43 protein-coding genes are annotated in these 54,761 nt (G+C 47.7%); 24 read left to right on the top strand and 19 right to left on the bottom strand.

What is annotated here, in order from left to right:
• Positions 1-180: 180 nt before the first annotated feature.
• The 5 genes from ACTHMC_RS08735 to mutY all read right to left on the bottom strand — a co-directional run bounded on the left by ACTHMC_RS08735 (position 181) and on the right by mutY (position 4,752).
• On the bottom strand, positions 181-795 hold the full coding sequence (locus ACTHMC_RS08735) for a DUF3109 family protein (RefSeq protein ID WP_440412639.1): 615 nt from the start codon (positions 793-795) through the stop codon (positions 181-183).
• Positions 796-1,035: 240 nt separating this feature from the next.
• A complete protein-coding gene (locus tag ACTHMC_RS08730) occupies positions 1,036-1,617 on the bottom strand; it encodes a gliding motility lipoprotein GldD (protein WP_440412637.1) in 582 nt (193 codons plus the stop codon).
• A complete protein-coding gene (gldE, locus tag ACTHMC_RS08725; RefSeq protein WP_440412635.1) occupies positions 1,614-2,963 on the bottom strand; it encodes a gliding motility-associated protein GldE in 1,350 nt (449 codons plus the stop codon). The genes ACTHMC_RS08730 and gldE overlap by 4 nt, the downstream gene beginning before the upstream one ends.
• Positions 2,964-3,099: 136 nt before the next feature.
• Positions 3,100-3,525, bottom strand: a complete 426-nt coding sequence (locus tag ACTHMC_RS08720) for a single-stranded DNA-binding protein (protein WP_440412633.1) — start codon at positions 3,523-3,525, stop codon at positions 3,100-3,102.
• Between the two features lie 156 nt (positions 3,526-3,681).
• Entirely contained in the window at positions 3,682-4,752 is a 1,071-nt protein-coding gene (gene mutY, locus ACTHMC_RS08715) for an A/G-specific adenine glycosylase (protein ID WP_440412631.1), read from the bottom strand.
• Between the two features lie 303 nt (positions 4,753-5,055).
• Between mutY and ACTHMC_RS08710 the strand changes: the two genes are divergently transcribed.
• From ACTHMC_RS08710 to ACTHMC_RS08700, 3 genes are all read left to right on the top strand, one after another.
• Positions 5,056-5,376: an HU family DNA-binding protein gene (locus ACTHMC_RS08710; protein WP_127129062.1), complete on the top strand. Its 321-nt coding sequence runs from the start codon at positions 5,056-5,058 to the stop codon at positions 5,374-5,376.
• Positions 5,377-5,402: 26 nt separating this feature from the next.
• Positions 5,403-6,254 carry a tetratricopeptide repeat protein gene (locus tag ACTHMC_RS08705; protein WP_440412629.1) on the top strand — a complete coding sequence of 284 codons (852 nt, stop codon included), beginning with the start codon at positions 5,403-5,405 and terminating at the stop codon, positions 6,252-6,254.
• A gap of 318 nt (positions 6,255-6,572) precedes the next feature.
• Entirely contained in the window at positions 6,573-8,126 is a 1,554-nt protein-coding gene (locus ACTHMC_RS08700; protein ID WP_440412627.1) for an Rne/Rng family ribonuclease, read from the top strand.
• A gap of 223 nt (positions 8,127-8,349) precedes the next feature.
• On the opposite strand, the gene ACTHMC_RS08695 is transcribed toward ACTHMC_RS08700, so the two are convergent.
• The 3 genes from ACTHMC_RS08695 to ACTHMC_RS08685 form a co-directional block, all read right to left on the bottom strand.
• The gene (locus ACTHMC_RS08695) at positions 8,350-9,747 is read right to left on the bottom strand and encodes a RagB/SusD family nutrient uptake outer membrane protein (RefSeq protein WP_440412626.1); all 1,398 of its coding nucleotides are present in this window, start codon (positions 9,745-9,747) and stop codon (positions 8,350-8,352) included.
• Between the two features lie 20 nt (positions 9,748-9,767).
• Complete coding sequence (locus ACTHMC_RS08690; protein ID WP_440412624.1) at positions 9,768-12,878, bottom strand: SusC/RagA family TonB-linked outer membrane protein; 3,111 nt, start codon at positions 12,876-12,878, stop codon at positions 9,768-9,770.
• 584 nt (positions 12,879-13,462) lie between these two features.
• Entirely contained in the window at positions 13,463-14,158 is a 696-nt protein-coding gene (locus tag ACTHMC_RS08685) for a zinc metallopeptidase (protein WP_440412622.1), read from the bottom strand.
• 589 nt (positions 14,159-14,747) lie between these two features.
• On the opposite strand from ACTHMC_RS08685, the gene radA reads away from it, so the two are divergent.
• From radA to ACTHMC_RS08655, 6 genes are all read left to right on the top strand, one after another.
• Positions 14,748-16,124: a DNA repair protein RadA gene (gene radA / locus ACTHMC_RS08680; protein ID WP_440412620.1), complete on the top strand. Its 1,377-nt coding sequence runs from the start codon at positions 14,748-14,750 to the stop codon at positions 16,122-16,124.
• Positions 16,125-16,133: 9 nt separating this feature from the next.
• Entirely contained in the window at positions 16,134-16,832 is a 699-nt protein-coding gene (locus tag ACTHMC_RS08675; RefSeq protein ID WP_440412619.1) for a ComF family protein, read from the top strand.
• A gap of 20 nt (positions 16,833-16,852) precedes the next feature.
• Entirely contained in the window at positions 16,853-18,247 is a 1,395-nt protein-coding gene (locus tag ACTHMC_RS08670; RefSeq protein ID WP_440412617.1) for a choice-of-anchor Q domain-containing protein, read from the top strand.
• A 105-nt stretch (positions 18,248-18,352) separates the two neighbouring features.
• The gene (locus tag ACTHMC_RS08665; protein WP_440412640.1) at positions 18,353-18,823 is read left to right on the top strand and encodes a glutathione peroxidase; all 471 of its coding nucleotides are present in this window, start codon (positions 18,353-18,355) and stop codon (positions 18,821-18,823) included.
• Between the two features lie 39 nt (positions 18,824-18,862).
• Entirely contained in the window at positions 18,863-20,071 is a 1,209-nt protein-coding gene (locus tag ACTHMC_RS08660; protein ID WP_440412616.1) for a DNA polymerase III subunit, read from the top strand.
• A gap of 259 nt (positions 20,072-20,330) precedes the next feature.
• A complete protein-coding gene (locus ACTHMC_RS08655; protein ID WP_440412614.1) occupies positions 20,331-21,857 on the top strand; it encodes a PSP1 domain-containing protein in 1,527 nt (508 codons plus the stop codon).
• 199 nt (positions 21,858-22,056) lie between these two features.
• On the opposite strand, the gene ACTHMC_RS08650 is transcribed toward ACTHMC_RS08655, so the two are convergent.
• From ACTHMC_RS08650 to ACTHMC_RS08630, 5 genes are all read right to left on the bottom strand, one after another.
• Positions 22,057-22,851, bottom strand: a complete 795-nt coding sequence (locus ACTHMC_RS08650) for a TIGR00266 family protein (RefSeq protein ID WP_440412612.1) — start codon at positions 22,849-22,851, stop codon at positions 22,057-22,059.
• A gap of 144 nt (positions 22,852-22,995) precedes the next feature.
• A complete protein-coding gene (locus ACTHMC_RS08645; RefSeq protein WP_440412610.1) occupies positions 22,996-26,574 on the bottom strand; it encodes an efflux RND transporter permease subunit in 3,579 nt (1,192 codons plus the stop codon).
• Between the two features lie 23 nt (positions 26,575-26,597).
• A complete protein-coding gene (locus tag ACTHMC_RS08640) occupies positions 26,598-27,779 on the bottom strand; it encodes an efflux RND transporter periplasmic adaptor subunit (protein ID WP_440412608.1) in 1,182 nt (393 codons plus the stop codon).
• 33 nt (positions 27,780-27,812) lie between these two features.
• Positions 27,813-29,228 (bottom strand): TolC family protein, encoded by a 1,416-nt coding sequence (locus ACTHMC_RS08635; protein ID WP_440412606.1) that lies wholly within the window; start codon positions 29,226-29,228, stop codon positions 27,813-27,815.
• Positions 29,225-29,863: a TetR/AcrR family transcriptional regulator gene (locus tag ACTHMC_RS08630; RefSeq protein WP_440412605.1), complete on the bottom strand. Its 639-nt coding sequence runs from the start codon at positions 29,861-29,863 to the stop codon at positions 29,225-29,227. Before ACTHMC_RS08630 ends, ACTHMC_RS08635 begins: the two co-directional genes overlap by 4 nt.
• Positions 29,864-30,137: 274 nt before the next feature.
• Between ACTHMC_RS08630 and ACTHMC_RS08625 the strand changes: the two genes are divergently transcribed.
• The 11 genes from ACTHMC_RS08625 to ACTHMC_RS08575 all read left to right on the top strand — a co-directional run bounded on the left by ACTHMC_RS08625 (position 30,138) and on the right by ACTHMC_RS08575 (position 42,472).
• Positions 30,138-30,773 (top strand): DUF502 domain-containing protein, encoded by a 636-nt coding sequence (locus ACTHMC_RS08625; RefSeq protein WP_440412604.1) that lies wholly within the window; start codon positions 30,138-30,140, stop codon positions 30,771-30,773.
• A 68-nt stretch (positions 30,774-30,841) separates the two neighbouring features.
• Entirely contained in the window at positions 30,842-31,777 is a 936-nt protein-coding gene (locus ACTHMC_RS08620; protein ID WP_440412602.1) for a zinc dependent phospholipase C family protein, read from the top strand.
• Positions 31,778-31,965: 188 nt separating this feature from the next.
• Positions 31,966-33,135 (top strand): 3-phosphoserine/phosphohydroxythreonine transaminase, encoded by a 1,170-nt coding sequence (gene serC, locus ACTHMC_RS08615; RefSeq protein WP_440412600.1) that lies wholly within the window; start codon positions 31,966-31,968, stop codon positions 33,133-33,135.
• A 197-nt stretch (positions 33,136-33,332) separates the two neighbouring features.
• A complete protein-coding gene (locus ACTHMC_RS08610; protein ID WP_440412598.1) occupies positions 33,333-34,571 on the top strand; it encodes a hypothetical protein in 1,239 nt (412 codons plus the stop codon).
• Positions 34,572-34,839: 268 nt separating this feature from the next.
• On the top strand, positions 34,840-36,069 hold the full coding sequence (locus ACTHMC_RS08605) for a DUF1015 domain-containing protein (RefSeq protein WP_440412596.1): 1,230 nt from the start codon (positions 34,840-34,842) through the stop codon (positions 36,067-36,069).
• A 109-nt stretch (positions 36,070-36,178) separates the two neighbouring features.
• Entirely contained in the window at positions 36,179-37,204 is a 1,026-nt protein-coding gene (locus ACTHMC_RS08600) for a tetratricopeptide repeat protein (RefSeq protein ID WP_440412594.1), read from the top strand.
• A gap of 109 nt (positions 37,205-37,313) precedes the next feature.
• The gene (locus ACTHMC_RS08595; RefSeq protein ID WP_440412592.1) at positions 37,314-39,131 is read left to right on the top strand and encodes an AMP-dependent synthetase/ligase; all 1,818 of its coding nucleotides are present in this window, start codon (positions 37,314-37,316) and stop codon (positions 39,129-39,131) included.
• Between the two features lie 203 nt (positions 39,132-39,334).
• Positions 39,335-39,505 (top strand): hypothetical protein, encoded by a 171-nt coding sequence (locus ACTHMC_RS08590; RefSeq protein WP_440412590.1) that lies wholly within the window; start codon positions 39,335-39,337, stop codon positions 39,503-39,505.
• 136 nt (positions 39,506-39,641) lie between these two features.
• Positions 39,642-41,108 (top strand): pyridoxal phosphate-dependent decarboxylase family protein, encoded by a 1,467-nt coding sequence (locus ACTHMC_RS08585; protein WP_440412588.1) that lies wholly within the window; start codon positions 39,642-39,644, stop codon positions 41,106-41,108.
• A 24-nt stretch (positions 41,109-41,132) separates the two neighbouring features.
• On the top strand, positions 41,133-41,660 hold the full coding sequence (locus tag ACTHMC_RS08580) for a GNAT family N-acetyltransferase (protein WP_440412586.1): 528 nt from the start codon (positions 41,133-41,135) through the stop codon (positions 41,658-41,660).
• Positions 41,661-41,779: 119 nt separating this feature from the next.
• Positions 41,780-42,472 (top strand): SDR family NAD(P)-dependent oxidoreductase, encoded by a 693-nt coding sequence (locus tag ACTHMC_RS08575; protein WP_440412584.1) that lies wholly within the window; start codon positions 41,780-41,782, stop codon positions 42,470-42,472.
• Between the two features lie 5 nt (positions 42,473-42,477).
• Here ACTHMC_RS08575 and ACTHMC_RS08570 read toward each other — a convergent pair whose 3' ends face one another.
• From ACTHMC_RS08570 to ACTHMC_RS08545, 6 genes are all read right to left on the bottom strand, one after another.
• On the bottom strand, positions 42,478-42,777 hold the full coding sequence (locus ACTHMC_RS08570; RefSeq protein WP_440412582.1) for a hypothetical protein: 300 nt from the start codon (positions 42,775-42,777) through the stop codon (positions 42,478-42,480).
• A gap of 158 nt (positions 42,778-42,935) precedes the next feature.
• On the bottom strand, positions 42,936-43,781 hold the full coding sequence (locus tag ACTHMC_RS08565; protein WP_440412581.1) for a universal stress protein: 846 nt from the start codon (positions 43,779-43,781) through the stop codon (positions 42,936-42,938).
• Positions 43,782-43,885: 104 nt separating this feature from the next.
• Complete coding sequence (locus ACTHMC_RS08560) at positions 43,886-44,098, bottom strand: hypothetical protein (RefSeq protein WP_440412580.1); 213 nt, start codon at positions 44,096-44,098, stop codon at positions 43,886-43,888.
• 74 nt (positions 44,099-44,172) lie between these two features.
• A complete protein-coding gene (locus ACTHMC_RS08555; RefSeq protein ID WP_440412578.1) occupies positions 44,173-45,561 on the bottom strand; it encodes a sensor histidine kinase in 1,389 nt (462 codons plus the stop codon).
• A gap of 7 nt (positions 45,562-45,568) precedes the next feature.
• Positions 45,569-46,258 carry a response regulator transcription factor gene (locus ACTHMC_RS08550; RefSeq protein ID WP_440412577.1) on the bottom strand — a complete coding sequence of 230 codons (690 nt, stop codon included), beginning with the start codon at positions 46,256-46,258 and terminating at the stop codon, positions 45,569-45,571.
• A gap of 572 nt (positions 46,259-46,830) precedes the next feature.
• The gene (locus ACTHMC_RS08545; protein ID WP_440412575.1) at positions 46,831-47,850 is read right to left on the bottom strand and encodes a helix-turn-helix transcriptional regulator; all 1,020 of its coding nucleotides are present in this window, start codon (positions 47,848-47,850) and stop codon (positions 46,831-46,833) included.
• A gap of 668 nt (positions 47,851-48,518) precedes the next feature.
• On the opposite strand from ACTHMC_RS08545, the gene ACTHMC_RS08540 reads away from it, so the two are divergent.
• From ACTHMC_RS08540 to ACTHMC_RS08525, 4 genes are all read left to right on the top strand, one after another.
• The gene (locus ACTHMC_RS08540) at positions 48,519-49,631 is read left to right on the top strand and encodes a hypothetical protein (RefSeq protein WP_440412573.1); all 1,113 of its coding nucleotides are present in this window, start codon (positions 48,519-48,521) and stop codon (positions 49,629-49,631) included.
• 213 nt (positions 49,632-49,844) lie between these two features.
• On the top strand, positions 49,845-50,120 hold the full coding sequence (locus ACTHMC_RS08535) for an ArsR/SmtB family transcription factor (RefSeq protein WP_440412571.1): 276 nt from the start codon (positions 49,845-49,847) through the stop codon (positions 50,118-50,120).
• A 134-nt stretch (positions 50,121-50,254) separates the two neighbouring features.
• Positions 50,255-51,388 carry an efflux RND transporter periplasmic adaptor subunit gene (locus tag ACTHMC_RS08530; RefSeq protein WP_440412570.1) on the top strand — a complete coding sequence of 378 codons (1,134 nt, stop codon included), beginning with the start codon at positions 50,255-50,257 and terminating at the stop codon, positions 51,386-51,388.
• Positions 51,389-51,505: 117 nt separating this feature from the next.
• Complete coding sequence (locus ACTHMC_RS08525) at positions 51,506-54,655, top strand: efflux RND transporter permease subunit (protein WP_440412569.1); 3,150 nt, start codon at positions 51,506-51,508, stop codon at positions 54,653-54,655.
• Positions 54,656-54,761 lie beyond the last annotated feature (106 nt).

Genomic DNA, 54,761 nt, shown 5'->3' with positions numbered 1-54,761 from the left:
CACGTTCTTGGCACGTTCGCGGGCCAGGTGAACATCATGGAACTGTTGCTTGCCCACGGGCACCACGGCATCATAGCGGCTGATATTGAATGCCACTTTACGGCGATGCTCCAGGTCCGCCGCCTTGATGGTGCTTTTGGCCATGAATGTAGAGACGATATCGCTCATTGTTGCCGGGCTTTATTGTTTGGGAGGAAAATTGTCTTTTGCTACCTGATCCAGGGCCTCATAAAAAGCTTCTCCGTACTTACGGATGATGGGTTCTTTGAGAAACTGGTACACCGGCACTTTCAGCTTTTTGCCGAAGTTGCAGGCAGGCTTGCAGAGCACTTCGCGTGGCTCATAGTTCATACGGTCAAAATCCCCGTCTTTTCCGCTGCTCTGGATAATGGGGAAGAAATGGCAGCTGATGGGCTTTTTCCAGCCGATCACGCCATCGTTGTAGGCCTGCTCAAAAGCGCATTTGATGATGCCTTTTTCGTCACGGGTACCGTACACACAGATCTCATTGTCGTTTCCAAGGGTGGGCGTAACCCATCCGAACTCTTTGTGGTAAACGTATTTTCCTTTTCGCTCGATCTCTGCAATGGATTCAGGAGTGAGATAGCTGATGATCTTTGGATAGAGCTCCACCATCAGGTCAAGCTCGGCAGTTTCCAGGGGAGCGCCGGCATCACCTTCTTCACAGCAACCGCCCTTGCACTTGGAGAGGTCGCAGACGAACTGCTCTTTAACAATATCGTCACTGATCAGTACATTGTCAACTGCTATCACACTTTTGAGTTTAAGGAACAAATTTACAGATTTCTGAATTGAGGGCAGAAGAGAATTTGCGGAGAGCGGCGGAATGCACGGAGGGCTGTCAGCCGCTCGCGTCCCCGCGAGTGGCTTATATTTGCTCGCCTCGGGCGAGTTCAGTGTTCGCCAGAGGCGAACCAATATAACTCGCCGGAGGCGAGCTACTGGGCACACTCTATATATTTAGGCACACGCTGTATCTTTTGGGCACTCGCTGCATTTCTGTGCGCACCCTGCCTATTTAAACTTCAGGGTATTGATCAGATGTTTCAGATCATCCTGTAAAAACTCATTCACCACAGACAGGGAATCTTCGTTGGGCGAAGCATCAAAATACAAGGCGCCACGGAGAAAATGTTTGCTGTCATCCGTGAGGAAGAACTGTTTGGCGGTGGCAGCATTTCCGCCTACTTTGAAAAACACGCCGCGCAGTTCATTACGTGTCCGCATAGCCGAATCCGTTATTTCTGTGGCTTTGGAAGAATGCTTATAGGTCATCTTGTAAGCATCATTCACCAGTTTGGTAAGATCGTTACCGGTAACATCTTTGTAACTGATATATACTTTTCCGCTGAAGCGGGGAAACTCGATATTGATCCAGTAGGGGTTTTCCGGGTTGGCTTCAAAGAAGGTGGTATCCTTCACTATTCTGGCGTACACGGGATACTCGAATGAATACGGATAACCCGGCTGATCGAAGGTCTGGTATTCATGCTTCGGGAAGTCGATCCTGAAATAGCCTCTTTTCTTTGGCGTGAATTCGCTGTTGCAACTGATCACCAGGAGGGCAATAACACTGAGGAAGGCTATAGATTTCATATTGGTTGGGGGTTCACCAGTACTTTCACTTTCTTGATTCGGTTACGTTCAATTTCCAGCACTACAAAATCGAAATCGCCCACGTTGATGGTATCATTCACTTTGGGGATCTCTCCTGCCAGCTCCAGTACAAGGCCTGCGAGGGAATCGCTTTCGCCGCGTACTTTATCAAATGTGTCTGTGGATAGGTCCATCATGCGGCATACATCATGGATCATGGTGCTTCCTTCAAATATGTAGGTACGGTCGTCGATCTTTTTGTTGGCGGATTCTTCTTCATCAAACTCATCCTTGATCTCTCCCACGATCTCTTCCATGATATCTTCGAGGGTGATGATACCGCTGGTACCTCCGAACTCATCCACCACTACTGCGAAGTGGATATGTTTTTTCTGGAACTCACCGAGCAGGTCTTCAATGTATTTCTGTTCGTGAACGAAGTAAGGATTGCGGAGGATGGTATGCCAGTCGAAGGTATCAGGCTCATTGAGATGAGGAACGATATCTTTTGTCTGTACCATTCCCACGATATCATCCAGGCTTCCTTTGTATACTGGCAGCCTTGAATAATGCAGATCTCCCACTCTCTTTTTCAGTTCTCCGAAACTGATATTAAAATCGATACCGCTCACATCCAGCCTGGTGCGCATCACCTGTTTAACGGTGATATCCGCAAACTTGTAAATGCCTGAGATGATCTTCTGTTCGCCTTCATGAATTGATTTCTTGATATCGGCTTCCAGTTGTTGCTGGGCACTGGCGCGGGCGGTGCTACCGCCGAATGTACGTTCTACCGAGTCGGAGAGACTGATCATGGCTTCTCCCAGTCTGCGGGAAATATAGTACAGGATCTCCACCAGGAACGAGGTTTCATAGGCAGCGCGGAGGTTGTTCTGTGTGGCCCTGATCTTGGGGAGCACTTCACCGAAGAGGATCAGCAGGGAAGCGATCACCAGTATTTTCACTGCATAGCGAAGGGCGATGAGGGTCCATCCTTCTACAGTTGTTTCATTTAAATTGATGATCTCATCAATCAGGTAATTGGCAAGAATGATGATGGCGATATTGATCAGCGTATTGATGACCGTGAGGGAGGCCTGCAGTTTACGCGGTTCTTCCAGCAGTGTGGCGATCCTTTTCCAGCTGGCATCCTGTTTGGTTTTAAGCATGTTCACATCACGGAAGGTGAGTGAAAAGAAGGCGAGCTTGGCTCCTGAAACCAGGAAGGACATGATAAGCAGGAAAAGAATGGCGGCACCCAGGAAGGTGGTAGACTGCACATTCATTACCAGCAGCACCGGCTGAAAACTCACACCTGTAAAAAACAGCGTAGAAAGGTTGTCCAAATCAAAGGGTTTGCGTGATCAATGGCGTACTCAGCAAAACAACGGCTTTGCTGGTGTTTTTCGTGTGTGGAGCAGCTTTTTAGCCTGCCCTACTGCGATCTGGTTTGTAAAGATATTACTTGTATCGGAAAAGGGATCAGAAGGGCAGGTCGGGTGATGGTTCCTGCATCGGCGGGGGTACGTCGTGGTTGCCGAAGCCTTCCTGGTTCTCTCCATGGGGTGGTGTATGCGGGCTTTGAGCGCCGGAATCTGAGCGTTTATCGAGCATGATGAGGTTATCGCCGACTACTTCAGTGGCAAATTTCTTATTGCCTTCTTTGTCCTCCCAGCTACGGGTACGCAGGCGACCTTCAATATAAACCAGGCTTCCTTTATGCAGGTATTTTTGAGCCAGTTCCGCCAGTCCGCGCCAAAGCACTACAGTATGCCATTCAGTCTGGGAGATGAGCTTACCGGCTCTGTCCTTGAATGTTTCGGTTGTGGCGAGGGGGAATTTTGCTACTGCGATATTACCTTCCAGGTACTGCACATCCGGATCTCGTCCTAAATTTCCAATTAACATAACCCTGTTTACACCGCGCATAATGGTAAGTTTGAATGTTAATGAATCGCCTGTCGGTTTTTAATTCCTTTAAAGTTAATTTTTTTCAGAGATATTATCACAATTATTTGGCCGTTCTACGGGTATTCATGGATAGTCTTTTCAAACTTTTCACAACTAAAATAATCGTGCCGGGGCGGCGCTTTCTTCGAGAAACATATTGATGAATCTCGGGAAAGGGTATTCCGCTAACCTGGACTTTGACACCGGAAAATATCCGGAACCTTCGGGCAGTGGTTGGGGTATGTTGAGGGTAATGAATTGTCCGTTGATGGTTTGATGCGTCAGTTGCTGACGGTACATTTTGCTGATATGACCGATGGTAAAAGGGATTTCCTTCATCATATCCTTCAGAAATGGAAGCTCCTGAAATGCTGTCTCCACGGGGCCTTTGGCTTCATACAACACAAATTCATGAAGACTTTCCCAGATATCCCTGCCTGTTCGCTGGCGGATGTATACCTGATGATCAGATACGATAATAAAATAATACAACCACCGTGTGCTCTTCACCAGTGTTTTCTCTTTTACGGGCAATTGTTTTACGAGATCGTGTTTGAATGCTTCGCATTCTGTATTCTGAATGCAGGTTGCGCATAAGGGTGCCTGAGGTTTGCAGATAACTGCACCGAAATCCATGATAGCCTGGTTGTAAACAGCGGGTTGTTCCGTATCGATAAGTGCCTGCGCCAGTTCCTGGTATAATTTTTTCCCTGAAGTGGTATCGATGGGAGTTGAGATGCCGAAATAACGGCTTAACACACGCTGAACATTTCCATCTACCACAGCATTGGGCAGGTTGAAAGCAAAAGAGGAAATGGCGGCAGCGGTATAAGGGCCTATGCCTTTAAGCTCTTTGATGGATTCATACGTGGAAGGAAATACCCCATTCAGTTCATTAGCCACTTTTCTGGCTGTGGCAATGAGGTTTCTGCAACGGGAATAATAGCCCAATCCTTCCCAGCATTTGAACACTTCATTTTCCGGCGCAGCAGCCAGGTGCTGCACGGAGGGAAATGTTTCTACGAATTTGTGGTAATAAGACAGCCCCTGCTCCACACGTGTTTGCTGGAGAATGATTTCGCTGAGCCAGATCCTGTAGGGATCTTTTTCCCCCTTCCAGGGCATGGAACGGGTATTGCTTTCCTTATTCCATTGCAATAATTTCCGGGTAAAATCTGCTTTCATCCGAAAAAATTATTCTTTTAATGTGGTTTCTGAGATGGTTCCTTTCCCGTTTTGAACATAACGTTCTGGCGGGATCCGGCATTGTGATGCACAAGTTAAAACAAATAACTTATTGAAAATGAGTGTAACTGTCAACATTTCGGTAACCCGGATGTTGAAAATTCATAATCAATAATTTAGACTTTTCTTGCAAATGTGCGATTAAACTTTTAATTTGGGTAAAGAATTGATTTTGTGCGGATTGCCCTTAGGGCAGTCAATAGCCTGTAAAAAAATTTTTAAACTGTTTAAAACTCAAACGACATGAGAAAGGCAGACCTCGTTAACCAAATATCTGAAAAAACAGGTATTCCGAAGGTTGATGTTCTGGTTACGCTGGAAACCATGTTCAAGGAAGTGAAAGACACCTTGTCCCAGGGGGAAAACATTTACATCCGCGGCTTTGGCAGCTTCATCACCAAGAAGAGAGCAGCTAAGATCGGTCGTAACATTAAGAAGAACATTGCGGTGCACATCCCTGAACATTACATTCCTGCGTTCAAACCTGCAAAAGAATTTGTTGCAGAAGTTAAAAAGTTACAATCAATTAAAGAAGATCAACCAAACCCGGACGATGAGATGTAATTTCGCTGCCTAAATCATTCTGATACGTGAAAAAGCAGCAGATCATCGTTGTAGGTGGCGGAGTGACCCTCCTCTGCCTCATTTTCTTTTTTGGCAGAACAGTTCCTACCCAAAAGGCTGGCCCTGTTGCCACCGCTACCCATCAGGACTCTACCGCCGCGATCGACATCCAGGCTATACTTTCGGCATCTAAACAAAAACTGTCTGTTTCCCAGCAGGAGCAAATTACCCGGCTGGAATCTTCCGTTGTGCGCGGCGACGTGAAGGAACAGCAGATCAAGGTATTCCGGCAGATGGCAGAGTTCTGGAGAGACTCCGCCCATGCCCTGCTTCCGTACGCTTATTATACGGCTGAAGCAGCTAAATTGGAAAATTCTCAAAAAAACCTCACCTTTGCTGCCCAATTCTTTTTGGACGGGGTTCGCCGTCAGGGTGACCCATCTCTGAGGAATTGGATGGCCTTACAGGCTAAAGAGTTGTTTGAGAAGGGATTAGAGCTGGATCCCAATAATGATTCATTGAAAATCGGGCTTGGTAGCTGTTACCTTTTCGGTAATATCAGCAGCAACCCGATGGAAGGGATCCTGAAGATCAGGGAAGTGGCAGAGAGGGATTCCACCAATATGTACGCCCAGTTCATGCTCGCACAGGGTGCTCTTGTATCAGGCCAGGTGGATAAAGCCATCGAACGCCTCACCAGAGTGGCCACGTACGAACCGAATAATCTGGAAGCTGTATTGATGCTGGCAGACATCCATGAAGGCAAAGGCAATAAAGCAGAAGCCATTCACTGGTACGAAGCAGCAAAAAAGAAATTACTCGGCAGGCCCGAGATCGTTGCAGACATTGAACAGCGTATAAAAGCGCTGAAACAATAGGACCGTAAAAATCATTTGTTAACTTTAATTCATTGGTGTTATATGCCTTGTGGAAAAAAGAGAAAACGTCATAAGATCGCTACGCATAAGCGTAAGAAAAGACTGAGAAAGAACCGTCATAAGAAGAAAAATCGCTAGAATTTTTTCTTTTTACACAGGGCCGGCGATCACCGGCCCCTTCCTTCTTCCTTTTAGCTGGATTTTCATTATTTGTCATTTATTCAAGTTCCCCGCCCAGAGTATGATAACTGACAATTAATACCTCTTCAGCAACCTTCCTTGTAGTGGTGATTGGTAAGACGGTAAAAGTTGTTACGCTTGAATAAGGAATTAATAATTAATGCTGCTCCCCAGGGGGTTGAGATAGCCCTATTGGAGGACAAGAAGCTGGTAGAACTTCATCACGAAAAAGCGGATGGCAGTTTTGCTGTAGGTGATCTCTATCTCGGGAAAGTAAAGAAACTGATCCCGGGATTGAACGCGGCTTTTGTAGACGTTGGGTTTGAAAAGGATGCATTCCTGCACTATACAGACCTCAGTCCATATGCCCGCTCATTGCTTAAATTCACCCAGCAGTCAATCAACGATACATCCGAGCCCGGCTTTGATTTCGGCACCTTTGTGGTGGAACCTGAGATCATCAAGACCGGTAAGATAAATGAAGTACTCAGCGGTAAGCCCAACATCCTGGTTCAGATCCTCAAAGAACCGATAGCGGCCAAAGGACCACGCCTCAGTTGTGAAATCTCCCTTCCCGGACGTTTCGTAGTCATCACTCCCTTTAACGACATTGTAGCGGTATCCCGGAAAATACATTCCGCGGATGAACGCAAACGCCTGCAGAAGATCGTGGAAGCGATCAAACCAAAAAATTTCGGCGTTATCGTTCGTACTGCTGCAGAAGGCAAGAATACGGCAGAGCTGCATGAAGATCTTTCCATGCTCGTAGAAACATGGAAGACCATCCAGCATAACCTCAAAGGTTCCGTAGCCCCCGCCAAAATACTGAGTGAGCAAACGAAGACCACCAGCATCCTGCGCGACCTGCTGAATGAAGATTTCAACCGGATAGTGGTGAACGACAGGAACCTTTTCAACGATACCAGGAGTTATATCCAGCGTATCGCCCCCGAAAAGGCCGAGATCGTTACCTATTACAACAATGGCCTGCCCATCTTTGACCAGTTCGGTATCACCAAACAGGTGAAAGCTGCTTTCGGCAAAACAGTGAATCTCCCCAGTGGCGCCTACCTGATCATTGAGCACACGGAAGCCCTCCACGTTATTGACGTGAACAGTGGCTATAAAAGTGTAGGCAATAACCAGGAACTGAATGCCCTGGAAACAAATCTTGAAGCTGCGGCCGAAATCGCCAGGCAATTACGTCTGCGTGATCTCGGAGGTATCATCGTAGTGGATTTCATTGACATGAAACTCCCCGAGAACAAACGCAAGCTGCTGGATGCAATGGAAGAGTTCATGAAGTCCGACAGGGCAAAACATGCTGTACTGCCCATTTCCAAATTCGGTATCATGCAGATCACCCGGCAGAGAATGAAGCCGGAGATGAATATCAATACCCAGGAAGTTTGTCCCACCTGCGCGGGAACCGGTAAGATCTCCTCCACCTTATTGCTGGAAGATGAAATTGAGAAGAACCTTTCTTATCTCATCACCCACCAGCACAAAGATCTTGCTCTGGTTGTACACCCCATCATGTACGCCTATCTCACCAAAGGCAAATGGTTCAATTCAAAGCAGTGGAAATGGCGGTTCAAATATGGACGTAAAGTGAAAATGAAAGAGAATACAAACTACCATCTCACGGAATACCACTTTTTTGATAAGCACGACGAAGAGATCAAACTCTAAATAAAAAAGCAGGGCAACTATAAAGTTGCCCTGTCGTATTATATACAATGAACCAGCCCTGTACAAAGTATATGTACGGAAGTAAAGTTAGGTGCAGCACCTCAACTCCACAACACAAAACCAGTAACTGTGTTATCCTGATTTGCAAGTGTGCATTTTTAAAAACAGAAGCGTGTACCGGTATCCGGCACACGCTTCATTTTTATAGAATTATTACTACAAATCAGTTTCCGTAGCCGTCATTCTGGCTCAGGTTGGTATTGGTCCTTCTTTCCCTGTCAGGGATCGGCAACACCAGCTTGGGATCATTCCAGGCATATCCACCGATAGTCTGCTGATTTCTCTTGATGTCGTGCAAAAGGAAACCCTCAAATGCCAGTTCCAGTTTTCTTTCATGGAGGATCCTGGCAAGGGTGATATCTGCATCATCATCATAAGAATCCAGGCCTACGCGGTTGCGTATGATATTGATATCTTCCCTCGGCGAATTAGGGCCTACCTGATTACCTGATCTGAAATTGGCTTCTGCCCTGGTAAGATAGAGCTCCGCCAGTCTGATAATATGAACATTGCTGTACTGCATATCAAACTTACCGGTGTAAACAGCGCTGCTGCCATAGAACAGTGCCAGCCTTTCATCGTTGGGTTCATACTGATCCAGGTGGTCTTGCAGAATATCGATATCACCGCGTCCGTCTGCTGAGAAGTAAGTAAAGAAGTCATTCACACCATCGGTATTGGATACCTGAACAGCGAAAACATCTTCCGGTGTATTTCCGATAACCAGTGAAGGCTGGTCGCCATTGTAAGGGAACACATCAAAATAAGAAGGCAGCAGACGGAATGGTTGTCCACCGTCCTCATTGGCCTCCAGCGCCCTGTTGGCCGCAGCGGCAGCATTGGGAAAGTCTCCTTTCTGAAGATAAACCCTTGCCAGCATCGCCTGGGCTGCTATCTTATGTGCAAAGAAGTAGCCTGCAGAAGGCACTTCCAGGAGATTCTCTGCATCGGTAAGATCTTTGATAACCTGATCATAAACTGCAGCAACCTTAGCCCTTGAAGGACGAACCTCATTATCCGGAAGATCGGTTTTGTAAGGCTTCAGCATAATGGGAACGCCATCATTCTGAGAGGGATCTCCCTGCTGCCAGGGTTTCGCAAAAAAGCGAACCAGTTCAAAATGCATACAGGCACGCAGGAATTTAGCTTCGCCTTCCACCCTGTCTCTCCTCTCAGCATTAACTACCTCCAGGGAAGCCAGTACGTTATTTACATCATTGATCACACGGTAACAGTCCATCCAGAAGAAGGATACCTGTGTATTTACTGTTTTGGTAGACTTGGCGTAAAAATCTGTATAGGTTTCAAAAGTACCGCTCCAGTTGATCTCATTTCCTGATGTCAGCAACTCAGCGGCTACCTGCAAGCTACCTCCATAAACATCAGCATCACCCATATCGGAGTAAGCGCCAATAAGGGCTGCTTCCACATCAGAACTGGTACGGAGCGCATCTGATTCATCTATCTCCTGTGTAGGCTTTACGTCAAGCGACTTTTCACACCCTGTCAATGCTGGTATCATCAGCACAGCCAGGCAATATATTAAGATTGACTTTTTCATAATTTTTCTTTTAGGACATTTTACAAACCAATGTTTAAACCAAAAATGATGGCCCTTGCCTGAGGAGGCGTGTAGAAGTCAACACCCTGATTGATGTTAGATGCATTGAAATCCGCATTCACCTCAGGATCCCATCCTTTGTAATTGGTGATGGTTGCCAGGTTCTGTCCTCTTACGTATACGCGAACACGATCAAATTTGATTTTATTCAGGATGCTTCTGGGTAGGTTATAACCGATGGTTACGGCTTTCACACGCAGGTAGGATCCGTCTGACACATAACGGCTGGACTGAGCATTACCATTGTTTCTGGAATATCTCGGTTCAGGTACCATTGTAATATCGCCTGGTTTCTTCCAGTAACTGAGCTGGTCCCTGGTCTGGTTATCGAAAAAGTTTCCGTTGTTAGATGTATACTGACCCGCGCTGGAATAGATCTGGTTGCCCTGTACACCCTGGATAAGGATCTCAGCATCGAATCCTTTATAGCTGAGGTTATTTCTTACGCCATAGATGAAATCAGGATTGGGATCGCCGATAGTAACAGTTTGCGCATCATCATAATTGTTGGTAGTGGTTCTGTCCAGGGTTCCATCCGATTTGCGCGTATTGAGATAGTAAATAGCATCTCCATTGGAAGGATCCACACCTGCATATTCCTTTCCAACAAAAATACCGATAGGCTCACCTTCCTTGGCGCGATTTTCATAAACACCAAGTTCTTCACCCTGAAGGTTGGTCACTTTATTTTTGTTAAGACCGAAATTGATATTGGTGCTCCAGCGGAAATCTTTGGTAACGATATTATCGCTTGTGATAGAGAACTCGATGCCCTTGTTGGTCAGTTCACCCAGGTTTACTGTTTGTGTTCTGAAGCCCGTAGTACCAGGTACATTGCGGCTCAGCAACAGGTCTTTCGTTCTTCTCTCATACACATCAAATTCAACACTGATCCTGTTGTTAAGGAATCCAACTTCAAAACCCAGGTCAGCACTGGTTGTAGTTTCCCATTTGAGGTCAGGGTTGGCAATCTGAGTAGGGCGCTGACCGGGAATACCACCATAGGCAGCATCACCAGACCAGAGTCCCAGAGAAGAATTGTTACCGATCTCTGCGTTACCGGTAAGACCATAACTACCTTTCAGTTTCAGGAAGCTGATCAGTTGGCTTGATTTCAGGAAATCCTCTTCGGAAATAATCCATCCCGCAGACACTGCAGGGAAGAAACCCCATTGGTTGTTGGAACCGAACCTTGAAGAACCATCATAACGGCCACTCAATGCCAGGAGGTATTTGTCTTTAAATTTATAGTTGGCCCTGGCAAAATAGGCAAGGAATGAAAAGCGGTGCGCTTCAGAGGTCACATTGGATTTAACCGCAGCGCTAACCAGTTTTTTGTAGGCTTCTGATGGAAAGCTTTCTGCAGTTCCTGAACCATACATTCTTTTGTATTCCTGCCAGCTCATACCACCTACCACTTCAAAACTATGATCGTTGTTAAACACTTTGGCATAACGGAGGAAGTTATTGGTGGTAAGGTTGAGGATCTGCTCATCAGCAGTAAAGCCACCACCCTTGGGATATACTGAGTTTACAACGGTAATTGGGCCATAATAAGCTTCTTCGTTCTGAATAAGGGCATCCACGCCAAATTCAGATCTGAAGCTTAATCCTTCAGCGATCTGCGCCTGTGCATACAGGTTACCCAGTGTTCTGTAAACCGTAGTATTGTATGATGCCCCCTGAACGTTGAGAAGACCATTATAATAAAGCGGGTAATCCGAGTTGGGGTTCCCGTTATCATTCGGATCTTCAGCACCGCTCAGTTTACCTGTACGGGGATCGATCAGCGGGGTGATAGGCATTTGAGCTACCAACTGCAGCGGGTTGGAAAAGGCATTATCATTGGGAATACGCTTGTTCACGGAACGCGCAAAGCTCATGTTCATACCTACATTCAGCCAATTATTGGCCTTATGGTCAAGGTTGAGCCTGCCATTGTAACGCTTAAGCTCATTCTGGATCATGATACCTTTCTGATCGAGGTACTGAAGTCCCATATAGAAGGTGGTCTTATCGTTACCACCTGACATATTAATATCGTATTGGGAGATAGGAGCACGCTGAAAAGCTTCATCCTGCCAGTCAGTATTTACTTTGAACGTTTTCCAGTCCTCATTATCGGCGCTGAAATAATCCAGGTTACCAGCCAGTATGGCCAAACGTCCATCAATTGCTTCCTGCTCGGAAGCATAAGGGCTGGTACCCATTCTCCAGTCATATTTAGCCCTGCCTACAGCAGCGGCCTGCATGATGCCAACATATTCCTCAGCATTCATGAAATCCACTTTACGCGTAGGTTTCTGCATGCCGGTATAAAATCCGAAATCCACTTTAGACTTCCCTGACTTACCTTTCTTGGTAGTGATAAGTACTACACCATTAGAGGCGCGTGCGCCGTAGATGGCCGCTGAAGAGGCATCTTTCAGTACTTCGATTGATTCAATATCGTTGATATTGAGGTCTGCAAGAGGATTAGTAGGAGCTCCATTGGAAGACAGGTTGGTGGTGATCACCGGAATACCATCTACCACGTAAAGCGGCTCATTACCACCGGTAACGGAAGCAGCGCCACGGATACGTACCTTGATGGCCTGACCAAGTTTACCACTTCCCTGTTCAATCATCACACCTGCTGCGCGGCCCTGCAGGGCTGACTCGAAGCTGGTAACAGGAGTATTGCCCAATTCTTTGGCGCCTACTTTTGCGATAGAACCGGTTACATCACGTTTGATCTTGGTACCATAACCCACCACAACCACTTCGTTCAGTGATTTATCGCCGGGTACAAGCTGGATCTCCATCACTGATTTGATTGGAGCCTCCAGATCGTTATAACCAACATAGCTGAAAACAAGTTCCGTTGCATTGGCCGGAGCCTTGAGTGAGAATGAACCGTCAGCAGAAGTTTCCGTAGTAACGTTTGAACCTTTAACCTTAACCGTTACTTTGGCGAGGGGAGAACCATCCCGGGAGTCCGTAACCTGACCGGTCACGTCTTTCACCTGGGCCTGGGTGGTTGACCAGCAAAACATCAAAAGCGCGGTCAACAGGCCATACAAATTTCTCATAAGGAATGTTGTTAGTTTTGAAAATGAAAAGAGTCGTTGTTTTCGAAACGTTAAAATAACAAAATTGTGTTCGCTAATAAAAAATCAGACAATAAGAATTTAATAACTGCTGCGCTTAACTGATCAATGGTTGTAAAAGCTTACAAACGCCGCTCGTCAGGACTAATGCCACTATTCGCGCCCTCAAGCAGCTTTTTTGTACAATGAACGGACATTTAGAGCATGCGAACAGCAGGAATAAACAAACAGACTGAAGTACCAGAGTGATCAAATCTCGAAGTCGCCGTTCAATTCACCCCTACGACCTCCATTGTATTATTTGACATTTATCAAGATGAAAATTGGCTGAAGACTTCCTTAAAATCAAAAACTCCGGTGGTTAACCAGAGTTTTCTTTGCAGTTTGGTTTTGAGTAAGAGTATCCCCGTTTCCGGGAAACCATTCGCCCCTAAGGGAAAATGGCAACGTTAACATGAAAAAGTATAATAAGCAATCGTTAGCGTGTGTTGTATAATGCTGAGACAGGAAAGCCATGCAGGATGCTGCATGGCTTTATCAGAATATTAAAAAATTGTGGTTTTTCTTTAATCCCGGTTCCGGTTACTGGCTCCCAGGAAGATCAATATATATTGTATCAGGGTCACCACGGAGGCGAGCGCAGCTACCACATAAGTAGTGGCAGCCCATTTCAGCGCGTCCTTTGCCTTGGGGTATTCCTGGGCCGTAGTGATATTGGTGTGCTGCAACCAGGCAAGGGCCCGGCGGCTGGCATCAAACTCAACAGGGAGCGTAATCACTGAAAATAAGGTAGTTATGGCAAAAAGAACGATCCCGGCCAGCAATAACTGGGGGAAAGCGTTTACCATCACTATTCCCAGCAGCAGCACAATATTCACTATACCTGAGCTTACCTGTACCGCAGGGACCAGCTTGCTTCGCATGGCCATCCAGGGATACTGGGTAGCGTGCTGCACAGCGTGGCCGCATTCGTGGGCAGCCACCGCCGCCGCTGAAATACTCACTCCATTATATACATCCGGGCTCAGATTCACTGTTTTAGTGGCCGGATTGTAGTGATCACTCAGGAATCCGTCCACAGAAACCACCTGAACGTCATAAATCCCATTGTCCCGGAGCATTTTCCGGGCTACTTCACTGCCTGACAATCCGGAGCTCAAACGAAGCTTTGCATATGAATTAAACTTACTTTTTAACACCCCGGAAACTAACATACTGATGCCTATAAACACGAGGGAAATTATCCAAATCGATGGTGTCATTTTCTGGTATTTTTTTAAAGATTCTCATAGTGAAATATCAAATGAATTACCAAACTTTTTTTGAGGTTTTTCTACCACATTTCGGCATGAAAAGGAGCAGTTTTGTCACCTTCAAAGCCATTCAAAAAACATGGCTGCCAATTTATCACCGTAATGCATAGCTTATTGGGTCTAAAATTTTTAATTAATTGATTTACAGCAATATAAAGACAATAAATTGCTCTCTCATACGGATTATTATTTATTCACAACCCTAAAAAATAATTTTGTTATGTGGTGCGAATTTGTAATTTAGTGCAAGAATTTAATGGGTTAGTAAGTAAGGGGTCAACAGCAATGTTGGCCCTTTTACTTTTCGAAAATCACTGTATTTTTTTTCCTCATTTTTCACTGCATTTTTCATCCCTCTCCCACTAAAATCCATGCAATTATTTTTGTGATTTTTTGTCTTCGAAATCTGCCTTTCGAACGAGGTTATCCACATTGTGAATTTTTTGTCTTCGCCATTTTTTTTTGCTGAACTACGTCATCGATTCTCTCAACATCATCTATCCGGAAAACTGAATCGTTCCCAACGTATCTTTATCATATGAGTAAAATAAAAACCGCCTTCTTCTGTTCGAACTGTGGTTATGAAAGTCCTAAGTGGTCAGGTAAGTGTCCTTCATGCGGAAGCTGGAATACTTTTATTGAAGAAGTGATCCATAAAGATATTTCCCAAAAAGAGAAGCAGTGGAGACCGGAAGATGTGAAGAACGGAACATCAAAAACAATTGCACTCAATGAAATAAAAAGCAGTGAGCAGGATCGCATCATCACCGGAGATGCAGAGCTGAACAGGGTTCTGGGCGGTGGCATTGTTCCCGGAAGTCTTGTACTTGTTGCAGGAGAGCCAGGCATCGGAAAGTCAACGCTCTTTCTTCAGAACGCTTTGCAACTGAAAAGTATCACTACACTTTATATCAGCGGAGAAGAAAGTGAACAACAGATCAAACTGCGGGCAGACCGCCTGAAAATTCAGAACGAGAACTTTTACCTGCTTACAGAAACGCTCACACAAACTATTTTCCAGGAAATAAAAAAGCTGAAGCCCGATCTGGTGATCGTTGATTCCATTCAGACAATACAAAGTCCTTATATAGATTCTTCTCCGGGCAGCGTATCGCAGATCAGGGAAACCACCTCAGAATTTCAACGCTTTGCAAAAGACATGAACATTCCTGTTTTCCTGATCGGTCATATCACCAAAGATGGCAGTATTGCAGGCCCGAAAATGCTGGAACATATGGTGGATACAGTATTGCAGTTTGAGGGCGACCGGCACTATGCCTACCGGATTCTCCGGACCCTTAAAAACCGCTTCGGGAGCACTGCCGAGCTGGGGATCTATGAAATGGGCAGCGACGGAATGAGGGGAGTGGCCAATCCCAGCGATATCTTATTGAGCCAGAAGGAGGAACAACTCAGCGGGATAGCCATTGCCGCCACCATCGAGGGCATGCGCCCCCTCCTGATAGAGGTGCAGGCCCTGGTTACCCAGTCCGTTTATGGCACCCCCCAGCGGACGGTTTCGGGATTTGACCTCCGCAGGCTACAGCTGCTCCTGGCTGTTCTCGAAAAAAGAGGCGGATTCCACTTCGGAGTAAAAGATGTGTTCCTCAATATTGCAGGCGGCCTTAAAGTGGAAGATCCTTCCATCGACCTGGCGGTACTCTGTGCATTGCTGAGCTCATATGAAGATATTCCGCTTCCCTATGATATCTGCTTCGCAGGTGAAGTTGGTCTCAGCGGAGAGATCAGGGCAGTGAACAGGATCGAACAACGCATTGCGGAAGCAGAGAAACTCGGCTTCGAAAAGATCATCGTTTCCAAATACACACAGAAAGCACTACATCAGCAATCATACAATATCGAGATCATCCAGATGGCGAGGGTGGAAGAAGTCTACAGCTATCTGTTCGGTTAAAAACTTCTCATGCAGATCAAGCAAGCCGCTCAATCACTGCTCCAACTCTTCTTCCCGCAAACCTGCCAGGGATGCGGATCAGACGCTGTCAGCAAAGAGCAGCTGTTATGCATTGATTGCAATCAACGTTTACCCATAACCGATTTCTATGATCATGCCGGAAATGCATCAGAAAAAATGCTGACGGGCAGACTGCCGTTCATCAGCATGGCCAGTCATTTCTTCTTTACACAGCAATCGCTCATACAGCAATTGATGCATCAGTTCAAATACAAAGGGAACACGGAGATCGGGGAATATTTTGGCCGGAAGATGGGTAACTCCATTATTGCATCTCCGCGATTCAATGGCATCGATGCCATTATACCGATGCCCCTGCATCAGCAAAAACAGAAGCAGCGTCATTACAATCAGGCGGCCATTCTCAGCAACGGAATTGCCGCTGTGCTCAACCGGCCTGTACTGAACAATGTGATAGCACGTATCAATCCTGCCGGATCCCAAACACACAGGAACCGTACTGAAAGATGGGAAAACATCAGCCAGAGCTTCCGGCTCCTGCAGCCGGACCAGGTAGCCGGCAAACACCTGTTGCTGGTAGATGATGTGATCACTACCGGAGCCACCCTTGAAGCCTGTGGCGCAGAACTTCTGAAAGCGCCCGGCGCCACCCTCAGCCTCTGTACACTGGCTTGCGCCATGAAATGAAAACCTTATTTTTGAGCCACATGAAACAAATCCTGGTTGCCATTTTGCTGGGCCTGATCACTGCCAGCGCATGCAAGAAAAACACGTTCATCACCGGTAACGCTAATGTTACCATGTCTACCGACAGCCTTCACTTCGATACCCTGTTCACCTCCACGGGATCTGTGACCCGGTTTTTCCGCATCTATAACCAGAACGATCAAAAACTCCGTATCAGCGAAGTGTCCCTTGGCGGAGGAAACAGCTCCTTTTACAAGATCAATGTAGATGGTTTCCCCGGCCCCATTGTACGAGACCTGGAAGTGGAAGCCAACGACAGCCTTTATGTTTTTGTTACCGTTAAGATAGATCCCAGTGCAGCCAACCTGCCCTTTGTGGTGCAGGACAGTGTACATATTAAATACAACAACCAGGAGCAATGGGTACAACTGGATGCCTGGGGGCAGAATGCCCACTTCTACCGGAACCGACTCATCGATGCCGATGAAACCTGGATCAACGACCGGCCTTATGTGATCCTTGGAGGATTACTGGTAGACGAGAACGTTACCCTTACCATCGAAAAAGGAACACGCATTTACTTACACGCAGATGCTCCTTTTTTTGTGGATGGCACCATCAAGGCCAACGGCGGAGCCGATGACGGGGAAAAAATCATTTTCCGGGGAGACAGGCTGGACGCGCCTTACAAGGAATACCCCGCTGCATGGCCCGGCATTTATTTCAGGGAGCCAAGCAAAAACAACGAATTACAGTACACAGAGATCAGGAATGCCTACCAGGGCCTGGTGCTCAGCAATGCTTCCGGCAACGCACAACCGAAACTAAGCCTGAGAGAATCCGTCATAGATAATTGCTTCGATGCGGGCATCCTCTCAGTAGCCAGCTCCATCGATGCAGAGAACTGCCTGATCAGTAACTGCGGCAAGAATATCATGCTGGTGAAAGGGGGCAATTACCAGTTCACGCATTGCACGGTTGCCGCCTACACCAATTCATTTATCCAGCACAAGGAGCCTGTGCTGCTGCTGACAAATTTTGTGAAAGAAGGCGCTGCTGTTGAAGGAAGCAATCTCTCCGCCGCATTCACCAACTGTATTTTCTGGGCAGACAACAGTACCGTGGACAATGAAGTGGTCACACAAAAAGAAAGCACCGCTACCTTCAATGCCAGTTTCACCAATTGCATCCTGAAGGCCAAAACAGAACCGGCCAATGTTACGCTTATCAATATCCTGCTGAACCAGGCGCCGCAATTTGAGAACATCGATACCCAGAAGAAACTGTACAATTTCCGGTTGAAGGAAGGATCACCTGCCATCAACGCAGGTGTCAGCACTGCACTCAGTATCGATCTGGATGGTAAACCGCGCCCGGTTGGCCAGCCAGACCTGGGCTGTTATGAAAAACAATAAACCGGCAACCTTTTTAGTACAATTCTTGTATTACAGATACATCACTTCAAAACATAATTAGTTATGATCCGTTTGTTGCTGCTCTCAGTAGTGCTCACCGTAGGAATGGGCATTTACGACTTCAAGGTTCCAGGCCTCATGGGCGACACCATCAATCTGGCAGATTACAAGGGAAAGAAGATCCTTATTGTAAATACCGCCAGCAAATGCGGGTTTACCAAACAATACTCGGAACTGGAAACATTGTACAAAGAGCATAAGGACAAACTGGTGATCATCGGTTTCCCTGCCAATAACTTCGGTCAGCAGGAACCCGGCACCAACCAGGAGATCCAGGAATTCTGCCAGAAGAATTATGGCGTTACCTTCCCCATGGCAGAAAAGGTCTCTGTGAAAGGCGAAGACATTCACCCTCTCTACAAATATCTCCAGGAAGAAGCCAAAAAACTGGGCATTGAAGATCCCGTTAAATGGAACTTCACCAAATTCCTGGTTGATGAAAAAGGCAAGCTGATCACTGTATTCCCCAGCAAAGTGAAACCCAGCGATCCTGAATTGCTGAAGTACCTCAACTAAGCAGGAAAACAGGCTTGGACTTTTGTTATCTTCGCGCTCATGTCTTTCAAAAAAGTAATCGGTCAGGCGGATACGAAGCAGCACCTGGTGGAAATGGTGCAGCAAAACAAATTGGCTCACGCCCTTCTTTTTCTCGGAAAAGAAGGCAGCGGTGCCCTTCCCATGGCACTGGCCTTTGCGCAGTATGTTGTATGTGAGAAAGTGAACAGGCGCGGAGCGGCTGCCGATCCCGGCCCTTCTTTATTCGGAGATGCAGAACCCGCTCCGGAACCAGCTTTGCTCAATGATGCCTGCGGCGAATGCGCTGCCTGTCAGAAAGCACAGCAGATGATGCACCCGGATATTCACTATTCTTATCCGGTGATCCCCCGCAAGCCCGGTGATAAACCTCTCAGTACGGATTATATCAGCGAGTGGAGAGAGTTCATGGGGCAATACCCTTACGGTAATATATATGACTGGCTCCAGTTCATCGGGGCGGAGAACAAGCAGGGCAATATCACCGCTTACGAGTGTAACGATATTATCCGCAAACTCAACCTGAAGAGTTTTGAAAGCGGCTTCAAGATCCTGTTGCTCTGGATGCCTGAATACCTGGGCAACGAGGGGAACAAACTCCTCAAGCTGATTGAAGAGCCACCGGCCGATACACTTTTTATCCTGGTTGCTGAGAATGAGGCGCAGATCCTGGCCACCATCCTCAGCCGTACCCAGCTGGTAAAGATCCCTTCGCTCACTACACAGGAAATTGCGAATGCACTGGGTGACCGCGCCAATCTGCAACCTGATCAGGCCAGGCAGATAGCTTCCATTTCCGAAGGTAATTACCGCGAAGCCCTTCAACTGTTGAACCATGCCGGGGAAGACTGGATCTCCCTGGTGCGGGAATGGCTGAACGCCATCCTCAAGAACGGCCCCATCTCCCAGGTAAAATGGGTGGACGATGTCAGCAAACTGGGCCGCGAAAAACAAAAACAATTCCTCCGCTATTTCAATCACCTGCTGGAAATGGCCATCCGCCTGCAGGCCATGGGTCCGGATGCACTCACGCTGCCCGAAGCGGAAAAGGATTTTGCATTACGTCTCAACAAGTTAACGAGCTTTGCCCAGCAGGAAGCCATCATCAAAGAACTGGATAACGCGGCCTATTACATTGAAAGAAATGCTAATGCGAAGATGCTTTTCCACGCACTCACTATCAAATTATACCATATAATGGCTACCCGCCAGACCCTGACTGTCTTATAAAGCCCCTTTTGTTCTGAAAAACCTATATTTGTAATAACAGCCTGTACAGAAAAGTGAAAAAGAGAGGTTTGTGTAGTGTGGGTTCATAACAGAGCGAAGGTTTTTACTGAGTCATCTTACACTGCTATATATATAGTAATGGTATGTTTATCAGTCCTCAACTGTTAGCATATTGTATTGCATGTACTCCCTCCTTTTGATTCCTTCCTGTACAGCTTCAACATAAATCAAATTTAATCATCGTCAATTCAACATACGAATGGGATGTACTTCATGCAGTACAGGCGGCGGTAAAGTGTCCGGCTGTAAAAGTAACGGAGGTTGCAGCACAGGTGGTTGTAACCGGATGAATGTGTTCGACTGGCTTGTCAACTTACCAATCAACGACGAAGACAGTGCCTGCAAGGTGGTTGAGATCGCCTTCAACAATGGCAGCAGAAAAGATTATTTCAGAAACAGCACAGTGCACCTCCTCGAAAAAGGAGATATGGTAACGGTAGAAGGTGTCAGCGGTTTTGATGTTGGCTCCGTAAGCGTAACCGGAGAAGTGGTAAGGATGCAGCTGAAAAAGAAAGGGCTGAATGAGTTTGAGCCCGAAATGAAAAAGGTACTCAGACGTTCTTCCGATAAAGACCTCGAAGTCTGGCAACAGAACAAAGGCCGTGAAAAGGATGCCATCATCCAGTCCCGCGCCATTGCCAAGCAACTGAATCTGAACATGAAGATCTCCGAAGTGGAGATCCAGGCGGATGGGCGCAAAGCCACCTTCTTTTACATCGCAGATGACCGGGTGGATTTCCGGGAACTGATCAAGGTCTACGCCCGCGAATTCAAGGTAAAAGTGGAGATGCGCCAGATCGGAGCACGCCAGGAAGCCGCCAAAGTAGGCGGTGTGGGCAGTTGCGGCCGTGAGCTCTGCTGCAGCACCTGGTTGACCGATTTCAAATCTGTAAATACCACGGCAGCCCGTTACCAGAACCTGAGCATCAACCAGAGCAAACTCAGCGGACAATGCGGCCGTCTCAAATGCTGTCTCAACTACGAGCTGGATACCTACCTTGATGCCCTCCAGCATTTCCCGGAAAATGCCGAAAGTATCCAGGTGGCAAAAGGATATGCGAATCTTATCAAGAAAGACATTTTCAAAAATCTGATGTGGTATATGTTGCCAGACAGCAACAAGCAATACCCCCTGAGCATAGAACGTGTGCGTACTATCAAGAAACTGAATTCACAGGGCATCATTCCTGATGAACTGGAGCCAGTTGATGTAACTACCAACAAACCGAAGGAAGTTGAACCTGAATTTGTGGATGTGGTAGGACAGATCAGTCTCCGCAGCCTTGAAAAAGCTGAGAAGAAAAAGCGTCACCAGGGCAAGGACCAGAAAGGTGGTCAGCAAAGGCAGGGCAATGTGCAGCAGAAGCCAGGTCAGCAGCAAAGGCCCCAACAACAGGGCGGTCACGGCCAGAAGCCCCAGCAACAAGGTCAGGGGCAGAGACCACAACATGGGAATCAGCAAGGCCAGCGCCCTCAGCAACAGAGACAACAACAAAGCAGGCCACAGCAACAGCAGGGACAGAAACCGCAGCAACAAGGTGGTCAGCAGCAGGGACAGGGCCAGAAGCCTCAACCTAACCAGCAGGCACAGCGTCCGCAACAGCAAGGACAGCAGGGACAAAAACCCCAGCAACAACAACGTCCTCAGAATCAGCAGCAGCAAAAGCCAAGGCCACAGCAGCCGCCGAAGGACAATGGCACACCTCCTGCACAACCGCAGGCGTAATCAGGAACTCAACTCATTTTAAATAACCCGGGGCAAACCTTTTTGGTTTGCCCCGTTTCATTTTGCGCTGCCCAGTTGCTCGCGTCCCCGCGAGTGACGTTTATTCCGCCGTCTCCGGCAACACAGTGTTCGCCAGAGGCGAACCAATATAAGTCACTCGCAGAGGCGAGCTACCGGACACTGCGTTATAAAAGCAGCATTATTTCCATCCGTCGCCATCGAGCATATTGCCCAGGCCACCCAGGATACTTCCCTCTTCTTTACGATTGTAAGTACCATATGCCAGGATCCTTCCGGCAAGCCTGCTGATAGGCAGGGTCTGGATCCATACTTTACCAGGTCCGCGCAGTGTGGCAAAGAAAAGACCTTCTCCACCAAAAAGCGTGTTCTTGATACCGCCTACGAACTGGATATCATAATCGATGGTTTGTGTATAGGCAACCAGACAGCCGGTATCGATACGCAGGAATTCACCCGCCTGTAATTCTCTCTCGAACACATGACCACCAGCGTGCACAAAGGCCATTCCATCCCCTTCGAGTTTCTGCATGATGAAACCTTCTCCACCAAAAAGACCGGTCCCGAGCCTGCGCTGGAATTCGATACCTACACTCACTCCTTTGGCTGCACAAAGGAAGGAGTCTTTCTGCGCTACTATCTTTCCACCCATCTGCTGCAGGTCAAGCGGAATGATCTTACCGGGATAGGGAGAAGCAAAGCTTACTCTTTTCTTGCCATGCCCCATATTGGTAAAGGCTGTCATGAACAGGCTTTCACCGGTGAGCACGCGTTTACCGGCCGACATCAGTTTTCCGAAGAAACCCTGTTGCTGTTTTGCGCCGTCCCCGAAGATCGTTTCCATCTGGATGCCATCATCCATCATCATGAAAGCGCCACTTTCCGCTACGGCAGTCTCGTTGGGGTCGAGCTCAATTTCAACGTACTGCATCTCTTCACCAATGATGCGATAGTCTATCTCGTGATTTGTTCTCATACTTTTAGATTTATTGCAAATACTGCTTACGCAATATTATCATTAAAATTGATTACTTACAATTAGTAGTGGAGGGGTATAAAAAATTACGGGCCTCCGGAGAATTTTTCCGGAGGCCCGTATTATTTCACAAAAGCTTTATCATCAGAACCAGCTGCCGACAAAGGCTTTATTCACGTTCGGGTTGTTAGCCAGTCTTCTTTCACGGCGTCTGCGTTTAGCACGATGCACCCACATGCTCGCAAGCATCATGAAGGCAAACACAACCGTCAGTGGCGGAATACCCATGAAGCTCACCCACTTGCCACCGAATGATTTGCGCATCGGACGCCTTAGCCGTTCCGCAATCAGGTACATACTCGGTACAATGATCAGGGTCATGAAGAAGGCGAAGGCCAGACCAAAGATGATGGTCCAGGAGAGCGGCTTCCAGAACACGGCATTATCGCCACCGAAGAAGATATGCGGATTCAGTTCAGAGAACATTTTCACGAAGTCGATATTGAAACCAACGGCCAGCGGGATCAGGCCCAGGATGGCAGCCACCGCTGTGAGCAATACCGGAATGATACGTGTTTTACCTGCCTGTATCACAGCTTCGCGGGTTTTCACACCACGCATACGCAGCTCATCCGCAAACTCAATCACCAGGATACCGTTCTTCACCACAATACCCGCCAGACCTACGATACCCATACCTGTCATCAGTACAGACACTTCCATACCCGTGAATGCAAACCCAAGCAATACCCCGATCACACTGAAGATAATCTCCGTTAAGATGATCACGGATTTACTGATGGAGTTGAACTGAATCACCAGGATCAGCAGGATCAGCAACAATGCAACTACCAGTGCTTTACCAAGGAAAGCGCCGGTTTCAGCCTGCTGCTCTCCTTCACCTGTCTGCCTGATGGTAACACCATCCGGCCTTTGCTTGAAGTTGGCGATATGCTGCGCCAGTTCCTGGTTAACGCCTGTTGGCGTGTATCCCTGTGATTCCAGTACGTTAGACACCAGGGTGATCATACGTTTCTGGTTCTTGCGCTTCACACTTCCCAGCGTGCTGGTATAATCCACTTTCACTACGGAACTGATAGGAACAGATTTCATTCTGCCCACACTCTGATCCATGAAAACCACCTGCATATTCAGGAGAGAAGCCAGGTCTTTACGCTGTACTTCCTGGTTACGAAGCTGGATCTTGTATTCTTCATCGCCGTCTTTGATCTTGGACAGCTCTCTTCCGAACAGTCCTGTACGGATGGTCATACCTATCTGGGCTGAAGTAACACCGGCCATCATGGCACGCTCACGGTCAACAATAAGCGTAATTTCAGGATTGGTGAGATCCACGTCCATTTTCAGCTCTTCCACACCTGGTGTTTGAACCGAGTCAAGGTAATTCTTAAGCGCTACCGCCGTTTTGGTAAGATTATCAAAATCCTCACTCGCTATTTCAATGTTCACCGGAGGATCGGTAGGAGGGCCACCCTGCTCCTGGTTCACGGAAATTTCTGCACCGGGAATACCTTTCACTACATTCCGGATGGAATCCAGGTAAGGTTTGGTGCTCACACCATGGCGTTTTTCAAACTCCACGAAAGAAACCTGAATACGGCCCAGTTCAGGGCGTGTACTTCTGTCGCCGCTCATCGGATCACCCGCGCCAACCGCAATATTGGTGATCACACTTTCCACTACAGGATTCTTCTTTCCGTTTTCCGTTCCAAGCACTTTGTACACGCGGCCTTCAAGCACTTTGGTAACAGAATCAGTATAATCAACAGCAGTGCCCACCGGCAATTTCAGGTACACAAAGATCTGGTTGGGATCACCGGTAGGGAAGAACACTACTTTGGGATTGGAGGCTGCGAAGATGAAGAAAGAGAGAATGAGTAATACGAATGTGCCGATAAGCATCCATACCGGTCTCCATCCTTTCAACACCCAACGCAACAGAGTTTCGTAGTGGCCCATGATCCAGGGCAGCACACGATGCTGGAATGCCTTGATCATTCCATCGAGCACATAGGTGTTCAGAATAACCAGCAGCACTAAAAAGATCAGCAGGTTACCCATGAAGGTCACCCCAAACAGATCGAATATGATACCTACTGCCAGCGCCACCCAGAGGGCAGGCTTTCTGAATATATCTGATTTTCTTTTTTCATGCTCTTCGTGGTTCATGAAGTCCACCGCAAATACGGGGTTCATGATAAAGGCCACGATCAGTGACGCCGTCAATGTAAAGATCAGCATGGTTGGCAGGTAGATCATGAACTTCCCGATGATACCCGGCCAGAAGAGTAGTGGTATGAACGGCGCCAGGGTGGTAAGCGTACCTGCCAGAACCGGTACAAACACTTCACCGGCGGCCATCATGGCTGATTTCTCGGAACTTAGTTTTCCGCCTGCCTGCACAAAGATCCGGTGTGTATTCTCGATCACCACAATGGCGTCATCCACAATGATACCCAACCCGAAGAGCAGGGCAAACAGTACGATGAAATTGAGGGTTACGTGCGTACCTACTATCAGGTCAGCCGCCGGCAGGAAGATGAAGGCAACGAACATACTCAGGGGAACGGACAACGCCACAAAGAAGGCATTGGTCACACCCATGAAGAACATCAGGATGATCAGTACCAGTAAGAAGCCGATCACAATGGTATTCACCAGTTCATTGAAAGAGGTCCTGGTGGTCTTACTCTGATCACCTGTTACCACCACATCGAGGTCTTTCGGAAAGCTTTCCGCCTTCATCACATCCACTACACCTTTTACTGCATCAGATGTTTCAATGAGGTTCTCACCGGAACGTTTGATGATGTTGAGGGTAATTACATTCTTTCCATCCAGTCGCGCATAGCTTTCTCTTTCTTTGATGGTGTCTTTGATCTGGGCGATATCTTTCAGGTAAATGGCGCCGCCTTTTGAGTTGCGGATCACTACTTTTTCGATATCGAAGGTTGTTTTGAACTGACCTTTCAGTTGCAGGTTACGTTTGGTATTGCCAGCTTCAAGGAGACCGCCTGAGATATCCATGTTCTCGCGCTTGATGGCTCCTTCGATATCATCGAAGGTTACATTGGCGGCCTGCATCCTGTAATTGTCAACATTGATCTGGAACTCGCGCTCGGGAGCACCTACCAGGTCAACCCGGTTGAGCTGGGAAAGCTCTTCCAGCCTGTCTTTCAGGTCATCTGCAAATTTTTTCAGGCGTACCACATCATAATTACCGCTCACGTTCACGTACATGATGGGCTGATCGGAGAAGCTCACTTCCATTACAGAAGGTTCTTCAGTAAGATCGGTAGGCAGGTCTGGTTTGGCCTTATCCACCGCATCTTTCACTTTCCGCAAAGCGATATCCGTTTTCACATCCGTATCAAATTCCACCGTAATGGCAGAATAGTCCTGTACGGAAGTGCTCATCACTTTATTGATCTTGGCTCCTGTGATACCCTTGATCTGTTTCTCGATCGGCTGGCTCACCAGGTTCTCGATGTCTTTCGGAGAGTTACCTACATAAATCGTTTGTACATATATGGTAGGTATCACAATATCCGGGAACTGCTCTTTGGGAAGGGTCACAAACTGCCACACACCAATGAAGCTCACGATGAGCATGAACAGGTATACCGAAGTTTTATTCTTTATACTCCAGGTAGTGGGCTTGAAATGCTTGAATTTCCCCGTAAGGTTTTCTAACGCACTCATAAGGTTGTTTTATTGATCTGTACTTACTTTACGTTTGTGGTAATGGCCTGTCCGTCATAAAGACCCTGGAATCCTTCTGTGATCAGCTGATCACCAGCCTGAAGACCTGATTTCACTTCCAGTTTGTCACCATACAATTCACCAACGGTTACAGCGCGTTTTACAGCCACCAGTTTACCGTTCTGCGTTGTTGCCACCATTACGAATTTGCCTTTCTCATCACTTGACAGGGTGCTCACCGGAATGGTGATGGCGTCAGCCGTTGTATAATCCTGGATGCGCACGATAGCCAGCTGATTGGCGCGGAGCGACTTACCGGCAGGAATACGTGCTTCGATATAGAAGGTCCTTGAATTGGGATCGATGATCTTGCTGGCTACACTCACTTTAGCGCGGATGGAATCGTTACCCAGTTCAGGAAGACTAACCACTACATTGCTTCCTACTCCAACTTTTCCCTGGTAATTCTCAGGAACATCGGCCACTACTTTGAGGTCGTTCGTGTTTACGATGCGGATGCCGGCCATGGTGGCTGTTTGTGCACTCAGCACTTCACCCACCCGGATATTCACCTGGTCGGCAACGCCACTCATTTCTGCATACACATTCGCCATATCCAGTTGGTTCTCGGCCTGATCCACCATTTTAGCGGCATTGTCCATCTGCGCTTTGGCATTGATCAGATCGATCTCTGCACCGATCTTCTGGTCCCAGAGATTCTTCCTGCGGTCATAATATGTTTTAGCTGTGTTGTACTGGATCTTTGCGCGGTCCAGATCCTGGCGGAACGCAATATCATCCAGCTTCGCCAGCAATTGTCCTTTTCGCACCACATCACCCTGTTTTACATACAGCGCTTTCACCTGGCCGCCCAATCCGCGGGGAGTAACATATGCAGTGTTAACCGCATCGATCCTTCCCTTCAGGTCAATATAGTGAGTGAACCGGCTGGATGCGATGGCTGTAACTGCCACCAGCTTTGTTTTTTCAGGCTTCGCAAAACTGGAATCCAGTTTGCTGAGCTCATCTTCCAGTTTGGTGATCTTATCAGAAACTGCTGTCAGTTTGGAGCTCAGTTCAGATTGCTCGGTCTTTGCTTTGGCCAGTTCTTCTTTCTTTTTACTAAGGTCCGTGTTATCTGAAGCGCCGCAGGCTGTGAGCGAAAGCATCAGTACACCAGCGCTTAGTTTAAGTATCGTATTCATGTATTAGTTATTTATCTGTGGTAGTTGTTGTGTTTATAATTTTCCGACAGCACGGAGGTAATCGATCCTGGCGATCACTGCGTCATACAGCGCCTGGTAGTAATTCACCTGGGCTGTTCTCAGTTCAGTCTGAGCATTGGTGATCTCCAGGTTGGAGCCGAGGCCCTGATCGTATTTCAGCTTCGTCTGGTTATAGATGCTTTCCGCCAGTTCCATATTCCTGCGCTGGCTTTCCATGGAAAGCAGGGCGCTTCCGATCTTTATGCGGGCTGTTTCCACATCATTATCGATGGAGAGCTTCATGTTTTCGGAGAGGTTCTCAACCTGTTTCAGTTCAAGACGCGCCTTTGAGATCCTTGCATCTTTCGCAAATCCTTCAAAGATGGGAACGGTGATCTTTACGCCAACAAGCGCCGTGGTGAACCAATCGCCTTTGCCGAAGAAATCGAACTCATTACGCATCGCGTTCTTGCTGAACGTACCAAAAGCGGCTACGGTAGGGAGTTTGCTGAGCTGATAACGTTTTACGTTGAACTCTCTCAGTGTTTTGGTAAGCTCCAGTTGCTGGAATTCCTTACGGTCTTCGTATTTGTATTCGTTATCCAGGAGATTGTCTTTCAGCTGCGATTCGGAGAGCGTATCGGTAAGCACCAGCTCATCTTTTGCGGGCATGCCCATGAGGAATTTCAATCCCATCAATCCCACTTTCAGATCGTTTTCCACTTTCAGCTTATCAGTACGCAGGTTGGTGAGCGTTACTTCCAGCTTGTTCACATCCAGTTGCTCTACCAGTCCCTGCTGAAAGAAAGCGCGGGTATCGCTGAGTGTTTTCTCGAAGCGCGTGATATTGGCATCGATGGTCTCGATCTGCTTTCTTCCGATCACCACCTGGTAGTAGATCTTGTACACATTGGTCTTGATCTGCTCCTGCGTTACTTCCACTGCTTTGGAAGCCCAGTCCAGGCTGGCTTTCCTGGCCTGCAAGCCGATGAATACCTGCCCGTCGAACAGCAACTGAGAGAGGCTTACACCACCAGAGGCCGTCCAGCTGGTACCGAATTGCGCGGACACGAAACCGAAGTCTTTCGGTGATACGATCTGCTGGCCATTGCCGTTACGTACGCCTTCCTGCTCCAGCACGCCGTAAGTGGCCATGGCAATGAAGTTGGGAAATGACTGCACCGGTACTTTGGGATAATAAGTTGTTTCGATCGATCCTGATACATTGGGTAAAGCCTGTGCAGTGATCTCTTTATTGGTCTGCTGCTGTATCTGGATATCTATCAGTGCATTTTTTACCTGTACACTGTTTTTGTTGGCATATTCCACAACTTGCAGAACAGACATCTCATGGCGGTTTTGTGCCATCAATGCAGATGGTACGGCTATACCTGCCAGGAAAACGATCAGCGCTGTTGAACTTCGCCTTGCTACCTGATAAGGGTTCATATTGGTTTGCTTTTTTTTCTTTCTTCTTTGTATTGCAGAATCAGTGCGTGGCCCCTGGTGGAAGCCAGCCCAAACATGTAATGCTCCAGTACCACCTGTACCACTTCCACGAAACTGTAGCGGGAAGTAGGGAATAACTGCGTATTGAAAGGCATCATCATGGATTCAAGTCTGAACTTGCTGATCACATCCTCATTCAGATCATTCCTGAACAACCCTTCTTTGATACCCCGCTTCATATTGTTCTTTACTACGGTGAAGAGATAATCATGTTTGTAATGCAGGAACTTTTTAAAAGCACTGCTATGGTTCTTTTCCAGGTCGTGCAGAATGATGGGATTCATATTACGGAACTGTTCGGCCAGCAGGTCCATGGTAAGGATAAGCTCGTGGATAGCGTCCTTTGCGCTGTCATACACTTCGTCACACTCCCCTTTCATTTTGTTGAGTGTGAAATCCAGCACCGCGTTTACCAGTTCATCCTTATCGGAATAATACTGGTAGATGGTCTTTTTGCTCATCCCGAGTTCCCGCGCGATATCGTCCATACTCACATTCCGGGTACCCAGTTGCATGAAGAGATCATCGGCTTTTTGGCGGATCCTTTCCCTGGTTTGTACATCTGGTGAAGTCATAATCCGGGCAAAACTATGGAAACTTTCAAAGTAGTTCAAGTTTCCCGGAAGATTTTTTTGCATTTTTTGATGAATGGGAAAGCCGTTTGAGACGAAAGAAAACTGATGGGGCAAACGCGACAGAACGGGGACTACAACAGGGAATAAGGCGCAAGAATCGGGCCGGAGAAGATGTTGAAACACTGGTTATGATTGGGTTTGCGGCTTTAATCAGGAACTAATTTCGGTAGTCAGGCGGCGGGCAGTACTTTTGGACTCTAATCTCCCTCATTGTATGACACTGAAGCAGGTACTGAAGAAGATCTTCCAATATTTTTTACAGGGACTGATCATCCTGGCGCCTATCGCCATTACGGTATACGCGGTTTCCGCCCTCTTCAATTTTATCGATGGCATCCTGCCGGGCATTATCGGCAATTTCTTCCCGGGATTCCTGGGAACGGATGCGGAAGGGAAGGCTATCAAGATCCCCGGCCTCGGCTTTGTGCTGGTGCTGCTGGTGGTGATCTTTGTAGGATATATCTCTTCTTCTTATGTCATCGGCAAGTTGGTGGAACTCTTTGATAAGGTGTTGGAACGAACACCGGGCATCAAGCTTATTTATACTACCATCAAGGATTTCTTTGAAGCCTTTGCCGGCAACAAGCGGAAGTTTGATAAATCAGTGCTGGTTAATATCGAAGGCAAGGATGTTTGGCAGATCGGTTTCATCACCCGAGAAGAGTTGCATGAGTTCGGCCTTTCTGAATTTGTAGCCGTGTATGTGCCTCAGTCCTATGCGCTTACAGGCAGACTTTACTTTGTAAAAGCAGAACGCGTACGCCTTCTCACAGATATCAGTTCTACGGATGCCATGAAGTTTGCCATCTCCGGTGGCGTTACCGAAATCGAAGAAGAAAATCCGGCATAGGATTTTACCCGTATGTAGGATCATTTTAACCGGCTACCGATATGGTATAACCGAAAATGATTGTCCATATGAGAAAATCGATCCTGTTCCTGTCGCTTCTTTTTATTTACATTCAAAGCTTTTCATGGGGCTTTTATGCCCATCGCCTCATCAATTTCCAGGCAGTATTCCTGTTGCCTCCGGAAATGCTGGCATTTTTCAAACCACATATTGCATATCTCCGTGAGCATGCCGTTGATCCGGACCGGCGCCGTTACATGGTTGCCGGAGAAGGCCCCAGGCATTTCATTGACCTCGACCATTACGGCACAGACAGTTTACCTTCCGGCTGGAAAGCTGCCCTGGAGCGGTTTCCGGAAGACAGCCTGCAGAAACACGGCATCCTGCCCTGGTGGCTGCAGACCATGCAGTTCCGTTTAACCAAAGCATTCCGGGAGAAACAGGCAGAGCAGATCCTGAAGCTGGCCGCAGACATCGGGCATTATATCGGCGACGGACATGTGCCGCTGCACGCCTGCAGCAATTATGACGGCCAGTTCACCAACCAGCGTGGCATCCATGCCCTCTGGGAATCCGCTCTTCCGGAACTGCTGGCGGAGGAACAATGGGAGCTGTTTACACAACGCGCCGCTTACTGGCAGCAACCTTCCCTGTTCTTCTGGCAATTCATACGGGAGAGCAGTAAGGCTGTTGATACCGTTTTGCAATGCGAAAAGAATCTGACAGAAGCCTTTCCGCCGGATACCCGGTATTCTTTTATTGAACGAAATGGAAAACTGCAAAAGCAGATCACTCCGGCCTTTGCCATGGCATACCACGAATCGATGAATGACCTGACGGAAAGAAGATTGAAGCAGTCCATTCAGGCGGTGGCCAGCAGCTGGTATACGGCGTGGGTGGATGCGGGGCAGCCGGACCTGAAACAATTGCTGAAAGAAAGCTTGGCCCCTGAAACAGCAAAAAATGTGGCTGACCTGAATTTACTCTGGCATAAAGAATTTTAGAAGCAGGGGGAGCAGTCGCTCGCGTCCCCGCGAGTGACGAATATTCCGTTGCCTCCGGCGACACGGCGTTCGCCGGAGGCGAACAAATAGAAGTAACTCGCGTCCCCGCGAGTTACTGGGCACTGCGTGAATTAAATATAACTCCAAACCTTCTCCAGGAGCCGCATTCAGCAAACACGAACACCTGTTTGTTCAAATTACAGCCTCCTTTTTCCCTCCAAAGAAGTAATTTTGCCACTCCATTAAGTCAGCATAGTCACTCATCAACAGAAGAGAATCTCATGATCTACAATTTCAATTCAGGTCCCAGCGTATTACCCAAAGAAGTATTCGAAGAAGCCAGCAAGGCCATTCTGAATTTCAACAACAGTGGTTTATCTATCCTGGAAATCGGTCACCGGACTTCACTGTTCCAGGCCGTTCTCGACGAAGCAGTTGCCCTGTCGAAAGAACTGATGCAACTGGATGATCAGCATGAAGTTTTATTCCTGCATGGCGGCGCTTCCACCCAGTTCTTCCAGATCCCGATGAACCTGCTCAATGAAAATGAAATGGCAGCTTACACCGACACAGGTGTATTTGCTACCAAAGCCATCAGGGAAGCAGCCACTTTCGGTCATGTTGAAGTTGTGTATGACGGAAAGCCTTCCAATTTCCGCGAACTTTCCAAAAACATCCTGGTCCCCAGGACAGCCAAATACCTCCACCTCACTTCCAACAATACCATTGAAGGAACACAGTGGCACGACTTCTCCCAGTTCTTCAACGCAGGCGTACCGCTGGTTTGCGATATGAGCAGCGATATCCTCAGCCGCGTGATGGATTTCAACAAATTCGATCTGATCTATGCCGGTGCACAGAAGAATATCGGAGCCGCCGGTGTGAATATGGTGATCGTAAATAAGGATATCCTCGGAAAAGTTGACCGTAAGATCCCGAGCATGATGGATTACCGCCAGCATATCGATAATGGTTCCATGCTCAATACTCCTCCTGTATTTGCCATCTACGTATGTATGCTCACACTCCGTTGGTTGAAAGCGCAGGGTGGAATACCGGCCATCGAGAAGATCAATGAACAGAAAGCGAAGCTTATTTACGAGACCATTGATGCACTGCCGCTCTTCATCGGCTCTGTACCCACAGAAGACAGAAGTAAGATGAACGCCACCTTCACTATCGATAACCCGGAACTGGAAAAATCCTTCCTGGATATTTGTAAAGACAATGGGATGGTAGGAGTGAAAGGCCACAGGCTTTCTGGCGGATTCAGGGTATCCATGTACAATGCCATGCCGATGGCGGGCGTACAGGCGATCACAGACCTGATGAAAGATTTCGCGCAGAAGAACGGATAAATCCCCGCGCATCATATTAACAGCCGGTTGTCACTCAGCCGGCTTTTTTTATGCGATTTATTCAACACTATAATCATACTTTACAACAGAGAGTGATAAACAAACCAGAGAACTGTTGAGAAAATAATCGGGTGCATACACTACGTATGTTTGTAACGGTTAGTGTAACCGATTTTCAAACCATTAAACTTCCCCGAATGAAATCATCACTTCTCTACGCAATGATTATCGTTATCTTCATCTCCTGTAAAAAAGACCAGCCACCCATCCAGCGGGAACAGGCTGTCTATCCCCGGACAGAAGCTGAAAAAGAACTCGCCGGACTGCATACCGAGTTTGCCCGTATCCTCCGCGGCGTATACCAATCCCGGGAAGCATTCCGTGAAGTGCAGGCTGCCATCTGGAGCGGTTATTACCAGGACGAAAGAGTGCTCCTGAAAGCCTTGCTGCATCCTCACACCAGCCCACTCTACCAGCTTGCTGCATTCAAAAATTTCCGGACAGGCTCCGGCTTCTTCAAAAAGCAATTCGATTCCTGCCTGGCAGCCGGTGATTTTCCAAGACTGCAAAAACACCTCAGCAAAACAAACCCTGTTGCCACAACAGCCGGCAACGTGAACTTTGAACCGGAAGAAAGCAGTGATGAACTGTCTATCTATTTTCCTTACTCGGATAATTACAAACCGGCCTTCGAGCAGGAACAGGAAGAATGGCTCCGCGCCACCCTGGTGGCGGCAGACAGGGATGCCGATGAAGCACCCGGACTGGAGCCTGTTGCCGGATGTACAGGCGTCAACTGTTATCTCGCTGTAACAGTCAATGATGAATACTGTGAACAGAACGTAGTGCATATCGCACAATCCGGAGGCACACGCGCCAGTCTGGACCCCGTGAACCCGCAACCCGTCATCAATATGGTGATGCTCGGCTCCGTCCGCTGCACCAGCCAATATGATCACCTGATCAGTTTCACCGGAAATGGTGGCGGCTCCGAACTCCGTTTTGTGCGGGCAGATGGCTACCTGCAACAGAATGCAAACGGACAGATCACCAGCCCGCAGAACCTGGTCACTGTGAACATATCCCGCAAAGACATCCGCAAAAAAAGGTGGGTCGACGTAAATGCCATCTGGGATTCCAACTGGGAAACCGATAATCCCGAACAGGTGTTCGCTATTTATGAAGAGGACAATGAGGGCAGCCGCACCATCTCAGGCTCCATTCAGGCCAAACTGCTTTCGCTCACCATCGAGCCCATTGGTTATTCCATCACGGTGAAAACCAAGGATGAGATCATCCGCCAACTGGGTTGGAAACGCAACAGCTTCTTCGCTTTCAACCGGGGTGGCCTCAATAATGGCTGCGGCCTGCTGAACGGGTTTACCATCTATGATTGTAACTCTCCGGTTTCTTACAATCTGCCCGTACAGAAATAACCAGGGTGCCGCCCATCGCTCCCACCCTGCGAGTGATTTATATTCGTTGCCTCCGGCAACACGGCATTCGCCGGAGGTGAACAAATAACGTCACTCGCGGGGATGTGAGCGACTGGGCACACGCTGCACTTCGCAAAAAAGGCTTTGGTAAATCCTTCCAAAGCCTTTTATTTTGTTCACGCTTACGCTGTTCCCGCGCCTTTCCGGCCCTGGCCAGCCGGCATTTTCAAAATAATTTTGTTCAAGAACATTCACATAATCAGCAATCATGGTTACCATTTCACCTTTCAGAGCGTTAAGACCTGCCGCAGACCGGGCAAAAGAAGTAGCATCCAGGCCCTATGATGTACTCAACAGTCAGGAAGCAAGAGCAGAAGCGAACGGCCATCCGGACTCCTTCCTGCATATCACCAAATCAGAGATAGATCTTCCTGATAACGTAGATATCCATTCGCAGGCTGTTTATGAAAAGGCGAAAGAGAACCTCCAGGATTTTATCCGCCGCGGCATCCTCTTCCGTGAAGAGAAGCCCGCCTATTATATCTATCAGCTGGTGATGAATGGCCGCAGCCAGACAGGTCTGGTATGTGGCAGCTCCGTTGACGATTATGAGAAAGACCTCATTAAAAAACATGAGTTCACCCGCCCAGAAAAAGAGCAGGATCGTATCAATCATATCAAAACCACCGGCGCACAAACGGGGAACGTGTTCCTGGCTTACCGCAATGTAACGGAGCTCGATAAACTGATCGATGACTGGAAGGCCACCAACCACCCGGCCTACCTCTTTACTGCCGATGATGAGATCAGCCATACCATCTGGATCGTGGATGATGAATTCACCATCCGCAATATTTCCGAGCTCTTCCTGAAACTGGTGCCGGCTACTTATATCGCAGATGGCCACCACCGTGCCGCCTCTGCTGCCAAAGTGCTCAAAGCCCTGGGCAGCGAAGCCAAACCAGGAGCAGATCTTTTTCTCACTACGCTCTTCCCCAGCAATCAGCTGTACATCATGGACTATAACCGTGTGGTGAAAGACCTCAACGGGCTTAGCGCAGATGAGTTCATGAAAAAACTTGACACTTCTTTCACGATCGAAAAAACTGATAAAGCATTATCTCCTGTCAGCCTGCATGAGTTCGGCATGTATCTCGGTGGCCAATGGTACAGACTCAGCTCCAAACCCGGCACTTTCACGGAAGATCCTATCGGCGTACTGGATGTAACCATTCTCTCCAATAACCTGCTCGATCCCATTCTCGGCATCAAAGACCAACGCACTGACAAGCGCATCGACTTTGTAGGTGGTATCCGAGGCCTCGGAGAACTGGAGAAAAGAGTGAACTCCGGAGAAATGGCTGTGGCATTCAGTTTGCATCCTGTGAGCATTCAGCAACTGTTTGATATTGCAGACAGTGGCAATGTAATGCCTCCCAAGAGCACCTGGTTCGAGCCTAAGCTCCGCGATGGATTACTTACTCACCTGATTGATTGAATATAACTGGCAGGCACATATTAAAAGCCTGTTAATCAATTCATATTATTCAGCTGACCCGTTTTAACCCTGGCCGTTCATACACTTCAATCACTTATCTTTGACAGATATGAAAAAGTTATTATTTGCCGCCGGCTTATTGTTTACAGCAGGCCTGGCTGTTGCTCAGGATACAGAGAGCAAGGCAGCACTGGAAACCGCCAAAGGCTTTGTCCGCCAGGGCGATTACCCCAATGCCATCCTTATCCTGAATCGCGCCTTGCAGAAAGACGCCGGTAACTTTGATTTGCAGAAAGACCTCGCATTTGCCTACTATCTTCAGAGAGATTATGCACACGCCATGGGCGTTGCCAAACCACTCGCCGAACGTGAAGAGGCAGATGTGCAATCCTTCCAGATCCTCGGCCTGGTATACAAAGCACTGGAAGAAAGAAAGGACTGTGAGAAAATGTACCGCGCCGGCCTGAAAAAATATCCCGCCAGCGGCGTTCTTTACAGCGAGTACGGAGAAATGCTCTGGAGCAAGAAAGATTTCAAAGAAGCAATAAAACAATGGGAGAAAGGGATTGAAATGGACCCTAACCATTCAGGCAACTACTATAACGCAGCCAAGTACTATTACTTCACGCAGGATAAAGTCTGGAGCATCGTGTACGGAGAGATCTTCGTAAACCTGGAAAGTTATTCCAAAAGAACGCCAGAGATCAAAACAATCCTGCTCGACAGTTATAAAAAACTCTTCATCGATGCCAATATCAACAAGGGCCAGGATCTGAAGAATGATTTTGTCAGGCTCTTCCTGGAAACCATTCAGCCGCAATCCGCATATATCGCCAGCAATGGCGTTACGCCGGAATCATTGTCGGCCATCCGCACCAAGTTCATTGTTGACTGGTTCTCCAAAAATGCTACAGGCCATCCCTACCGCCTCTTCGAGTACCAGCAGCAGCTCCTCAAGTCAGGTATGTTTGAAGCCTACAACCAGTGGATCTTTGGGGCCGCAGCCAACCTGAATGCGTATGAGAACTGGACAAAACTGCATACAGAGGAAGCGGGTCAGTTCAACAATTTCCAGAGGAACCGTGTTTTTAAATTACCGGCCACCGGACAATACTATCAGACCGCTGCCAAATAATTAATAATCAATTCAAAGCTATTCTGCTACCCCTGGTACGGAATAGCTTTTTTTATTGCCCCAGAAGTGGTAATTTGATAGTTGTAATCTGAATGTTTAAAACGATTGTATGACCGAACCCAAACGCCTTTTCGATTGCCTGAATTATCACCTTGAACGAAAGCCCATTGCCGATATGCTTTCAGCAAAAGTCAACGGCGTATGGAAAAGCTTCAGCACAAGGGAAGTAAAAGACATTGTGGATCAGCTCAGCGCAGGCTTACTCACCCTGGGCATCGGTCCTGGCGACGGCTCCGTGGAAGGGAAAGACAAGGTGGCACTCATTGCCAAAAACCGCCCGGAATGGATGATGATCGACCTGGCTGTGCAACAGGCCGGCGCCGTGCTCACCCCCGTATACCCCACCATCAACGTTATTGATCTCGAATTCATCCTCAACGACGCCAAAGTGAAGATCATCTTCGTGAACGATGAAGAACTTTACTTTAAAGTGATGTCCATCAAAGACAGGGTGCCCTCGCTTCAATTCATCTTTACCATTGAAACTGTGCCGAACGGGCGTAACTGGACTGAACTGCTCAGCCTCGGTGACGCAGCCTCCATGGCCCGCGTACAGCAGATCTCAGACAGTATTCAGTACGAAGACCTGGCTACTATCATCTATACATCAGGCACCACAGGTACTCCCAAAGGAGTGATGCTGAGCCACCGCAATATTCTCAGCAATGTGATGGCCTGCATGCCCTGCTTCCCTCCCGGAGAGAATATGAAGGCTTTGAGCTTCCTGCCTCTGAACCACGTATTCGAGCGCATGGTCACCTATATCTATCTTTTCCGCGGCGTAGCGGTGTATTATGCAGAAAGCATGGACACCATTGCAGACAATCTCCGCGAAGTGAAGCCCCATATGTTCACTACCGTACCAAGGCTGCTGGAGAAAGTATATGAGAAGATCATGGCAAAAGGCGCAGACCTTACCGGCATAAAACGCAAGCTCTTCTTCTGGGCACATAGCCTGGCCACCAAATTTGAGATCAACAAGAACCAGGGCATGGTGTACAATATGCAACTGGCAATTGCCAATAAACTCATCTTCAACAAATGGCGAGAAGCCCTGGGCGGTCAACTGCTTTGCATCGTTACTGGAGGCGCTGCCGCACAGGTACGACTGATCCGCATTTTCACAGCCGCTGGTATTCCCATCATGGAAGGGTATGGCCTCACGGAAACATCACCGGTGGTCAGCGTGAACCGCTATGAAGAAGAAGGTCGCATGTTCGGCACCGTTGGGTTACTGCTTGATGGCGTAGACGTAAAAATCGCTGAGGACGGAGAGATCCTTTGTAAAGGCCCCAATATCATGATGGGCTATTACAAACGCCCGGACCTTACAGCAGAAGCCGTTTCCGACGGATGGTACCACACGGGGGATATCGGCCAGTTTGTTGACAACAAATTCTTAAAGATCACTGACCGCAAGAAGGAACTCTTCAAAACCAGCGGCGGAAAATATGTAGCACCCCTACCCATTGAAAACAAGCTCAAGGAATCCAGGTTTGTTGAGCAGGTAATGGTAGTAGGGCCTGAAAGAAAGTTTGTGGGCGCCCTTATCGTTCCTTCTTTCCCTAACCTGAAAGACTGGGCACGTAAAGAAGGACTGAATGAACTGGCAGAGATGGAGAACAGCAAACTCATCAAGCAGCCCAAAGTGATCCAACTGTTCAAAGACCTGATCGAGAATTTCAATAAATTCTTCAACCACGTAGAGCAGGTGAAGAAGTTTGAACTGCTGGTCAATGAATGGAGCATCAATACAGGAGAGCTTACTCCCAAGCTAAGTATCAAAAGAAAAGTGATCACTGAAAAATACCAGGATGCTATCGAACGCATCTACCACAACACTCCAACACACGCCACAGAAGAATAGATTCATTTCAGTCTATACAGCAAAACCACCGGTCTACCCGGTGGTTTTTGCATTTAAAGTATAACCATCAAAACGATTGATGTCAATAAAAGGTCATCCCGGGCCATAATTGCCTCAACTCAGCCAGGTACAGCTTGCGGAAGTATCCAATGCAGCGCAATTTTACAGGCGCATTCAATCCTGAACCGCAAAAAATTACAGGTATGAAAAAGCTCCTGCTGTTGTTGATCGTTTATGGAAATATGGGCTTTACCGCTTCAGACAAGCGCCTTCAGACGCCGGACAACAACGGAACGTCAAATCCTGCCGGCTTTACAGAGGCCACTGGCATCATTGTTCAATCACCGGACACCTATCGTATTGTAATGAACTAAACTTCCCCTTCCCGCCAATCTGATATAGCCTGAAATTCCAAATCTGAATCTGTTTTTAATGGAAAAATGATAGGAGATTTGTTCCTGTCAACGATTTCTTTTCTATCCCTCCCCGGGGGTTCCTTAAACGCAGTGTATGAATACAGATTCTGTTCACACCGAAGAAACTACACTCGATCCGCAGGACTGGTCTTCCATCAGGGCACTTGGTCACCAGATGCTGGACGATATGTTCGATTATATTTCATCATCCGCACAAAGGCCGGCCTGGAAAAAGCCATCCCCCTATGCTATTGCCAGCATGCAGCAACCATTGCCGGAACTGCCGCAGGACACCGCAGAAGTGTATGAAGATTTCTTTACACAGGTATTGCCCTACAATACCAACAACCTCCATCCCCGCTTCTGGGGCTGGGTGCAGGGAGGAGGAACCGCCACAGGCATGCTGGCTGATATGCTGGCCAGCGCCATGAATGCAAACGTGAGCCTCGGAGATCATATGCCGATGTATGTAGAACGGCAGGTGATCGACTGGGCAAAGGAGATGATGGGCTTCCCTTCCACAGCCAGTGGCATCCTGGTGAGCGGAGGTTCGCTTGCCAATATCACAGCATTGGTTGTTGCCAGGAATCAGTTTGTCAAGGACGTGCGAAAGAAAGGCATGCAATCCATCTCCTCACAACTTATTGTATATGGTTCTTCCGAAACACATAACTGTGTGATCAAAGGCATCGAAGTAGTGGGCATTGGAAGCGACAACTTCAGGAAGATCCCGGTTGACGCTGATTACTGCATCATGCCTGATGAACTGAAGCGCATGATTGAGGAGGATAAAGCCGCCGGCCATACGCCTTTCTGTATTATCGGAAATGCAGGGACTGTAAACACCGGGGCAATCGATCCGCTGGCGGAACTGTCTACCATTGCGCAGGAGAACGGTTGCTGGTTCCATGTGGATGGCGCCTTTGGCGCGGTTCCTAAAATATTACCTGAATTCCAGCACAAGCTGCGCGGTATTGAGCTGGCAGACAGCGTGGCATTCGACTATCACAAATGGTTATACGTAAATTATGAAGTGGCCTGTGTTCTGATCCGTGATGAGCAGAAGCATCGCGATGCATTTGCCATTTCAGTAAGTTACCTGGTGCATCACGAGCGCGGTCTTTCTGCAGGGCCTGACGCCTTCAGCAATTACGGCATGGAATTATCGAGAGGATTCAAAGCATTGAAAGTATGGATGAGCCTGAAGGAAAACGGCATGCAGAAATACCGGCAGCTCGTTCGCCAGAACATACACCAGGCACAATACCTGGCCGGCCTGGTGCAACTGGAGCCATCTCTTGAACTGGTTGCAGAAGCCTCGCTCAATATCGTTTGCTTCCGATATGTTTCACCGGAGTGCAATGATGAACAGCTTAACCGGATCAATAAAGAAATACTCATGAGGCTGCATGAACTGGGCATTGCAGCGCCCACTTATACTTTCCTCGATGGCAAGTATGTGATCAGGGCAGCTATTACCAATCATCGCACCCGTTTAACTGATTTAGATCAATTAGTGAAAGCTGTAATACAACTGGGTAATGAAGTTGCTGCATCATAATAATTAACGATTAAAACAAACAATATGCATATGATATCTGTAGTTTCGTACGAAGCGAAATATCGTAGCGCTTTCGACTGCCTGAACCGGTCCTGGATAGAAAAATATTTCAGTATTGAACCAGCAGACGAATACCTGCTGCAAAATCCTGAAGCTACAGTGATAGAGCCCGGAGGTGCAATACTGATTGCGCTTGAAGACGCCACTGCCGTGGGAGTTGTTGGTTTAAGAAAGATCAACGATACAGAATATGAGCTTATCAAAATGGCAGTAAGCGATGCACACCAGGGAAAGGGGATCGGCGCCATTCTTGGCAAAGCCATCCTGGAAGAAGCAGCAAAGCTGGGTGCAGAAAAAGTAGTGTTGTACTCCAACACGGGTTTATTGCCAGCCTTATCTCTTTACCGCAAGCTGGGCTTTGTGGAAGTACCACTGGAGCCCGATAACGATTATATCAGATCTGATATCAAAATGGAGCTGTTGATCAATAACAGTGCCCGTTCTTCCCGGAATGGAGATAACCAACGGCAGGAACAGAACGCTGTGTTTTAAAAAGGATCCACATGTAACTCATGTTGGAAAGGACCGGACGTTTCCACGTAGGGTCCTTTTTTTATTCAACAATGTTGCCGGGCATTAATATTGTACATTTGTTTTATTAAAAAGAAGCTATGGCAAAGACTGTAATTATCACCGGCGCAAATGGAGGACTGGGTTCCGCAGTAGTGAAGAAATTCCTCACCGCAGATTATCATGTGATTGCCGTCAGCCGTTCGGCCAATAAGAACAGTTTTGCCATTGACCATCCCCGTTACGAGTTCCATGCCGTTAACCTCGAAGATGAAGCGGAAACCGGGGCATTCATCGATGCGATGGTGAGCAAGCATCAGAAGATAGATGGTGCCCTGCTGCTGGCAGGAGGATTTGCCGCAGGGAATATCGAGAATACAGATGGCCAGGCCATCAAAGATATGCTGGCTATAAACTTTGAGTCGGCCTATTACACGGCCCGCCCGCTCTTCAATCATATGCTGCAGCATGGATATGGCCGCATTGTACTGATCGGCTCAAAACCAGCCTTGCAGCCCGCTGCCGGCAAGAACGTGCTGGCTTACGCCCTGTCAAAGGACCTGCTCTTCAAACTGGCGGAGATACTGAATGAAACGGCCAAAGGAACCAACGTGGTTACCTCGGTTGTAGCCCCCAGCACCATCGACACCCCGTCTAACCGCGAAGCCATGCCCGGCGCCGATACCAGCAAATGGGTAAAGGCCGTACAGATTGCCGATCTGCTGGAATATATCTGTTCAGACAAAGGCGATCCGCTCCGCGAACCGGTTTACAAGATGTTCAATAACGCGTAGACTGCTCAGCTGATCAGCAGTACACTGTACCAGCCGGTCTTACCATCCGGCTCACGATGCATATTCTCCACGTCTTCCATCCACATCCTGTCGTCAATAAAGAATTTGTAATGATACTTGCCCTGCGGCAACATGGGGATCTCTATGTACCACTGTCCCTGCCCGTCCTGCTTCAGCAATAACTGATCAGGCGCCCAATGGTTGAAAGTTCCGGAGAGCGCTATATGGTCTGCACAGTTATTATGCACCATAAAGCTGATGGTCTTTTTACGTTTGTTCACGTAAGGATATTCATGCGTTTTCATGATCGCTCCATTTTAGGTTTGCAGAAATACAAATGCCTAAGCAATCAATCGTAGTCCATGCTTGTTAATGTAGCCTCGCACTGAAATGACGGTATGTATCGGGAGAAGGTAAAAGTTACGACAATCCCGGGTATATTCCGGGGTGGGGATAGATTAAATTATCGTGCCGGTGCCACTGTCATTACCGGTATCCTGCTCTCATTGAAAAGCAGCCTGGCAAAGAGCCGGTTCACAAAACCTGACAACAGCATTTCCTTGCCGGGATTTACCACTATCAGGTCTGCATTGATATCGGTAGCATACTGAAGGGTGGTATCCGCAATATTTCCGCCATGCACCGTATGGCATTCGATATTGAGGTTGGTATTCTCCCGCAGTAACTGGAAGGTTTTATAGAGGTAGGCTTTCTTCTCTACATCCACTTCCTCACCCGGCTCACTCAGAGCAATAAGGTGTATCCTGGCATTGAAATGTTTGGCCAGGTAACTGGCAAACATCACTTTGCGGAGTGGCAGGTGCGCATCCACAGGCAACACGATATTCCTGATAGCTTCCAGTTCGGCAGTGCCTTTCACTGTCAGCACCGGACAGCCTGTTTTCTTGGAGATACGGTTGATATTAAAAGATCTTGAAAACCGCATTGGGAGGACGCTTCGCGGTTTTTCAACCATAATGAGGTCTATTGCATGCTGAAGCGCATAAGAAATGATGTACTGTTCGCGGCTTCCCTTATGCATCACCGTTACCAGCTGCAGGCCTTCCTCCAGTTGAGGAATGAACGCTGCTTTCAGTTCCTGTAATTTCACCTCGTAATCAGTAAGCTCCCCTTCCGTAAGTACTTCAACCAGGTGCTTGTCTGCATCAGCCATGCCACCGTTCTCTACAAACACAAGATGCAAATCACATTTGAATTGATTTGCGATCATTACCGCTTTACTCACTACCTGGCTGGTCTGCTTACTGAACTCTACAGGTACCAGGATCTTATTGAACAGCTTATTCATGCTATCGGTTCTTCCGCTTTCAATAAAGCTATGCCTAAGTAATTAAAACCCAGTTAAGTGAAAATTAAAAGCCTATTAAAGTAAGACGCAGTAAGGGTTTCACCCTAATGCGGATGTAAACTGTCGAGTGATCTCCGGAGCCTGGAAAGCTGTTTTTCCAGTTCAATATTTACAGATAGAATGGAATCGTTCTGAAGCATCAGCCGCTTGTTCCGGGAGGCCAGGTCGCTATGTTTCTGCTTGAGCAATGCACCTGCTATCAACAAAGCGATGATACAGCAAAGAGGGATCCACTGAAATAACAATCGGTAATTCATACCTTTTTATAAGTCGCCAAATTTGCTCTAAAGCCCTTAAACCAGCATTAAAGCAGAATTAAAATGAAATTAATTTAGCGTGAGAAGGCTTTGATACTGGGGAGAACGATGGTGAATACAGTACCTGAAACGATATCACTCTGCACGTTGATAGCCCCTTTGTGAAGGCCGATGATCCGCTTTGCCAGCGCCAGTCCCAATCCGAATCCTTTGGTGCGCGTGGAAGCTGCATTGGTACGGTAGAAAGGCTGGAAGATATGCTCAATCTCTTCTTCCGCGATAACGTCGCCCTGGTTCCTTACCCTGACAATGATCTGTCCGGCCTGGAAGCTGAGGTCCACCCAGGAAATATGGTCGGGTGAATATTTACAACCATTCTCTACAAAGTTCTTGATGGCGCTGTACAGCAGATCGCTGTTGCCGAATACCAGGAACTCCCGGTCGTCTTCGGGGATATCTTCGAATTGGAGTTCCACTTTGTAGTCCGGACTGATCTTCTGTACATCTCCCATTACTTTGAACATCACTTCATCTATCCGCACTTCCACCAGTTCAATAGTGCCCTGCGACCCGGTTTTAGCGATCTCCAGGAGGCTTTTGGTAAGCTGCTGCATCTGCTTCACATCTTCCCGGATACTAAGCATCACCTGCTTGTATTCATCTATTTCCCGGTCCTTGTGCAGGGTAACTTCCAGCTGACTGGAGATGGAGGTGAGTGGTGTGCTTAATTCATGGGATGCGTTGGAGATGAAACGCCGCTGGATCATAAAGGATTCCTGCAGGCGGTTCAGCAATTCGTTGAAAGTATTTGCAAGCTGGTGCAGTTCATCGTGACCGCTGCCTGCTTCAATGCGGTGAGACAGGTTCTGCCCTGAGATATCCTTTACTTCCTGGATGATGAGCGAGAGCGGTTTCACCAGTTGGGTGGAGAACACATACCCCCCGATCAGCGCAATGGCAATACCAATAAGTAATCCAAGGAAGAGGATATGCCGCAGCCCTACGAGCCTTTCCCAGCCATCTGAATCGTAGGCTGCCACAACAATCACTATCCGGTTGCGTGCATCCGTATGATGCCAGGCGATGGCTTCGCGGCCATCGATATTGAAGTAGAGCTCTTCTTCCACGCGTGATCTTTCCAGGATGGATTTGTCAACATGCGGAATACTCTCGCCTTTGGCGTTGAAAACGTAGAGGGGATTATCAAGATAATCATAGATCACCACGCTCTTGCGGGGCAGGGTGCTTACGGAGCCTGAGTCTATCTGGGCAAGCAGTTTGATACTGCTGTCCCCGAAGATGGAATAGATCTGTGCGTTGTTATTGGCGCGGCCCTTGAGGCGTTTCTTGAATGCTTCGGCGCGGTCGCGCGAAGTGAAGTAATAAACACTCACACTGCTCAGCAGCATAATGGCAGTGGCCAGCAATGCGAAGAGGGCGGTTATTTTATACTTGATCTTCAAGCAGCAATCAGGAGTTTTCTTTCAGGATATAACCCATACCAACCTGCGTGTGGATCAGTTTGGAATCGAAGTCCCTGTCCAGTTTCTTACGCAGGAAGTTTACATACACATCAATTACGTTGGTTTTTGTATCAAAGTCGATATCCCATACATTGAGAGCAATGTCTGCCCGGCTTACAACACGGTTCTTATTGCGCACGAGGTACTCCAGCAGCTGAAATTCTTTGGCGGTAAGGGAAATGGGTTTTTCTGCGCGGGTCACTTCTTTACTGTCGAGGTTCATTACCAGATCGGCCACTTTCAGCATATTACCGGAGGGTACATTCTGGTAGATGCGTTTGAGCAGGGCGCGGATGCGGACCAGCAGTTCCTTGAAATCAAAGGGCTTGACGATATAGTCGTCTGCTCCCGCATCAAAACCTTCGATCTTGTCGTCGGTGGCACTGAGGGCTGTAAGCATCACAACCGGGATGCGCTCATCGCGTTTGCGGATCTCTTTACAGAGCTCGTAGCCGTTCATGCCGGGCAGGTTGATATCAAGGATCACGAGGTCGAACTTGTAAGTCTCGACCATTTTTTTTCCGATCAGGCCATCGTAGGCAACTTCCACATGGTATTGTTGCTCCATCAGCCCTTTTCTGAGGGCTTCTGCGATCTTCTTTTCGTCTTCTACGAGCAAGATTTTGACTTCATCCATATTCATAGTTATGACTTATGCCGGCAAAAATCAGAAATAAACAGGCTTGATACAGTCCTGGCTGTAAATATCGTATTAAAAGTGAATTAAAACACAGTAAAATTGGAGGATCAGCCGGAGTAAACAACGGCATATGGCCCGGGTCCGGGCCAGCAAAGAGGGATAAAAACGTACATAGAGATGCACATCTGTTGTCACTGCAGACAGGTCAGTATTCAATAGGGTAGCAGATTGGATGGTTTTTCATAAGAGTGAATCCGTCCGCATCTTCACGGGCGGAATTAGTTTGCCGGATAGCGATACATTACAAACAGTACGGAATTTCCATCGGTTAGAAAGCTTGGGGTTGTGGTTTTTGTGGTTTTTCAATAATCAGTTTAACTAAATAGAACATTAACCAATTTTCAGAGATAATGAATGAGCTGAGTTGCCAGGCGCTCATTTGCACGAGTAGACTATTGTCAGAGTATTAACCGTTGGTTGTGTATTGTTGCCTGGAAGGAAAAGATAGTTAAAGTTAATAAAAAATCCCTGTAAGGCAAAAATGGATTCCCACAACTTATACGGCTAAATTATCCTTTAACGCTATGGTATCCTTTCTTTTTGATGCTACCTGGCGACATGCCGTGGTGCTTTTTGAATATATCGATGAAATTGCTCACTTTTTCATACCCGAGCATAACAGCTGCTTCATTCACTGTCAATGGTTTTTCCATCAGCAAATTTTTTGCCAGCTGCATTTTTTTATCGAGGTAGTACTCGTAAACACTTTTTCCGAAGATATTCTTGAAATGGCGCTTGAGCGTTGACTCGCTCAGGGCCACCTGTTGCGCAATGGCATTGAGGTTGGGTAATACTTTCTGCAAATGGGCTTTGAGGATAGCTTCAGCTTCCATGATCTTCTCGAAGTGCACATCCTGTGTGGCCGGTATCCCCTGTACGCGATGGCGCAAAGCGTGCAGCAGAAAACTGTTGATGAGCTTTACAGTAATGGAGCGTATCAGGTGAGGATCACTGTTGGCATTGATGGCTGCTTCAAAAAGCGTATTAACCGACACATTATCGGTAGCCGTTGTGGGCTCAATGAGCACCAGGGGTTTATTATCTGAACTAAGTTTTTCCCAGAGGGCTTCCAGCGGGAGATCGGCTTTCTGGAATTGCTGCGCCAGCCAGAAGGCAGACACATTCACATCGATCCACTGCACCGGGAAATGCGGTGTGATCTCCAGGTCCATCGGCAGGCTGTCTGTAACCAGCAGGGTACTGCGGGAGCCTGGGCGACTGAACTGACGGTGGGTACCGATCTGTTGCCAGGCACAATGTTCAGGAGTTAGAATGAATATAATGGTGTAGGTTTTGTCGGCTCCTTCCGTACCAGGTTTGTAAAATTCAACAGGCTGGTTGAAGAGCAGGTTCCAGGCGCGCAATGAAAAGGCCGGTTCCGGATGCCAGCGCTGCACAATGCCACGGGCCAGCCGGCCGGATACACGCAGGAGGTCTTCATTGACCCTTTCGCCATTCATTTCATGGCTCAACTGGTCGAATTCCTGATCAAGGTCAATCGCAGGAAATTTGATTCGATAGTTTCTCATACTTAGTTTCTTGTTGACATTGGCGTTTAACATTATACAATACCTTATTGCTGACCGTTAGGCCATTATTGAATTTTCAATAGCAAAAAAGTGTAAAGAAAACATCAGACTGAGAGCTACCATCAGTAGAAATAAACCAGCACGTATTATCAGGATTAAGGTTCCAGGGAATTAACGATTATACAAATGCGTTAGCAATAAAAGTATGTAAATTTCCATAGTGTGCAATCACTTGTTGATCTTCATCAATGAATTGTTTCCACTAAAATCCATTCCTACATACTTATTGAACGCTTACGGGTATTATCTGAATTCATACAGGCATAAAAAATGATTCCGCCTGATTAATTTTGACCGCAGCATCACAATGTTTTTTTCAGTCGATCAATTCCAATACCTCAAAAAAACCAATAGCATCAACTCCATTCATTCAATATCCATGACTTCCTGCATGTCTCTTAGATAAGTAACAAGCAAGTGACATCATTGTACTAGTCCGATGTCGACTTTTTTTCAAAAAATGAACAAAAGTCATTGTTGTAATGGTTTTCACCATTTCACCGGTTATTATATTACTGATATGCAGGAAGGCAAAATCCTTTACACGTAAGGCTTCTGATAGTATTTTATCTTAATGGTATCATTCTGTCGTACCCAAATCTGTCACTATGAAAATCTGTAAATTTTACCTCTTACAGGCTGTTGCCCTGCTGGTTACCGGAAATATCATCTGCGTTCAGCAAGCATTTTCTTCAGCCACAGCTCCTTCTGATTTTGCAACACTCACCAATGAACATATTCATTCACCTGTATTCGCGGAATTGAACAGGTTCAATTACTGTATTGAACAATTTCCTGGAAACAATTCAATAACAAAAGAAAGTTACAGGACTGAAATTGCGGTTAACCACATTCTATCGCACGAGAATTCAGTTGTTCCTTCATTCCATAATTCAATTGACAAGAGCAGGCAGACCCTGGGGCATGTATATGGCATCAATAATATTTCAGGGAATGAGTCAGGTACAAATCTTCGGCTACATATTACTGATAGTAATCACTACTTACAGGCCAGAACACCGGCATTTTTCTCTAGCACAGGGGAGGGCTTTTTAAAGAATAATCCCGGCGTTCCTGCAAACAGGCCTGGCCTTTATCAGCCATATACTTACTATGACAGCAGGCCCTGTGTCCAAAGCAATTTCCGGATTCGCCTGGCCTCTCTTCCCGTTTCCATCATATCAATTAAAGCTGCATTAAAAAACACAGCCGTTCAGATCAACTGGGAAGCCAGGGAAGAGCTTAATCTTAACCTGTACGAGGTGGAAAGAAGTACAGACGGCATTAACTTCCAAACCATCGGACTTGTATTTCCATGGGAGAACCCGGACGCTTCCAGCAACTACCGCTACACAGATGAACATCCACAGCCCGGGACCAATTATTACCGCCTCAGGGGAGTGGATAAAGATGGGAGCTTCAAATATTCGGATATAGTCCGCGCCGGCAATGCTCCGCTCCCTGCAAATCCTGTCAGCATTGTTCCCAATCCCGTAAAAGGTAATATCAGGGCCGTTTTCAGCGGATTGGCAAAAGCAGCCTATGTAGTAGAGTTAAGAACTGTTTCCGGAACCTTACTATTAAAAAAGACCATCAATATACAGCAGGCAGATCAATCTGAGACACTGGATCCGGGTCATGTTGCACCAGGTATTTACTGGCTTATCATTTTCGATCAGCAACTTCAGAAACTTGGCAGTAGCAGGGTAGTGATCCGCTGAGCTGCACTGCAAAAATCATTGCTTTCCTTCAGAGCTGAGGGAAAGTGAGTACAGGGTTCTATTGCACACAGGCACAGGGTGTACATCCGTACACCCTTTTTGTTTTTGTTCATAAAGATGTAATTTTGTAAATAACCTATTTATGAAAATCGGAACCAATTGCTGAACACAACCCTTTGTACCAACGATTTATAATGCAGTAAACAGTTTGCTATGGAACTTAAAAAAGTAGAGAAAATCTCTAAAGCACTGGCCGATCCCAACAGACTCCAGATCCTGAAATCCCTTCATAAGAAGCAAAGTTGCCTCTACTGTTCAGATATTAACGAAATTATAGACCTTACGCAGCCATCCATCTCCCATCACCTCAAACAACTCACTGAGGCTGAACTGATCATTGCTGAAAAAGAAGGCAGGAACGTGAAATATACCATGAACAATAAAGTGATTGACCAGTATGTTCATTTTCTGGCAGCCCTGAAGGTGTAAAAATTTTTTTGAAAAAAGTATTGACTTATCGAAATGTTTCGATAGGTTTGCAGTCTCAATCAAATCCTCTCCAGGGATTTTTTTTAAAGTTAATACATCGAAACATTTCAATACATCTATATAAATTGAGAGTTATGAACCGCTTATTACCGTCAAGACCCATCACACACCGGCTGCAGGCCAATGCTGCACCCGCACCAAAAGCCACACCGGTTGCCACCAGCCTTTTACTCATATTGTCACTCCCCCTCATGATCTTCCTGCACGCCTGTGCCAGCCGCGCCAATGAGCCCATTGCCGCTGCCACCACAGCCATTGCCGCCGCTCCCGGGATCCCCGCAGACGGCCATGTGGTAACGGCAGGAGAAGTGAAACAACTCCTGGAAATCACAGGTACCCTGGCCGCCAACCAGGAAGTGATGATCTCCAGCGAGCTTACCAAAAAAGTAGTGAATGTTCCTGTGAAAGAAGGAAACGTGGTAACCAAAGGAACCCTGCTCTTCCAACTGGATGATGCAGACCTCCAGGCGCAACTGGAAAGGCTTCGCCAACAGGAAAAACTGGCCGCGCTCAATGAAGCCCGCCTCAAGGACCTGATTGCACATGATGCCGCCAGTCAACAGGACTATGACCAGGCCGCCACCAACCTGGCCGTACTGAAAGCAGAGATCAGGGCATTGCAGACCACTATCGACAAAACCCGCATCCGTGCTCCGTTCTCAGGCCGTATCGGTATCATCCGCACTTATCCGGGCGCGCTGGTGTCTCCCAGTACGCCGCTGACCACTATCGTGGATGATGCACAGATCAAGGTAGAATTCTCGATCCCTGAAAAATACGCCACATTGGTAGCCCCCGGCAGACAGCAGACATTTTCGGTTGAGGGCGACAGTACCGCGTATAAAGCCACCGTGATCTCCAAGGAATCCTTTGTGGACCAGGCTACCAGAACGCTGATGGTAAGAGCCATTGCGCCGAACAGCCAGCACAAACTGGTGGTTGGCCAGAGCGCCAGGCTGAGCATTGCACTGCGCACTTCAGGTGATGCACTGCAGATCCCCAGCCAGAGCCTCATGCCATCTTCACAGGGATACTCTGTATTTCTCTTGAAGGGTGGTAAAGCACAGGTTACACCGGTAGTGGTTGGGCAACGTGATGCCAACAATGTTCAGATCACCAGCGGTCTTCAGGTAGGCGACACCGTTATAACGAGTAACCAGTTACGCCTTACGCCCAATTCTGATGTACGCATAGTGAACCTGAAATAATCCAGCCCTTTTTTTATCCGTCCTCTCTTTCTCTTTTAATTTATCGCACAACATCTAACGGGCAGTGTATTACACTGTACTGCACTGCCCTACTATTGACTTCTTACAAATAATTATATGAGCGCCATTTCACAAATGAGCATCTCCAGGCCGGTACTGGCGGGGGTGATGTCAGTCCTTTTGATCTTATTTGGCATAGTGGGCTATACTTTCCTGGGTACCCGCGAGTATCCCGTGACAGATTCGCCCATCGTAACAGTAACAACAGTATATCCCGGCGCCAGCGCCGATATCATAGCCTCGCAGGTGACCAAGCCATTGGAGGAAGCCATTGCCGAAGCCAACGGCATCCGCGCCCTTTCTTCCGTAAGTCGCGAACAGGTGAGCATCATCACTGTAGAGTTCAACATGAATGCAGACCTTGAAGCAGCCGCGAATGACGTGCGCGACAAGGTCTCCAAATCCCGCCAGCAGTTGCCAACGGATATCGAGCCCACCATCGTGGAGAAGGCAGGCCCACCTGATTTCCTGGTGTTCCTCACCGTGCAGAGCGATACAAAAAGTCTCGAAGACATTACAGATTTCGTGAACATCAATATCAAGGAACGTCTTCAATCCATAGCAGGTGTGCGACTGGTAGATACGTATGCCGGCCGCAAACGCGCCATGCGCCTTAGGATGGACCCAGTGAAACTCTCTTCCTATGGACTTTCTCCAGCAGACATTCAGAATGCACTGCAACGGGAAAACGTGGATCTTCCCAGCGGACGTATCGAAGGTCAGCAAACAGAAATGACCCTTCGCACGCTTGGCCGCCTTGTGACAGAAGAGGATTTCAACAATATGATCGTGAGTGAAAAGAACGGAGCGATCGTTCGCTTCCGGGATGTAGGGCAAGCCATCATGAGTTCACAGAACGAACGCACGGCCATGATCGTGGCAGAAGGAAAACAAGCCCGCTATGGCGTGGGTACCGGTGTGCAGCCACAACGTGGCGCCAACTCCCTCGCCATTGTGGACGAATTCAACAAGCGCTTTGAAGACATCATCAAAACAGCTCCGAAAGATTACAATATCAGGCTGGGCAAGGATTTCACCGTACCTGTGAAGAATTCACTCGATGAAGTGGAAGAGACGCTGATCCTTGCATTCGGCCTGGTGACCATCATCATCTTCCTCTTCCTGCGCGACTGGCGCAGTACACTGATTCCGCTGGTTGCCATTCCGGTATCGATCATCTCAGCCTTCTTTATCATGTACCTGGCTGATTATTCCATCAACGTACTCACGCTGCTGGGACTGGTCCTGGCGATCGGGTTAGTGGTGGATGATGCCATTGTGGTGCTCGAGAATATCTATTCGAAAATGGAACAGGGCATGAGCCCCGTTGAAGCAGCGCGTAAGGGGTCAAACGAAATTTACTTCGCAGTAATTTCCACTACTATTACGCTTGCCGCCGTATTCCTGCCGATCATGTTCCTGGGTGGTATCACCGGTAAACTTTTCAAAGAGTTTGTGGTAGTGGTTGCAGGATCAGTATTGATCTCAGCCTTTGTGGCGCTGACACTTTCACCCATGATGAGTGCTTATCTTCTTAAAGCCGGCGCGCATCATAACTGGCTTTATCGCAAAACAGAACCATTCTTCGTTAAACTGAACAGCGGCTATGAAAACCTGCTGAAAGGGTTCATGCGTTTTCGCTGGTTAGGTTTTGCCTTGCTTTTGCTCTCGTTTGGTGTGGCGTATTTCCTCGCTCCAAAGCTTCCTTCAGAACTGGCTCCTTTGGAAGACCGTTCTCTGGTTGGCCTGGTAGCGATAGCACCGGAAGGTACCTCATATGAAAGCATGGAAGAATCCATGAAAGAGATCAGCAACTATGTAGCAGATTCCATTCCTGACCTCAACAATAATGTTACCTACTCTTCTATTGCTGCAGGTTCAGGTACCCTTGTATTGCCTGCCAACAGCGGCTTTCAGTGGGTATTCCTTGAAGACCCGCATAAGCGCAAGAGCGGTATGACGCAGCAACAGGTATATGATAAACTGGTAGCAGCCAGTGGCCGGTTCAGGAATGTGATAGTGATCCCCATCCAGATCCCCACTATCGGTGGCTTTGCTTCTAACCAGCCGATTGAATATGTAGTGCAGGCACCTGACCTCAAGAGCCTGATAGAGGTGATGCCGAAGCTGACCGGTGCTGCGTATTCCAATCCCAAGCTGAGCTTTGTGAACCCCGATTTCAAAGTGAACAGGCCAGAGATCAGTATTTCGATCGACCGTCAGCGTGCCGCACAACTCGGCATCTCCACACAGGAGATCGGCCGTACGCTTCAGCTGGCATTGAGTGGAAGACGTTATGGCTACTTCATCTATAACGACCGTCAGTATGAAGTGATCGGGCAACTGGAAAGATCAGAGCGTTCTACGCCTGAGAACCTTCGTTCCCTCTTCCTGAAATCCGCCGACAATGAAATGGTTCCACTGGATAACCTGGTAAGCCTGAAAGAAGGCATCAGCCCGCCCGCCATCTATCGCTACAACCAAAGCTACAGTGTTACCATCCAGGCCACACCGGCTCCGGGAGTGAGTATGGGCGAGGCTTTGAAAGAAATGGACAAGATCGCGAAGGACAACCTGCCTGCAGGTTTCAGAACATCCCTGGCCGGCCAGAGCCGCGATTACCAGGAGAGCAGCTCCAGCCTGGTGTTTGCGTTCATCTTCGCTATCATCCTCATCTACCTGGTGCTGGCAGCACAGTTCGAGAGCCTGATAGATCCGTTCATCATCCTGCTTACAGTACCTATGGCGGTGACCGGCGCCCTGCTTAGTCTCTGGATCAGCGACAGTTCTATCAATATTTTCAGCCAGATCGGAATGATCATGCTGATAGGATTGATCACCAAGAACGGTATCCTGATCGTGGAATTCGCCAACCACCGGAAGAAAGAAGGTTATAGTGTGCGCGAGGCCGTTATATCAGCCGCAGCAAGCCGCTTCAGACCCATCCTTATGACCACGCTGGCAATGATCTTTGGCGCATTACCCATTGCATTGTCGCTCGGTAATTCATCCGGCAGCCGCGCCTCCCTGGGTATTGTAGTGGTAGGTGGACTTGTATTCGCAGGTGTTCTCACACTCTTTGTGATACCCGCGGTGTACAGCTACTTCAGCCGCAAGCCAAAGGCAGTTCATACCAACACAGACCTCAACGGAACCGCAGTATCACCTGCCGCTCCATCACTTCAACCCAACACAGTTTTATCATGAGATTACAATCCTTCCATCAATATACATTACTGTCTGCACTGATTGCCGGTAGCTCCATAACTTGCACGGCAAAGCATAAAAGAGATCTCAGTTTTCAGGACTCAGT

The sequence above is a fragment of the Pseudobacter sp. genome (assembly GCF_051955275.1).
In the GTDB taxonomy this organism is placed as follows: domain Bacteria; phylum Bacteroidota; class Bacteroidia; order Chitinophagales; family Chitinophagaceae; genus Pseudobacter.
This window is presented reverse-complemented; position numbering and strand designations above follow the sequence as displayed.

Coding starts and splice junctions, on each gene's coding strand:
- ACTHMC_RS08560 (WP_440412580.1), bottom strand. CDS start 44,098: ATGAATTACCGATTGTTATTTCAGTGGATCCCTCTTTGCTGTATCATC.
- ACTHMC_RS08570 (WP_440412582.1), bottom strand. CDS start 42,777: ATGAAAACGCATGAATATCCTTACGTGAACAAACGTAAAAAGACCATC.
- ACTHMC_RS08595 (WP_440412592.1), top strand. CDS start 37,314: ATGACCGAACCCAAACGCCTTTTCGATTGCCTGAATTATCACCTTGAA.
- ACTHMC_RS08695 (WP_440412626.1), bottom strand. CDS start 9,747: ATGAAAAAGTCAATCTTAATATATTGCCTGGCTGTGCTGATGATACCA.
- ACTHMC_RS08590 (WP_440412590.1), top strand. CDS start 39,335: ATGAAAAAGCTCCTGCTGTTGTTGATCGTTTATGGAAATATGGGCTTT.
- ACTHMC_RS08540 (WP_440412573.1), top strand. CDS start 48,519: ATGAAAATCTGTAAATTTTACCTCTTACAGGCTGTTGCCCTGCTGGTT.
- ACTHMC_RS08655 (WP_440412614.1), top strand. CDS start 20,331: ATGGGATGTACTTCATGCAGTACAGGCGGCGGTAAAGTGTCCGGCTGT.
- radA (WP_440412620.1), top strand. CDS start 14,748: ATGAGTAAAATAAAAACCGCCTTCTTCTGTTCGAACTGTGGTTATGAA.
- ACTHMC_RS08535 (WP_440412571.1), top strand. CDS start 49,845: ATGGAACTTAAAAAAGTAGAGAAAATCTCTAAAGCACTGGCCGATCCC.
- ACTHMC_RS08635 (WP_440412606.1), bottom strand. CDS start 29,228: ATGAACCCTTATCAGGTAGCAAGGCGAAGTTCAACAGCGCTGATCGTT.
- ACTHMC_RS08545 (WP_440412575.1), bottom strand. CDS start 47,850: ATGAGAAACTATCGAATCAAATTTCCTGCGATTGACCTTGATCAGGAA.
- ACTHMC_RS08645 (WP_440412610.1), bottom strand. CDS start 26,574: ATGAGTGCGTTAGAAAACCTTACGGGGAAATTCAAGCATTTCAAGCCC.
- ACTHMC_RS08675 (WP_440412619.1), top strand. CDS start 16,134: ATGCAGATCAAGCAAGCCGCTCAATCACTGCTCCAACTCTTCTTCCCG.
- ACTHMC_RS08575 (WP_440412584.1), top strand. CDS start 41,780: ATGGCAAAGACTGTAATTATCACCGGCGCAAATGGAGGACTGGGTTCC.
- ACTHMC_RS08610 (WP_440412598.1), top strand. CDS start 33,333: ATGAAATCATCACTTCTCTACGCAATGATTATCGTTATCTTCATCTCC.
- ACTHMC_RS08600 (WP_440412594.1), top strand. CDS start 36,179: ATGAAAAAGTTATTATTTGCCGCCGGCTTATTGTTTACAGCAGGCCTG.
- mutY (WP_440412631.1), bottom strand. CDS start 4,752: ATGAAAGCAGATTTTACCCGGAAATTATTGCAATGGAATAAGGAAAGC.
- ACTHMC_RS08650 (WP_440412612.1), bottom strand. CDS start 22,851: ATGAGAACAAATCACGAGATAGACTATCGCATCATTGGTGAAGAGATG.
- ACTHMC_RS08580 (WP_440412586.1), top strand. CDS start 41,133: ATGCATATGATATCTGTAGTTTCGTACGAAGCGAAATATCGTAGCGCT.
- ACTHMC_RS08660 (WP_440412616.1), top strand. CDS start 18,863: ATGTCTTTCAAAAAAGTAATCGGTCAGGCGGATACGAAGCAGCACCTG.
- ACTHMC_RS08690 (WP_440412624.1), bottom strand. CDS start 12,878: ATGAGAAATTTGTATGGCCTGTTGACCGCGCTTTTGATGTTTTGCTGG.
- ACTHMC_RS08630 (WP_440412605.1), bottom strand. CDS start 29,863: ATGACTTCACCAGATGTACAAACCAGGGAAAGGATCCGCCAAAAAGCC.
- ACTHMC_RS08730 (WP_440412637.1), bottom strand. CDS start 1,617: ATGAAATCTATAGCCTTCCTCAGTGTTATTGCCCTCCTGGTGATCAGT.
- ACTHMC_RS08710 (WP_127129062.1), top strand. CDS start 5,056: ATGAGAAAGGCAGACCTCGTTAACCAAATATCTGAAAAAACAGGTATT.
- ACTHMC_RS08565 (WP_440412581.1), bottom strand. CDS start 43,781: ATGAATAAGCTGTTCAATAAGATCCTGGTACCTGTAGAGTTCAGTAAG.
- ACTHMC_RS08605 (WP_440412596.1), top strand. CDS start 34,840: ATGGTTACCATTTCACCTTTCAGAGCGTTAAGACCTGCCGCAGACCGG.
- ACTHMC_RS08665 (WP_440412640.1), top strand. CDS start 18,353: ATGGGCATTTACGACTTCAAGGTTCCAGGCCTCATGGGCGACACCATC.
- ACTHMC_RS08670 (WP_440412617.1), top strand. CDS start 16,853: ATGAAACAAATCCTGGTTGCCATTTTGCTGGGCCTGATCACTGCCAGC.
- ACTHMC_RS08525 (WP_440412569.1), top strand. CDS start 51,506: ATGAGCGCCATTTCACAAATGAGCATCTCCAGGCCGGTACTGGCGGGG.
- ACTHMC_RS08620 (WP_440412602.1), top strand. CDS start 30,842: ATGAGAAAATCGATCCTGTTCCTGTCGCTTCTTTTTATTTACATTCAA.
- ACTHMC_RS08720 (WP_440412633.1), bottom strand. CDS start 3,525: ATGTTAATTGGAAATTTAGGACGAGATCCGGATGTGCAGTACCTGGAA.
- ACTHMC_RS08550 (WP_440412577.1), bottom strand. CDS start 46,258: ATGGATGAAGTCAAAATCTTGCTCGTAGAAGACGAAAAGAAGATCGCA.
- ACTHMC_RS08585 (WP_440412588.1), top strand. CDS start 39,642: ATGAATACAGATTCTGTTCACACCGAAGAAACTACACTCGATCCGCAG.
- ACTHMC_RS08685 (WP_440412622.1), bottom strand. CDS start 14,158: ATGACACCATCGATTTGGATAATTTCCCTCGTGTTTATAGGCATCAGT.
- ACTHMC_RS08625 (WP_440412604.1), top strand. CDS start 30,138: ATGACACTGAAGCAGGTACTGAAGAAGATCTTCCAATATTTTTTACAG.
- ACTHMC_RS08640 (WP_440412608.1), bottom strand. CDS start 27,779: ATGAATACGATACTTAAACTAAGCGCTGGTGTACTGATGCTTTCGCTC.
- ACTHMC_RS08530 (WP_440412570.1), top strand. CDS start 50,255: ATGAACCGCTTATTACCGTCAAGACCCATCACACACCGGCTGCAGGCC.